This is a genomic window from Paenibacillus sp. FSL R7-0312 (genome assembly GCF_038004445.1).
Lineage (GTDB): Bacteria > Bacillota > Bacilli > Paenibacillales > Paenibacillaceae > Paenibacillus_AQ.
Genome location: NZ_JBBORE010000001.1, coordinates 1,440,584 through 1,498,254 on the forward strand (window position 1 = coordinate 1,440,584; position 57,671 = coordinate 1,498,254).

56 protein-coding genes, 2 pseudogenes and 1 riboswitch (1 of these 59 cut by a window edge) are annotated in these 57,671 nt (G+C 49.1%); of the genes and pseudogenes, 38 read left to right on the top strand and 20 right to left on the bottom strand.

Going from position 1 to position 57,671, the window contains the following annotated elements; all coding sequences use genetic code 11:
• The first annotated feature begins 347 nt into the window (after nt 1–347).
• From MKX70_RS06195 to MKX70_RS06205, 3 genes are all read left to right on the top strand, one after another.
• Nucleotides 348–914 (top strand): TetR/AcrR family transcriptional regulator, encoded by a 567-nt coding sequence (locus MKX70_RS06195; RefSeq protein WP_340781556.1) that lies wholly within the window; start codon nt 348–350, stop codon nt 912–914.
• Nucleotides 915–1,036: 122 nt separating this feature from the next.
• Nucleotides 1,037–2,158, top strand: coding sequence for an ABC transporter permease (locus MKX70_RS06200; protein WP_042241083.1), 1,122 nt, complete (start codon nt 1,037–1,039; stop codon nt 2,156–2,158).
• On the top strand, nt 2,158–2,832 hold the full coding sequence (locus MKX70_RS06205) for an ABC transporter ATP-binding protein (protein WP_042241082.1): 675 nt from the start codon (nt 2,158–2,160) through the stop codon (nt 2,830–2,832). Before MKX70_RS06200 ends, MKX70_RS06205 begins: the two co-directional genes overlap by 1 nt.
• Nucleotides 2,833–2,871: 39 nt before the next feature.
• On the opposite strand, the gene MKX70_RS06210 is transcribed toward MKX70_RS06205, so the two are convergent.
• Both MKX70_RS06210 and MKX70_RS06215 read right to left on the bottom strand, forming a co-directional pair.
• Nucleotides 2,872–4,581 carry an ABC1 kinase family protein gene (locus tag MKX70_RS06210; RefSeq protein ID WP_052416808.1) on the bottom strand — a complete coding sequence of 570 codons (1,710 nt, stop codon included), beginning with the start codon at nt 4,579–4,581 and terminating at the stop codon, nt 2,872–2,874.
• The gene (locus MKX70_RS06215; RefSeq protein ID WP_042241079.1) at nt 4,578–4,922 is read right to left on the bottom strand and encodes an AbrB/MazE/SpoVT family DNA-binding domain-containing protein; all 345 of its coding nucleotides are present in this window, start codon (nt 4,920–4,922) and stop codon (nt 4,578–4,580) included. Before MKX70_RS06215 ends, MKX70_RS06210 begins: the two co-directional genes overlap by 4 nt.
• A 244-nt stretch (nt 4,923–5,166) precedes the next feature.
• Between MKX70_RS06215 and MKX70_RS06220 the strand changes: the two genes are divergently transcribed.
• The 9 genes from MKX70_RS06220 to MKX70_RS06260 all read left to right on the top strand — a co-directional run bounded on the left by MKX70_RS06220 (nt 5,167) and on the right by MKX70_RS06260 (nt 14,364).
• Nucleotides 5,167–6,312 carry a hypothetical protein gene (locus tag MKX70_RS06220; RefSeq protein ID WP_340781559.1) on the top strand — a complete coding sequence of 382 codons (1,146 nt, stop codon included), beginning with the start codon at nt 5,167–5,169 and terminating at the stop codon, nt 6,310–6,312.
• 186 nt (nt 6,313–6,498) lie between these two features.
• Nucleotides 6,499–8,022: a malate dehydrogenase (quinone) gene (gene mqo, locus MKX70_RS06225; protein WP_340781560.1), complete on the top strand. Its 1,524-nt coding sequence runs from the start codon at nt 6,499–6,501 to the stop codon at nt 8,020–8,022.
• A 146-nt stretch (nt 8,023–8,168) separates the two neighbouring features.
• Entirely contained in the window at nt 8,169–9,425 is a 1,257-nt protein-coding gene (locus MKX70_RS06230; RefSeq protein WP_340781561.1) for an acyltransferase family protein, read from the top strand.
• Nucleotides 9,426–9,529: 104 nt separating this feature from the next.
• Nucleotides 9,530–10,384, top strand: a complete 855-nt coding sequence (locus MKX70_RS06235; protein WP_340781562.1) for an ABC transporter ATP-binding protein — start codon at nt 9,530–9,532, stop codon at nt 10,382–10,384.
• On the top strand, nt 10,377–11,033 hold the full coding sequence (locus MKX70_RS06240; protein ID WP_340781563.1) for an ABC-2 transporter permease: 657 nt from the start codon (nt 10,377–10,379) through the stop codon (nt 11,031–11,033). Before MKX70_RS06235 ends, MKX70_RS06240 begins: the two co-directional genes overlap by 8 nt.
• Nucleotides 11,030–11,395, top strand: a complete 366-nt coding sequence (locus MKX70_RS06245; protein ID WP_340781564.1) for a GntR family transcriptional regulator — start codon at nt 11,030–11,032, stop codon at nt 11,393–11,395. Before MKX70_RS06240 ends, MKX70_RS06245 begins: the two co-directional genes overlap by 4 nt.
• Before the next feature lie 157 nt (nt 11,396–11,552).
• Nucleotides 11,553–11,768: a heavy-metal-associated domain-containing protein gene (locus MKX70_RS06250; RefSeq protein ID WP_340781565.1), complete on the top strand. Its 216-nt coding sequence runs from the start codon at nt 11,553–11,555 to the stop codon at nt 11,766–11,768.
• A 12-nt stretch (nt 11,769–11,780) separates the two neighbouring features.
• On the top strand, nt 11,781–13,667 hold the full coding sequence (locus MKX70_RS06255; RefSeq protein ID WP_340839685.1) for a heavy metal translocating P-type ATPase: 1,887 nt from the start codon (nt 11,781–11,783) through the stop codon (nt 13,665–13,667).
• The gene (locus MKX70_RS06260) at nt 13,639–14,364 is read left to right on the top strand and encodes a Crp/Fnr family transcriptional regulator (protein WP_042241058.1); all 726 of its coding nucleotides are present in this window, start codon (nt 13,639–13,641) and stop codon (nt 14,362–14,364) included. Before MKX70_RS06255 ends, MKX70_RS06260 begins: the two co-directional genes overlap by 29 nt.
• Before the next feature lie 175 nt (nt 14,365–14,539).
• Here the strand turns inward: MKX70_RS06260 and MKX70_RS06265 are convergent, their stop codons facing one another.
• A complete protein-coding gene (locus MKX70_RS06265) occupies nt 14,540–15,157 on the bottom strand; it encodes an NAD(P)-dependent oxidoreductase (protein ID WP_042241056.1) in 618 nt (205 codons plus the stop codon).
• A 241-nt stretch (nt 15,158–15,398) separates the two neighbouring features.
• Between MKX70_RS06265 and MKX70_RS06270 the strand changes: the two genes are divergently transcribed.
• From MKX70_RS06270 to MKX70_RS06325, 12 genes are all read left to right on the top strand, one after another.
• Nucleotides 15,399–16,271: a hypothetical protein gene (locus tag MKX70_RS06270; protein ID WP_052416806.1), complete on the top strand. Its 873-nt coding sequence runs from the start codon at nt 15,399–15,401 to the stop codon at nt 16,269–16,271.
• 84 nt (nt 16,272–16,355) lie between these two features.
• Complete coding sequence (locus MKX70_RS06275) at nt 16,356–16,913, top strand: VanZ family protein (RefSeq protein WP_231637750.1); 558 nt, start codon at nt 16,356–16,358, stop codon at nt 16,911–16,913.
• 35 nt (nt 16,914–16,948) lie between these two features.
• Entirely contained in the window at nt 16,949–17,632 is a 684-nt protein-coding gene (locus MKX70_RS06280) for a response regulator transcription factor (RefSeq protein WP_042241053.1), read from the top strand.
• A complete protein-coding gene (locus MKX70_RS06285; protein ID WP_042243824.1) occupies nt 17,622–18,734 on the top strand; it encodes a sensor histidine kinase in 1,113 nt (370 codons plus the stop codon). Before MKX70_RS06280 ends, MKX70_RS06285 begins: the two co-directional genes overlap by 11 nt.
• 52 nt (nt 18,735–18,786) lie before the next feature.
• Nucleotides 18,787–19,764, top strand: a complete 978-nt coding sequence (locus tag MKX70_RS06290; RefSeq protein ID WP_340839686.1) for a sigma-70 family RNA polymerase sigma factor — start codon at nt 18,787–18,789, stop codon at nt 19,762–19,764.
• Between the two features lie 76 nt (nt 19,765–19,840).
• A complete protein-coding gene (locus MKX70_RS06295) occupies nt 19,841–20,263 on the top strand; it encodes a VOC family protein (RefSeq protein ID WP_340839687.1) in 423 nt (140 codons plus the stop codon).
• A gap of 372 nt (nt 20,264–20,635) precedes the next feature.
• Nucleotides 20,636–21,532, top strand: a complete 897-nt coding sequence (locus MKX70_RS06300; RefSeq protein ID WP_340839688.1) for a DegV family protein — start codon at nt 20,636–20,638, stop codon at nt 21,530–21,532.
• Between the two features lie 167 nt (nt 21,533–21,699).
• Nucleotides 21,700–22,098 carry a collagen-like protein gene (locus tag MKX70_RS06305; protein WP_340839689.1) on the top strand — a complete coding sequence of 133 codons (399 nt, stop codon included), beginning with the start codon at nt 21,700–21,702 and terminating at the stop codon, nt 22,096–22,098.
• A 104-nt stretch (nt 22,099–22,202) separates the two neighbouring features.
• Nucleotides 22,203–23,138, top strand: coding sequence for a LytTR family transcriptional regulator DNA-binding domain-containing protein (locus MKX70_RS06310; protein ID WP_340839690.1), 936 nt, complete (start codon nt 22,203–22,205; stop codon nt 23,136–23,138).
• 104 nt (nt 23,139–23,242) lie between these two features.
• On the top strand, nt 23,243–24,088 hold the full coding sequence (locus tag MKX70_RS06315; protein WP_340839691.1) for an ABC transporter ATP-binding protein: 846 nt from the start codon (nt 23,243–23,245) through the stop codon (nt 24,086–24,088).
• On the top strand, nt 24,085–24,795 hold the full coding sequence (locus tag MKX70_RS06320; RefSeq protein WP_340839692.1) for an ABC transporter permease: 711 nt from the start codon (nt 24,085–24,087) through the stop codon (nt 24,793–24,795). The genes MKX70_RS06315 and MKX70_RS06320 overlap by 4 nt, the downstream gene beginning before the upstream one ends.
• A gap of 201 nt (nt 24,796–24,996) precedes the next feature.
• Complete coding sequence (locus MKX70_RS06325; RefSeq protein WP_340839693.1) at nt 24,997–25,377, top strand: hypothetical protein; 381 nt, start codon at nt 24,997–24,999, stop codon at nt 25,375–25,377.
• 94 nt (nt 25,378–25,471) lie between these two features.
• Here MKX70_RS06325 and MKX70_RS06330 read toward each other — a convergent pair whose 3' ends face one another.
• Nucleotides 25,472–26,017, bottom strand: coding sequence for a MerR family transcriptional regulator (locus MKX70_RS06330; protein WP_340839694.1), 546 nt, complete (start codon nt 26,015–26,017; stop codon nt 25,472–25,474).
• 328 nt (nt 26,018–26,345) lie between these two features.
• Here MKX70_RS06330 and MKX70_RS06335 point away from each other — a divergent pair, with 328 nt between their 5' ends.
• The 3 genes from MKX70_RS06335 to MKX70_RS06345 all read left to right on the top strand — a co-directional run bounded on the left by MKX70_RS06335 (nt 26,346) and on the right by MKX70_RS06345 (nt 28,235).
• Nucleotides 26,346–26,582: a hypothetical protein gene (locus MKX70_RS06335; protein ID WP_340839695.1), complete on the top strand. Its 237-nt coding sequence runs from the start codon at nt 26,346–26,348 to the stop codon at nt 26,580–26,582.
• Nucleotides 26,583–26,736: 154 nt separating this feature from the next.
• Nucleotides 26,737–27,294, top strand: coding sequence for an RNA polymerase sigma factor (locus tag MKX70_RS06340; RefSeq protein ID WP_340839696.1), 558 nt, complete (start codon nt 26,737–26,739; stop codon nt 27,292–27,294).
• Nucleotides 27,291–28,235, top strand: coding sequence for a hypothetical protein (locus MKX70_RS06345; RefSeq protein WP_340839697.1), 945 nt, complete (start codon nt 27,291–27,293; stop codon nt 28,233–28,235). Before MKX70_RS06340 ends, MKX70_RS06345 begins: the two co-directional genes overlap by 4 nt.
• A 63-nt stretch (nt 28,236–28,298) precedes the next feature.
• Here MKX70_RS06345 and MKX70_RS06350 read toward each other — a convergent pair.
• Nucleotides 28,299–28,427, bottom strand: a pseudogene (locus tag MKX70_RS06350) (MFS transporter); the annotation flags it as partial.
• Nucleotides 28,428–28,570: 143 nt separating this feature from the next.
• Between MKX70_RS06350 and MKX70_RS06355 the strand changes: the two are divergent.
• Nucleotides 28,571–29,578 carry a phosphotransferase gene (locus MKX70_RS06355; protein WP_340781582.1) on the top strand — a complete coding sequence of 336 codons (1,008 nt, stop codon included), beginning with the start codon at nt 28,571–28,573 and terminating at the stop codon, nt 29,576–29,578.
• 25 nt (nt 29,579–29,603) lie between these two features.
• On the opposite strand, the gene MKX70_RS06360 is transcribed toward MKX70_RS06355, so the two are convergent.
• Together MKX70_RS06360 and MKX70_RS06365 are read right to left on the bottom strand one after the other, a co-directional pair.
• Nucleotides 29,604–29,843 carry a hypothetical protein gene (locus MKX70_RS06360; RefSeq protein ID WP_340839698.1) on the bottom strand — a complete coding sequence of 80 codons (240 nt, stop codon included), beginning with the start codon at nt 29,841–29,843 and terminating at the stop codon, nt 29,604–29,606.
• Nucleotides 29,844–30,157: 314 nt separating this feature from the next.
• Entirely contained in the window at nt 30,158–30,805 is a 648-nt protein-coding gene (locus MKX70_RS06365; RefSeq protein ID WP_340839699.1) for a glycosyltransferase, read from the bottom strand.
• Nucleotides 30,806–31,031: 226 nt separating this feature from the next.
• Between MKX70_RS06365 and MKX70_RS06370 the strand changes: the two genes are divergently transcribed.
• A complete protein-coding gene (locus MKX70_RS06370; protein ID WP_340839700.1) occupies nt 31,032–34,580 on the top strand; it encodes a DUF3289 family protein in 3,549 nt (1,182 codons plus the stop codon).
• A 41-nt stretch (nt 34,581–34,621) separates the two neighbouring features.
• Entirely contained in the window at nt 34,622–35,128 is a 507-nt protein-coding gene (locus MKX70_RS06375) for a hypothetical protein (RefSeq protein ID WP_340839701.1), read from the top strand.
• Nucleotides 35,129–35,183: 55 nt separating this feature from the next.
• Here the strand turns inward: MKX70_RS06375 and MKX70_RS06380 are convergent.
• Nucleotides 35,184–35,612: pseudogene (locus MKX70_RS06380) on the bottom strand (VOC family protein).
• 451 nt (nt 35,613–36,063) lie between these two features.
• On the opposite strand from MKX70_RS06380, the gene pnuC reads away from it, so the two are divergent.
• Genes pnuC through MKX70_RS06400 form a run of 4 tightly spaced genes read left to right on the top strand, consistent with a single transcriptional unit; the run spans nt 36,064 to nt 39,094 of the window.
• Nucleotides 36,064–36,741 carry a nicotinamide riboside transporter PnuC gene (gene pnuC / locus MKX70_RS06385; protein WP_340839702.1) on the top strand — a complete coding sequence of 226 codons (678 nt, stop codon included), beginning with the start codon at nt 36,064–36,066 and terminating at the stop codon, nt 36,739–36,741.
• Nucleotides 36,738–37,751 (top strand): AAA family ATPase, encoded by a 1,014-nt coding sequence (locus MKX70_RS06390; protein ID WP_340839703.1) that lies wholly within the window; start codon nt 36,738–36,740, stop codon nt 37,749–37,751. Before pnuC ends, MKX70_RS06390 begins: the two co-directional genes overlap by 4 nt.
• 27 nt (nt 37,752–37,778) lie before the next feature.
• Nucleotides 37,779–38,705 carry an NUDIX hydrolase gene (locus MKX70_RS06395; RefSeq protein WP_340839704.1) on the top strand — a complete coding sequence of 309 codons (927 nt, stop codon included), beginning with the start codon at nt 37,779–37,781 and terminating at the stop codon, nt 38,703–38,705.
• The gene (locus MKX70_RS06400) at nt 38,702–39,094 is read left to right on the top strand and encodes a VOC family protein (RefSeq protein ID WP_042241009.1); all 393 of its coding nucleotides are present in this window, start codon (nt 38,702–38,704) and stop codon (nt 39,092–39,094) included. Before MKX70_RS06395 ends, MKX70_RS06400 begins: the two co-directional genes overlap by 4 nt.
• Nucleotides 39,095–39,117: 23 nt before the next feature.
• On the opposite strand, the gene MKX70_RS06405 is transcribed toward MKX70_RS06400, so the two are convergent.
• From MKX70_RS06405 to MKX70_RS06430, 6 genes are all read right to left on the bottom strand, one after another.
• Nucleotides 39,118–40,497, bottom strand: a complete 1,380-nt coding sequence (locus MKX70_RS06405; protein WP_340839705.1) for a HAMP domain-containing sensor histidine kinase — start codon at nt 40,495–40,497, stop codon at nt 39,118–39,120.
• Nucleotides 40,485–41,147: a response regulator transcription factor gene (locus tag MKX70_RS06410; protein WP_340839706.1), complete on the bottom strand. Its 663-nt coding sequence runs from the start codon at nt 41,145–41,147 to the stop codon at nt 40,485–40,487. The genes MKX70_RS06405 and MKX70_RS06410 overlap by 13 nt, the downstream gene beginning before the upstream one ends.
• A 29-nt stretch (nt 41,148–41,176) precedes the next feature.
• Entirely contained in the window at nt 41,177–41,935 is a 759-nt protein-coding gene (locus MKX70_RS06415) for a lantibiotic immunity ABC transporter MutG family permease subunit (RefSeq protein WP_042241000.1), read from the bottom strand.
• Between the two features lies 1 nt (nt 41,936).
• Nucleotides 41,937–42,665 carry a lantibiotic immunity ABC transporter MutE/EpiE family permease subunit gene (locus MKX70_RS06420; RefSeq protein ID WP_340839707.1) on the bottom strand — a complete coding sequence of 243 codons (729 nt, stop codon included), beginning with the start codon at nt 42,663–42,665 and terminating at the stop codon, nt 41,937–41,939.
• Nucleotides 42,658–43,374, bottom strand: coding sequence for a lantibiotic protection ABC transporter ATP-binding protein (locus tag MKX70_RS06425; RefSeq protein ID WP_042240996.1), 717 nt, complete (start codon nt 43,372–43,374; stop codon nt 42,658–42,660). Before MKX70_RS06425 ends, MKX70_RS06420 begins: the two co-directional genes overlap by 8 nt.
• A gap of 137 nt (nt 43,375–43,511) precedes the next feature.
• Entirely contained in the window at nt 43,512–44,597 is a 1,086-nt protein-coding gene (locus MKX70_RS06430; protein ID WP_340839708.1) for a GntR family transcriptional regulator, read from the bottom strand.
• A gap of 280 nt (nt 44,598–44,877) precedes the next feature.
• On the opposite strand from MKX70_RS06430, the gene MKX70_RS06435 reads away from it, so the two are divergent.
• The 3 genes from MKX70_RS06435 to araA are packed head-to-tail and all read left to right on the top strand — an operon-like array spanning nt 44,878 to nt 48,654.
• On the top strand, nt 44,878–46,491 hold the full coding sequence (locus MKX70_RS06435; RefSeq protein ID WP_340839709.1) for a xylulokinase: 1,614 nt from the start codon (nt 44,878–44,880) through the stop codon (nt 46,489–46,491).
• 3 nt (nt 46,492–46,494) lie between these two features.
• Nucleotides 46,495–47,190, top strand: coding sequence for an L-ribulose-5-phosphate 4-epimerase (locus MKX70_RS06440; RefSeq protein ID WP_042240989.1), 696 nt, complete (start codon nt 46,495–46,497; stop codon nt 47,188–47,190).
• A 39-nt stretch (nt 47,191–47,229) separates the two neighbouring features.
• Nucleotides 47,230–48,654 (top strand): L-arabinose isomerase, encoded by a 1,425-nt coding sequence (gene araA / locus MKX70_RS06445; protein ID WP_042240987.1) that lies wholly within the window; start codon nt 47,230–47,232, stop codon nt 48,652–48,654.
• 12 nt (nt 48,655–48,666) lie between these two features.
• Here araA and MKX70_RS06450 read toward each other — a convergent pair whose 3' ends face one another.
• From MKX70_RS06450 to MKX70_RS06475, 6 genes are all read right to left on the bottom strand, one after another.
• Nucleotides 48,667–49,800, bottom strand: coding sequence for a hypothetical protein (locus MKX70_RS06450; RefSeq protein WP_340839710.1), 1,134 nt, complete (start codon nt 49,798–49,800; stop codon nt 48,667–48,669).
• A 49-nt stretch (nt 49,801–49,849) separates the two neighbouring features.
• On the bottom strand, nt 49,850–51,475 hold the full coding sequence (locus tag MKX70_RS06455) for a response regulator (RefSeq protein WP_340839711.1): 1,626 nt from the start codon (nt 51,473–51,475) through the stop codon (nt 49,850–49,852).
• 7 nt (nt 51,476–51,482) lie between these two features.
• Nucleotides 51,483–53,219: a sensor histidine kinase gene (locus MKX70_RS06460; protein ID WP_340839712.1), complete on the bottom strand. Its 1,737-nt coding sequence runs from the start codon at nt 53,217–53,219 to the stop codon at nt 51,483–51,485.
• An 82-nt stretch (nt 53,220–53,301) separates the two neighbouring features.
• A complete protein-coding gene (locus MKX70_RS06465; protein ID WP_340839713.1) occupies nt 53,302–54,897 on the bottom strand; it encodes an ABC transporter substrate-binding protein in 1,596 nt (531 codons plus the stop codon).
• Between the two features lie 70 nt (nt 54,898–54,967).
• Complete coding sequence (locus MKX70_RS06470; protein ID WP_340839714.1) at nt 54,968–55,882, bottom strand: carbohydrate ABC transporter permease; 915 nt, start codon at nt 55,880–55,882, stop codon at nt 54,968–54,970.
• 14 nt (nt 55,883–55,896) lie between these two features.
• A complete protein-coding gene (locus MKX70_RS06475) occupies nt 55,897–56,877 on the bottom strand; it encodes an ABC transporter permease (protein WP_340781598.1) in 981 nt (326 codons plus the stop codon).
• A gap of 246 nt (nt 56,878–57,123) precedes the next feature.
• Nucleotides 57,124–57,203: riboswitch (glycine riboswitch) on the top strand.
• Nucleotides 57,204–57,353: 150 nt separating this feature from the next.
• Here MKX70_RS06475 and MKX70_RS06480 point away from each other — a divergent pair.
• Nucleotides 57,354–57,671 carry the beginning of an amino acid permease gene (locus MKX70_RS06480; RefSeq protein WP_340839715.1) on the top strand. It continues 1,059 nt past the right edge of the window, so the window shows 318 of its 1,377 coding nt (coding positions 1–318); it begins with the start codon at nt 57,354–57,356; the stop codon falls past the right edge of the window.

Consider the following 57,671-nt stretch of genomic DNA (forward strand, 5'->3'; position numbering starts at 1 on the left):
TTGGCGAATTTCCGTTCATACGCTCACAGCTTGCCGGATTACCATCGTTCCTCCATGCTCCTTCTGCAATCTTAATTTTATTCCTCAAAGGGGATACCGGCAACTTTTAAATGTCCGTAGGCAACGAGAAGCCCGGCAAGCGCAAGGCAATTGAACAATGCTTAACGCTGACTGATTCCTAAGTTATGGCTTCTTACGATGGATTGTTAGTCGTGAGAAGCCTTTTCGAGAAGTTCCAGAGGCGAAGCGTATGGTGGAGAGCAGTGATCTTGTTTTTTGGGAAATGCTTATAAACATATGCTAAACTGATAACATATAAAATCAGAGATAGGACAGGAAGAGATTCAATGGGAAGAAAACAGTCTTTCACGGAGACAGAGCTGCTGGATATGACAAAAAAATTAGTGCTAGAGCATGGGTATGACGGTTTTCACCTCAAGCTGCTCTCACAGCATCTGTCAGGAGCCCGAAGCACGATTTATCAATATTACTCTAATAAAGAAGAGATTGTGGCTGCTTGTATGAAGCGCGTAATGGCAACGGTATTAGAAAATGCATTAGCCATTGATGAGGCTGATCCTATGGACGCCCTCGAGCAGCTGCTTCTTGTTTATGTAGAAGAGTCTGCACTACATCAGCTTTTAGGAAATGCCAGTAAAATTAATACTGCTAATTCATCTGCAGCTGCTAGAGATCTTGAATTTATTGAGGAAGCACATATGACCCTGAAAATTCAATTATCACGCTTATTTGAACGCGCACAACAGAATAATGACCTGCGGAAGGATATCCCACTTCCTGTACTTATTGGTGTATTCTTTAACTTAATTGATACACCTAATATGCTGAATATCCCTGTACCCGCTTGGGGAAAGCTGTTGTTTCAGATGTGGACCGGAGGAGCCAAGAGCTAACCTCAGTCTTGGATCTAATTTGACACAAGTGTCATTTATATTGTTTAATAAATGTTGTGAGTGTGATGGCGGGTTTAAATTGACACATGTGTCAAAAATATAGTTAAGGAGTTGGAAAAGAAATGTTTCTGGCTATGAAAGAATTGATGCACAGCAAAATGAGATTTTTGATGATCATCATTATTTTTGTATTACTAGCCTGGCTGGTATTTATCTTATCCGGTTTAGGGAATGGTCTATCTAGTTTAGCTGCGTCAACCTTTAAGACGATGAAGGCGGATTATGTCATTTTTGAAGAAGGATCGCAGTCCTCCATGAGCAAGTCACTACTGTCTGATCAATTACTGGCGGAGGTGGAGCTACTGCCCAATGTGAGTGCTGCCGCACCTATGGGAAGTACGATGGCAACAGCGTTGAAGGAACCAAGCACCAAGAGTGAAGATAAGCTGGATATCGCAATTATAGGAATTAACCCGGGAAGCTTCTTGGAGCCGGCTGTCGTGGAAGGGGAAGGCCTATCTTCTATGAACCCTACCGGTGTTGTAGTGAACTCGACCATGAAGGATGAGGGCTATAACATTGGTGACACTTTTCAATTAGATGGCACGATGGAATCATTGACGATTATAGGCTTTGCCGAGAACCAGACCTATAATCACGTTGCATCTGTATTCACTCCAATGGCGGAATGGCGGAAAATTGCCTTCGCGGCTCCGGGTTCGGATAAGGGAGTTGCAGGGCCCGTTAATGCGATTATGTTACAAGGCAAGGATATCGCTCCGGAAGTAATGAATAGCAAGCTGGCGGATACGGACACGGTTACCCGGGCGGCTGCAGTTCAAGGAATGCCAGGGTACAAGGAAGAGAACGGTACGATCTTAATGATGCTGGCATTCCTGCTCGCAATCGCTGCATTCGTGCTCGGGGTATTCTTTTATGTAATGACGATGCAGAAGACTAACCAGTTCGGCATTATGAAAGCTATAGGTGCCAGTAACAGATTCTTGAGCAAAACCATTGTATCGCAAGTGTTTGTGCTATCGCTGACTAGTATTGTAGTTGGAGTCTTACTGACTTATGGAACAGCAGCCATGATGCCGAAGGGTATGCCATTTAAGCTGGAACCGGGTCTTGTCGTCTCGTATTCTGTTATCTTGCTAATTATCGCTATGTTAAGTTCGCTGGTGTCGGTTCGAAAGATTACCAAGATTGATCCGCTCAAGGCGCTCGGGAGGGTTGAATAATGACTAAGGGATTACAGATGAGTGAAGTTACCAAGTATTATGCCGAAGGAAGCAACCGGATCGCGGCACTGGGTCATGTGTCCATTTCCGTGGAGCCGGGGGAATTTGTTGCTGTTGTTGGACCGTCGGGCTCTGGTAAAAGCACCTTTTTGTCTATCGCTGGAGCACTGCTCCAAGCTTCAGAAGGAGAGGTTAAGCTGAATGGACATTCTATTTCTAAGCTTACGGCGCAAGAACTGGCGAATATAAGACTGCAAGAAATCGGATTCATTATGCAATCATCCAATTTGGTTCCTTATCTGAATGTTCTTGACCAATTGCTGATCATCAAAAAGATGTCGGGAAAGGTTAAAAGAGAGGACAAGGAGTTCGCCACTAAGCTGCTGGAAGAGCTGGGTCTGGGCTCGAAATTAAATAGCTTCCCGGAAGAGCTATCAGGCGGGGAGAAGCAGCGGACAGCGATTGCCCGTGCTCTAATCAATAATCCCAGCATCATCCTGGCGGATGAGCCGACAGCAAGTCTGGATACCACACGTGCACATGAAGTGGTCAGCCTGATTGCACAAGAAGTGAATTCAGGCCAGAAAGCAGCGATTATGGTTACTCATGATGAGCGTATGCTTGAATATTGCGACAAGGTCTACCGGATGGAAGATGGGAAGTTGTCATTATGAAGCAAAGCAAACGCACAAGCCATTGGCTTGTGCGTTGTGCTAGTGCTTAGACTTCGGCTTTTCCAATCTGCTACGTTCACGCATGGCGTTCATCTGCTTGGCATGTCTTACATCACGGCGTCGTCCTCTCGTTCTGAGTTGGCTAAGCATAATGAAGAGCCCCAAAATCCCCAACCCATAAGAAACAAGATGACTCACTTCATTCCACAGGTTTGCCGCAGTCAGAAGGGATACCGCCCCAATGATGGTTGCAATAATCCGCTGTGTATTTTTATTTTGCGTATCGATCAGTTTTTGCTCAAAGGAGCTTGATAGCTTTACCCGTAAATTTCCGCTATCCATTTTATCTACGGCAGATATGAACTTCTTGGTCGTAGGAAGGATTCCTTTGAGAATGCTCTTGCCTTCACCCACAATGTTGGAAAAGACATTTCCCCGCAGATCCCTGCGCACAACCTCTTCGACATAAGGCTTAACGGTCCCAATCAAATCAAGCTCGGGGTCCAGTCCGGTACAAAGTCCATATACCGTGCCTATGGCTTTTCCCAAAAATGTTGTATTTGCCGGTAACTGAAAGGGCTGAGAATAGAGGAAGTCACGTAGCTCTTCAGCATTGTCACCTGACGTCACAAAACTAAGGTCAAACGTATCCCCGTTGATTTGTTCAAATAATAACGTGAGATTCCTTGCGAATACCTCTAAATCTACATTCCGTCTTAAAAATCTCAAACGGGTAAGGGCATTGATTGCGCCGTGAGCATCTTTTAAATACACCGCCATTAGCAGGGCTACCATTTGCGTCTTCATATCCTCGGCAATCCGTCCGACCATTCCAAAATCGATTAAAGCGATGGTGCCGTCAGGCTGCACGAGAACATTGCCCGGGTGCGGGTCTGCGTGAAAGAAGCCTTCTAATAGAATCTGTTCCACGAAAATTTCTATCAGCGATGTCGCTAATTGGGTCCGGTCCACACCCCAGGCATCCAGCTGGGCAAAATCATTGATTTTTACACCCTCCAAAAACTCCATGGTTAGAACTTTCGAAGTGGTATAAGACCAATGAATGCCTGGAACAACGACATCCTCCCGATGGATAAACTGCAGCTGGAATTCTTCTGCATTTCGCCCTTCTTGCTCATAATCGAGCTCGTCCATAACGGTATCGTGAAACTCATCATACACCGCATCCAGGTCCATGAAGTCTGCAATCTTCGTCCAGCGTTTCAATAACGAAATAGCAACCTGTATGGATTTCCAATCAATGGCGATAATGTCCTCGACCCCGGGACGCATAACCTTCACTGCGACCTCTTCACCTGTTCGTAAGGTCGCCCGGTGTACCTGTCCTAAGGAAGCCGCTGCGATAGGAGTTGTACTAAACTCAGCAAAAATCTCGCTTATGGATACTCCGAGTTCGCTCTCTACCTTGTGCTTAATCTCGGAATAATCTACGAATTCTACGGAATCCTGCAGCTTGGACAATTCATCGATGATTTCCTTCGGCAAAATGTCCACCTGAGCACTCACATGCTGCCCAAGCTTGATAATTAATCCACCCATATCCATGGCGGTCTTTGTAAAATAAGCTGCCTGTTTTCGATATAAGGCTTTTGTTTTCGCTTCTAAGCGCCGTCCCGGTATAAAATACTTTTGTTTGCCCAGCCACCAGAAATCCCAGGCGAACTTAAAAATCATCTGCATGGTTCTTCTGAACCGGAGATCCTTCATCAATTTAAAGAATTCGCTCATTCTTTTTCAGCTGCCACAGGTTCTTTTTCATCGACCTCAGGTTCATCATCTTCATCTTCAGGAATAGTAGTGTTTTTATCGAAGATCGCCTGGGCCATGCTTTCAAACTTTTTCGAAGCGCTCATGAAGAAATCGGCGAATTTATTGAACATTTCGGCTTTGACCAGAATGACGGCTCCCTTGCGTTTGTTCCCGAAAACGATGAATTTCTCACCTGGCTTAAGTTCAAGCTCTTCCCTTGCTTCTCTAGGAATCACAATTTGTCCCCGCTCACCCATTGAGGTTGTTCCCAGCACTTTGCCGTGACCGAATCCGTGACTATTTTCTTTTTTTTGCTGCATCTTAATCTCTCCTTTGATAAGCAATCTACACCAGTATGATATTTCATACTAATCATATCATTATGGAGTTCTGTTTGCTAAAGTCTACAATCCGTTATTTGTCTGAAAATGATTTTTTCGGCAAGTTGTGGACACTGGCTGTGCGTTTTACTGCAGCACTAGTGTCTCTCTTATTTTATGATTAATGGTAATGATTTGAAATTGGTATTTATGAATTCTTAAACATGAAAGGTTGATCTTACTTATGAACGGTAACAAAATCACCTGCTTAGCCAAAACGACTATAATGCAGGTACGCTCTTTACTGCTTGTCCTGATCGTTGCAATGGTGGCCAGTAGCCTTACAGCCTGCAGCAATTCTTCCGTAGGTGAGACAGCGAGCATGTCTGCGCAGCCGACCCAGGAAACGCCTGTGGTGACGCAAGCCTCCGGCAGCATCTATCTGTACGGTGAAGCACATGGCAATGACAAGATTATGGACAAGGAATATGAATTGTGGTCTGAACATTATCATAATGAGGGTATGAGACACTTGTTCGTCGAGCTGTCCTATTTTACCGCCGAATATTTGAACCTATGGATGCAGTCGGACAATGACGAACTTCTGGAGGAGGTCTATAAGGATTGGGAGGGAACAGCAGTTCACAGTCCATATACCAAGGCATTTTATCAAAAAATAAAAAGCGATTGTCCTGAGACGGTTTTCCACGGCACAGATATCGGGCATCAGTATGATTCGACCGGCAGCCGGTTCTTATCTTATCTTGAGGCAAACGATCTGACAGGATCGGAGAACTATACTTTAACAAAAGAAGCGATTCAGCAAGGGCAGTTATTTTACAGCAAGGATGACGGGGTATATCGGGAAAACATGCTGACTGAAAACTTTATCCGCGAATTTGAACAGCTCGGCAGTGAGAGCGTCATGGGCATTTACGGCTCAGCACATACCAGGCTTGATGGAATGGACTATAGTACCCAATCCGTCCCTTGTATGGCCAATCAGCTACAGAAGCACTATGGCGGCAACCTTCATTCAGAGGACCTAAGCTGGATTGCTAAAGATATTGAACCTTCGAGAGTAGATGATATTACCTTACAGGGCAAGAAGTATGCGGCATCGTATTTTGGAAAGGAGGACTTGAGCGGGTTCAAGGATTACGCCTATCGGGAGTTTTGGCGGTTGGAGGATGCGTATGAAGATGTCAAAGACCTGCCACTGGAGGAAAATGTCCTTCCTTACGATCAATACCCGATGCTGATTGAGACAGGTCAGGTCTTTGTGATCAGCTACACCAGAACAGACGGTTCAGTGGAGAGAGAATATCATCTGTCTAACGGAAGTATCTGGGAGGGCATGCATTCCACACAGCAATTCATTGCAGACTGAGCGGTTAGGAAGCTTTTCCATAAACATTGTTTTCATAAAATATTAGATAAATCTTAAAATTTATATTCAATAGTGATACACTAAGATCAGAATTGATCCCAAGCAGGTGTGTGGCCAAGTTATGCGTGCCAGAGCAGGAGTGCCTGCATCCTTCCTGCAAATCGTAGGGTAGAAGGACGGTAGAATATGAGCAACCAACAGACCAAAACAGATGTGATTTTAATTGGTGCCGGAATCATGAGTGCAACACTGGGTGCACTGCTTAAGGAATTAGTGCCTGATTGGAGAATCACTGTGTTTGAGCGGCGTGCAGGTGCCGGGGAGGAGAGCTCGAATGAATGGAACAATGCGGGAACGGGGCATTCTTCATTGTGCGAGCTTAACTACACCACGGAGCAGCCGGATGGATCTATCGACATCAGCAAGGCTATCAAGGTGAATGAGGAGTTTCAGTTCTCGAAGCAATTCTGGTCTTATCTGGTGAACAGCAGACGCATACAAGATCCGCAGGAATTTATCGTACCCGTACCACATATGAGCTTTGTAGAAGGACAGACAGACGTAACCTTTTTACAAAAAAGATTTGAAGCGCTTTCAAGTCATCCGCTGTTTCAAGGCATGGAATTCTCCGCTGATCCGGTGCAGCTGATGAAATGGATTCCGCTTATGATGAAGAACCGGACACTAGGCCAGCCGGTGGCGGCTACCCGGATGGAGTCGGGAACGGATGTTAACTTCGGCGCGCTGACACGCATCCTGTTCGGCCACTTGCAGAGCAACAACGTCGATATCCGGTTCAACCATCAGGTTGAGGACCTTAAGCGCACGAAGGATGGCTCCTGGGAGCTTAAGGTGCGGAATGCCGGCAACGGCGCTGCTGAGCGGCATACGGCGAAATTCGTCTTCATCGGGGGCGGGGGAGGAAGCCTGCATCTGCTGCAGAAATCCGGTGTCCCGGAGGGCAGAGGGATTGGCGGATTCCCGGTAAGCGGATTGTTTATGGTGTGCCGGAAGCCGGAGATTGTGGCACAGCATCATGCCAAGGTATACGGCAAAGCAGCGGTTGGCGCGCCTCCAATGTCTGTTCCGCATCTGGATACAAGGGTGATCGACAAGCAAGAATCGTTGTTCTTCGGACCGTTTGCCGGCTTCTCGCCCAAGTTTCTGAAGTACGGCTCGATGTTTGATCTGGTCACCTCCGTTAAGCCGGGCAATCTCGTCACGATGCTGGCGGCAGGCGCCAAGAATATGCAATTAACCAAATATTTGATCGGGCAAGTCATGCTGTCGAAAGAGCAGCGGATGGAAGCCTTGCGGGAATTTGTCCCGAACGCCAAAAGCGGGGATTGGGATCTGGTGGTGGCAGGCCAGCGTGTGCAGATTATTAAAGATACGGCTGCCGGCAAAGGTACGCTTCAATTCGGTACGGAGGTGATCAGCAGTGCCGATGGCTCGATAGCCGCATTGCTGGGCGCTTCTCCTGGAGCCTCTACCGCCGTTTCTGTCATGCTGGAGGTCATCAGCAAATGCTTCCCGCAGCATATTGAGGATTGGGAGCCGAAGATCAAACGAATGATCCCTTCCTACGGCCTGTCTCTGCAGGGCAACACAGAGCTCTTGAACAAAATCAATACTTTAGCAGCAGAGTCGCTAGGTCTGACTCATGGACCAGGGGAGCCTGTGCAGCAGATTAAGGTAAAGCATTCGTAGGAGCAGGTGAGAACTTTCCCGGTGCGGAAGGTTCTTTTTTTGTGCGCGGAATTATTCCCTCGAAGCGTTGAAGGGTTTTTCTATTATTTATGGAAATATGTTAGTGCCTGGAATCAAGTTATTGAGGGAAAGAGGGAATGTAGCTGATGTCCAAGATTCAGTTAGGCCGTACCCGGTTAGCAGGAGCGGATGGCATTCGTGCGATCGCCTGCCTGTCCGTCATCCTGCATCATCTGTCACAAAAGCTGGCGATGCCCGCACAAAAGCCCTGGCTTCAAGAAGTGCAGTCGGTTCTCTTGCTTGGGAACAGCGGGGTTAGTTTGTTTTTTCTGTTAAGCGGATTTTTGCTGTCGTTCCCCTTTTGGAGCGCTTACCTGGAAAATAAGCCGTATCCGTCTATCCGAACGTATGCTGTACGCCGCGCTGCAAGAATTATACCCGGCTTCTATGTATCATTCCTGGTTTGTCTGTTGCTCGTATGGAGGCTGGAGATTCCTACAGAGTTCCTATGGCGGCGAATCCTAACGGGGTTCACGTTTACATCAGGCTTCCACTATACAACCTTTTTCCCGTCTGACTTGAATGGGCCGTTCTGGTCGATCAGCTTCGAGGTGTTTAGCTACTTGCTTATGCCTGTGTTTATGGCTGCATTGTTTGTGCTCGGCAAGCGGCGTTCGTTCGGCAAAGCGATCTTGTTCTGGGTGGCCGCGTTTGGGTTGGTGCTTGCCGTGAACTCCCTCGTCCATCAGTGGTTTACGCCAAGCGGGCAGGGCCGGGGCTGGGATTATGGCCAGATTGGCGGTGCGAAATACTGGATGCCGAATTACAATCCGGTTGGGTTCTTCGGCCACTTCACTATTGGTATCCTGGCCGCTGGTATTACGACCGCGTTCATGCAGCTTGGTGCTAAGGCGGAGAGGCTACGCCAGCTTGGGGTGTTCGATGCAGCCGGAGCAGCCGCTCTGGGTCTTGCCGGTTTACTAATCTGGCGTATGCGCCACCAGGGTGAATTTGACTTCAGCCTCCAGCACCAGCCCTATTACTTTCCGGTTTATGCCATTTTGTTCGGAATCGTGCTGCTGTCAGCACCGTTCAGCGTGATCATAGGTCGTGTACTGGATAACCGCTTTTTCCGGTTTACCGCGCAGATTTCGTTCGGGCTGTATATTTGGCATTACTTGTTCATCACGCTAATCGAGAAGTATGGCATAGCCGATTATCACTATTCCGGGATTAGGGACGTGTGGCGCTGGCTTGGTATCAGTGTAACTGTTATCACAATCTCTTATGCGGCGGCGGTGATCTCCTATTATGTCATAGAGCGCCCGTTCATCAACTGGTCGAAAGGCAAGCCGTTCTTCCGGCGCAAGCAGAAGGATACACCATCGGTTACAGCTGCATAAGCTGGCTCTCAGGCAGATCTGTGCTGTGTACCGGTTGACTTTTATCGAAGCCTCGTGATACATTGTGTATACACGGAATACACAATTTATTGAGGAGGTACGGTATGCTGGCACTAGATATTCGCAATTTAAATAAAAGATATCCTCAATTTCAGATCAAGGATGTATCTTTTCAATTGGAGAAGGGCTACATTATGGGGTTCATCGGGGCCAATGGCGCCGGTAAAACGACCACGATCAAATCGGTCTTGAACATGGTTCATGTCGATAGCGGCGAGATATACATTCTTGGCAAGAATATCGCTGATCACGAGATCGAATTGAAGCAGGAAATCGGATGCGCATTCGGTGATATCGATTTCTATACACGCAGCAAGATCAAGACGCTGACCGATATTACCAAGAAGTTCTATAAGAATTGGAATGATGAAACGTACTACAATTATCTCAAGCGGTTCAAGCTGGATGAGAACAAAAAAATAGCGGAGCTGTCCCGGGGAATGAAGGTAAAGTACAGCTTGGCCCTTGCTTTATCGCATGGCGCAAAGCTGCTCATCCTGGATGAGCCGACCAGCGGACTCGATCCGGTCTCCAGAGACGATCTGCTCGATATCTTTCAGGAGCTCATCATCGGCGGCGAGATCAGCATTCTTTTCTCTACCCATATTACCTCGGACTTAGAACGGTGTGCGGATTATATAACCTTCATTGAACAAGGGCAAATTGTTGCCAGCTCCGAGAAAAACGAATTAAAGGAGTCTTACCGTTTGCTCAGCGGCAGCGAAGCCCAATTAAGCGAAGTGAAGGAGCAGTTGATTTCCTACAAAATTAACTCGTTCGGCTTTACCGGATTGATTCATACCAAAGACATTGATCCATCCTCCAGCCTGAGGGCAACCACGCCGAGTCTTGATGAAATCATGATCTACTTTGCGAAAAAGGAGAATGTATATGTATAATTTGGTGATGAAGGATTTGAAGTTAGGCGTAAACCCCTGGTTCTTCGCATTACCCTTTATTTTAGGCGGCTTAATGCTTATCCCCGGTTGGGTCTACTTTATCGTCCCGCTGTATTTCTGCTTCTTAACGGTACCGAACGTGTTTGGCGGGTTCAAGAGTCAGAATGATCTGATGTTCAGCACGATGATGCCCGTGACCAAAACAGACATCGTGAAATCCCGGATAACCGTTGTTGTTATTCTTGAGCTTATGCATCTTGTCATCGCGATGATTTTCAGCATATTTACGTTCCGCTTGTATCCTCATCTGACTTACATTTTCTATCCGCCGCATATGGGTTTTTGGGGCTTATGTTTCATCATGCTGGCGATCTTCAACATCCTATTTATATCCATGTATTACAAGACGGCGTATAAGTATGGAGCGGCAACGACCGCATCTACTACAGGCGCTATCCTTTTTGCCGGAGTAGCCCAATGGGCCGGAATCCAAAGTTCTTGGGTTAACGACATTTTCTATGGATCAGGGATGGATAATACGGCACTGCAGCTTTCCATTCTGATCGCTGGTGTCGTCATTTTCATAGCATTCACCCTGATTGCCTATAAGATTGCCGTAAAGAGATTCCTGAAAGTGGAGATATTATGAATGTAACGATTTCAAATACATCAGAGAAACCGATTTATCAGCAGTTATACGAACAGATTAGCGCACAAATTCTAAAAGGCGAGCTGGAAAGCGGCTATTGTCTGCCGCCCATCCGGCAGGCAGCCCTGGAGCTGCATGTTAGTGTCATCACCGTTAAGAAGGCTTGGGAGGAGCTTGAGCGGAGCGGTCTGATCAACACGGTAACAGGTAAAGGATGCTTTGTAGCCGAATTCTCGCGGGGTGAGATGCTGCGGATACGCAACGAGATGGTCCTGAAGCAAATGGAGAACGACACCTCCTACTACAAGTCCTTTGGCCTCACCCTGGATGAGGTGATGGGGCTGCTGAAGAAGATTTATTGACATATCACAAGAAATAACGCTGCCAAGGTTAAGCTCTTGGCGGCGTTGTTTCTTGTGATATGATTTCAAATCTGATCCAGATCAATTTAACAAAACAAGATTCCAGCTATACTGTGATTAGCAAGAAGACAACTCACTTTTTAAGGAGGGCTTTGCAATGACAACAACAACTTTTCAATTAGAGCAGCTTACTTGTCCCGGCTGCATTAAGAAAATCGAAACAGCCTTAACCCATAAAGACGGCGTATCCGGGGTAAAGGTTCTATTCACTTCAAGCAAGGTGAAGGTGAGCCACAATGAGACTATTATCAATTCTGCGGGTGTGAGTAAAGTTATCACTAATCTTGGATTTCCCATTCTAAGCTTTAAATAAGGGGCCGTGCATATGTCCAGACAAAATAAGGAGAGAATTATAGGCATTACCGGGCTGCTTATCACTATATCTTTTGTAATGAAATTAGGGAATGTGCTGGAGTTGTCCTCTGATATTCTTATGATTACAGCTGCGCTCCTTGCGGGCTATCCCATTATGAAGAATGCCTTTCAAGCTTTACGTTATCGTATATTGGGGATTGAGGCACTCGTTACGATCGCCGTCATAGGCGCCATCATGATCCGGGAATACTGGGAGGCGGCAGCCGTTACCTTCCTATTCATCTTCGGTTCCTATCTTGAAGCGAGAATTATGGAGAAGACCCGTTCTTCATTGAAAGCCTTGATGGATTTGGCACCTGCGATGGCTTCAGTAATGCGCGACGGGATAGAGGTTCAGGTATCTCCTGATGAGGTGATCCAAGGAGAGATTGTCCTGGTCCGTCCCGGTGAGAAGATTCCGGCAGATGGTACAGTTCTCAAGGGAAAAGCTACGATCAATCAAGCAGCAATTACAGGAGAATCTGTTCCGGTCAGTAGAGAAAAAGGGGCAATAGTGTTCAGCGGAACGGTCATTGAGCATGGGTATTTAGAGATTATTGCTGAGAAGGTCGGTGATGACACAACCTTTGCCCGGATTCTAAGTATGGTTGAGGAAGCACAGGAATCGAAAGCGCCCACGCAGAAATTTATTGAGAGATTCGCCAGGTACTACACTCCTGCTATTTTTATATTGGCAATTATCGTGTATATCAGTACTGGAAATGTTGAATTAACACTGACTTTGTTAGTTATTGCTTGTCCGGGTGCCATGGTCATTTCTGCTCCGGTCTCCATCGTAGCCGGAATTGGTAAAGGTGCGAGGAACGGCATCCTGTTTAAAGGTGGCGAGACGTTAGAAAAGGCGGGATTCGTTCAAGTGGTTGCCTTTGATAAAACGGGCACACTCACTGCCGGTAAACCACAGGTTACGCGAATCAACGCCATACACCTGAATGAGAATGAGCTCCTGCAGAGGATAGCCCGTGCAGAATATGCCTCTGAGCATCATTTGGCTAGAGCTATTGTTGCAGAAGCTGCGTCGAGATCCGCTTCCAGGATTATTCCTGCAGAACAGTTCAAGGCGTTGCCTGGCAAAGGGATAGCTGCTACAGTTGAAGGGTCGAATCTATATATTGGAAATCGCAGGTTAATGGCAGACTACAGCATTCAATATGATCAGGAAATAGCCGACTACGTAGCTCAAGAGGAGAATAGAGCACAGACGGTCGTCTTTGCTGCTGATGATGAACGGGTATTAGGACTGATCTCTATTGCAGATGTCTTACGGACGGATGCCTATACACTTATTGATCACCTGAAACGGTCGGGTGTTGACAAGGTGGTTATGTTAACCGGTGATAATGAACGCTCGGCTGCTGCTGTCTCGGATGAACTTGGAATAGATCTGTATTATGCGGAGCTGTTACCTGAGGATAAGGTTAGAATAGTACAGGATCTGCAAAAGGAATATATCGTGGCAATGGTTGGTGATGGTGTGAATGATGCTCCTGCTCTAGCCGTTGCCGATGTAGGGATTGCTATGGGCGGTTCAGGAACCGATGCCGCAATGGAGACTGCCGATATGGTACTTATGTCAGATCGCCTAATGAACCTTCCATACGCGCTGGGCCTTAGCCGTGCTTCAATGAATAATATCCGGCAAAATATTTACTTCGCTGTAGCCACCGTCGTGACTCTGTTAATCGGTGTGTTAACCAGTAATGTATTCATGGCTTCCGGTATGCTTGTGCATGAATTGAGTGTGTTGTTAGTCATTCTTAATGCGATGCGTTTAACTCGATACACTACCAAGAATAGGGGGAGCCGTATTGAACTGCAATCATCGTCCAGTGAGTAAGCCGTATGTTCCGGGTCAGGCCCCGGCATTATGTATCAACAATGTGCCCATTCTGGAGATTTTATCGCCTGAAGAGAAGGCTGAGGTGATGAACGCCTCTATCAGCAAACAGTATACAAAGGGTGAAGTTATTTTCTCTCCCGGGCATTCCTCAGCGAATTTATGGATAGTCCACCGGGGCAGTGTGAAAATATCCCGCTTCTCTGCGGCAGGTAAGGAGCAGATTGTGCGCATTCTTAGCCCGGGGGATTTCACAGGGGAATTGTCTTTGTTCAGTCATACCATATTAACTAATACCGCTGAAGCATTGGAACCCACAGAGATTTGTCTGATTCAGGGTAAAGTTATCAGTGATTTAATGTTGAGAACGCCCCGAATCGCGATTAAATTCCTTGAGAAGTATACAGAACGTATTGAAATGGCAGAAGATAAACTGGAGCAGCTTACCCTCTATGATGTTGAGCAACGACTCGCAAAGGTCTTACTGGAAATGCTGCACGATCAGCAGAATGACCGCCTGGAGAATAACGTGTTAATACTGCCCGTAAGTAAAAAAGACCTAGCAGTGATGATCGGGACAACGCAGGAGAGCCTAAGCCGCAAGCTTGCCTTGTTCCAGGAACAGGGATGGATTAAGCTTGTAGGTCAACGAAAGATTATCATAGTGGATCAGGCTAGTCTTAACCTGATCCTATAACTTGGATCACTGTTTCAGACATGAGGCACCCATTTATGGGTGCCTCTATATTTTACCGTTATATAGTGCAAGGTGAACGGTATCCCGAATAAGGGAAAGGTTCCTGGCTGCGGAATGTTATCGTCCGTTTGTGTCATTGACCTTATGATGCCGGGTATGGACGGAAATCTTACGCTTAATCAGATATACCAATGGATGTACGGTCGTATGTAGAATCCCCTAATACCTTCACGATAAAATCCGCTACGTCTGCACGGGAAATCGTTCTTGCCTTTTCCGGTACGCCTGTTGAAGCTTCCTTATAGTTTCCTGTCAAAGCTTTATTCGTTAATCCCATAGGCCTGGCGATTGTATAGTTAAGTTTATTTGCCACAATATAATCCACAGCGCCTTGATGATCCAGAAGAGGATTCTTTAGCATGGTCATGACCAGTTTCCCGCTAATCCCCGGAACTTCTTTGTGAATCCCTGCAGAAGCTGTATAGACGATGCGGGTAATTGAATGCTCCCTCATCCCATCTACTATATTTTTGGTCATCTGCTGCAGCTCCGTAGATTTTTTCATGCCTAGACTAGAGCCTAAGCAGGATACAACTGCCTCATGTCCTGCAATGGCTTGGGCAACCGCCTCTTTATTGAAGCAATCTCCCTGGATAATATGTAGATGCTCATGGTGTATTTGTAACTTTGAAGGTGTACGTACAAATGCAGTAACCTCAAAGTTTTTTTCTAACGCTTGCTTCACGACGCATTGACCTACCCCGCCAGTTGCTCCAAAAATAATAATTTTCATAATACTACTCCATTCATTTTATATTTGGTCAACAACAAATCATGGGGAAATTACGATCTCAGAAGTGAACCCATATATTTGATTATCATATCACTGAATATATACCAAAGCGATTTTGGATACCGGTGTTCCCGAGAAAATTTAGTAAATCTTTAAATGTTCTTTAAAGGATCTTAGAAACTGCTGATTATACTAGGTACATTCACCAGGAACACAACAAAACATATTGGAGGGACTTACAATGAACAACAATCAGAAGAGTAGTCAGAGGGCGAAGAATACAAGGAAGAAGTGGGTAGCCGGTACAGCGATAGCAGCAACTGTATCATTAATGGCGATGGGGACCTCAGCGCTGGCTTCATCCGATAAGGATGCTTTCAAAGAATTTTTCAATGGAAATGCCGGGATTCCGGGACAATCTACGACTTTAATTAACGAGTCTAGAGTAATGGCTGGGATTAAAACAACGGTAGAAGAAAGCATTATTGGTGGAAATAGTGCGGTTATTATCGTTTCTTTTGAGAAGGAAGACGGTACAGTTTTCTCACAGGATGCAGCTATGGCTGCACTTGAACTCAAGTGGGCAAAGGATGCAAGTTACATGGTAGAGCAACGTGTGACAGAGGATGGTAAAAAGATCATCGCCATGTTTGATGTCGATACACCAAGCAGTCTGAAAGGAAAGAAAGTTACGATTAAGGCGGATGCAGTAGTGAATACCGCTACAGAAGCAGTTATTGCTGAAGGACCATTCCATAATACTTTTACAGCACAAGAGAGCGGTACCTCTTTCAATATCGGAATTGATCACACCCTGTCACAGCAACAAGAAGAGATGTCTCTTGAATCGGTTCATATCTCAACGATTGGCATTGGTATTGAAGGGGTACGTACAGATGGGCATAGTGATGAATTACCACAGTACAGCCCTAGAGTTAGCATAACAACATCAGACGGCAAGGAAACCGAGCTTTCTTTAGGCTCCACAAGCTCTTCAAAGCGGGGATTCGAATGGCATTATAACCTGGACAAAGAGGGCAAAAGGGTCTTCCTGGATGCAGCGATGATCATTAGTATATCAGTCGATGGCCAGATCACTCCGGTTACTAACTAAGCATGCGGGCTGGATACAATGGGGCTGTCATCAGTCCCATTGTTCTTGTCCAACTTTGATAATAACTTAGAGGAGGAATTAGATGTGGAACAATCTATTATGTATACAATCCATTCAACATATTTTCTGGTGCCCCTATTCGTATTATTCCTGCTGTACCTGACAGTAAGTGCACTATGGAAAAAAAGGCCGCTTCATGCAGGCCAATATTTAATATTAATAACATTTAGTATTTACTTACTTTGTGTCATCGACCTGGTATTCTTCCCCATCGATGTGAATATCGGCATATATGCCAATCACACTTCTTGGTACAAAACGATTAATTTCATTCCGCTATTAACAATAGATATCAAAACCTTTGTATTAAATGTGATAATGTTCATGCCCTTTGGTGTATATCTGCCACTGCTCCATAAAAAGATTGAGTCTTTAAAAAGCGTAGCGTACTACGGCTTCTTATTCAGTTTATCTATTGAGATACTTCAGATGGTGATCAGAATTACTTTGGGTAATGGCAGGAGCACAGATATCAATGATCTTATTGCCAACACTGTTGGAGCACTTGTGGGGTATATAGTTATAATCAGACTATTACAGAGAAGCCATGGGAATAACTTATTGAATAGGATAAGATTATAACAGGAGACAACGGACATGTTTTGAGGGGAGAATATATGACTACCGAGATACTTATTGTAGACGATGATCATGAGATTGCAGGGTTAATCGGGGTATATCTGCGCAATGAAGGCTATCATATTCATACAGCGCAGGATGGAATTGAGGCCCTTCAATTCATGGAGCGCCACTCTATTGACCTCGTGATCTTAGATATTATGATGCCCAAAATGAATGGACTTGAAGTATGCCGGGAAATTCGCAAAGAGCAGGAAACTCCAGTCTTGATGTTAAGTGCAAAGGCAGAGGATATGGATAAAATTATGGGTTTGATGACGGGTGCGGATGACTATATGATCAAGCCCTTTAATCCATTGGAATTAACAGCGAGAGTAAAGGCGCTGCTGCGCAGAGCTAATTATCACCCGGCGGCGAAAGATCCGGATTGTATCTATATTCACTCCTTAACCATTGATAAACAAAGTCACACGGTTCATGCGCAGGGGCAGGAAATAAGGCTGACCTCTATTGAATTTGATATTTTATATTTGCTGGCCAAGAATCGCGGAAGAGTATTCGGATCAGAAGAAATTTTTGAAAAGGTATGGAATGAAACGGGGGCCGGATCGAACAAAACCGTTATGGTTCATATTAGTAACCTGAGAGATAAAATTGCTGCGGCAACAGGAGAAACGGTGATTCAAACGGTCTGGGGAGTTGGCTATAAAATTGAAAAATAATACGTTTTTTATAATGAAAACAATCCCGGTTTGGAGAGCCATTCTCTATGTTCTGCTGTCGCTAATAGCATCAACGCTGACAGCGGCTATTCTATATTCTTCACTTTATAGTTATCAGAAACAGTCAGGTGCGGTAGCTTTTATATTCAATGCCGTTTCTTCTCTCAGGGGTGTACTTGTACCTTTGATGTTTGGGTTGTTTGTCTGTTTCTATCTGTTCCTGTTCTATAAGATGGAAAAGAGACGCTATATTTCAACTGAGTTTAACCGTATGATACGTGAGGTTGAGCTTATTGCGAACGGTAATTTTGATCATAAAATAGAAGAGCGGGCAGAGAACGGGTTAGATAAACTTGCTACCCATATTAATAATGTTGTAATTCAAGCCCGGAAGGCCATTGAGGAAGAGCGGAGATCAGAACAGATCAAAAATGATTTGGTGACAAATGTTGCCCATGACCTTAGATCCCCTCTAACCTCTATCATCGGATACTTGAATCTTATCAATGAGGATGAATACAGGGACGAAGTGGAGCTTCGTGCTTATATACAGATTGTGTATGCCAAGGTTGAACGCCTGCATCATGTATTAAATGATCTGTTTGAATATACCTATGTCCAAAATAAAGAAACTCTTGTAAATGATCAATCCATTAATATTGAAGAAATGATTAATCAATTAGTTGTACAACATAGGATTCAAATGCAGGAAGCGGACATGCACATGAGGACATTTATAACGGCTGATCACCCTGTCATCATAGGCGATGGCAATAAAATAGCCAGGGTGTTTGAAAATCTCATTCAAAACGCCATACGGTATGGAAAAGAAGGAAGATACATTGACCTTATAGTAAGAGATTCGAGCCAATCCGTTCAAGTTGAAGTGAATAATTACGGCAAAGCAATACCCAGTGTGGATCTCCCCTATATTTTTGAGAGATTCTATAGAGTAGAAAAGTCACGTTCCGAATACACGGGCGGATCAGGCCTAGGACTTGCAATTGCCAAAAGTATCGTTACATTACATGGCGGGGAGATTGAAGCCAAAAGCTCGCTGGGGAAGACGTCTTTTGTCGTTACTTTATTGAAAAAAATATAAAACTCTGAATTACTGTCATGGAGAAGGCATCTTCAAGAGGAGGAAACGTAATATGAGCCAAAAGCATGGAATAGATATGCTTGAGGAGCTGCGTTCTGAACTAACCGGATATTGTTACCGGATGATGGGGTCCATCTTTGAAGCGGAAGATGCAGTGCAGGATACCCTGCTCCGGGCCTGGCAGAGCTGGGACAAGATCCGGCAGGATTCTTCCCGTAAGTCTTGGGTGTACCGGATTGCCACTAATATTTGTTTGGACAGGCTGAGGAATGCCAAGCGGCGGGCACTCCCGATGGATCTCTCTGAACCCGCAGCTATTATTATGGAGCCCAGTGACAGCTTGCCCCGGGATTCCTGGATATGGCCGGCCCCCGATAACGCTACCGACCCGGCCAACATCGTGGTCAGCAGGGAAACCGTCCGGTTATCCTTTATTGCGATCCTGCAGATACTGCCGCCCCGGCAACGCGCTGTACTGATCCTGCTTGATGTCTTCCGGTGGTCGGCTAACGAGGCAGCACATGCGATGGGAATGACCACGGCAGCCGTCAACAGTGCTGTGCAACGGGCCCGGTCGGGTATCGCCCGGTCCAATCTCCGGTCCGAGGAGTTACAAGGGGGAGATGCCCAGGCAGATCAACAAGTGCTTGCTAGTTATATGGAAGCCTTCGAACAGTATGATATTGATGCATTGTTGGCCTTATTCCGCGAGAACGGCAGCTTGTCGATGCCGCCATTTACGATGTGGGTTCGTGGCAGCTCTAATCTGTCGTCTTTCTACACTATTACACGCAGCCATTGTTTGGGCTCCAGATTGCTACCGGTTCGGGCTAACGGGGATAGCCCCGCTTTTGCCCAGTATGTACCCTCCGGACCGGATGGACGGCTGGTTCCGTGGAGCATTCATATTCCAGAGCTGGAACTGGGGAAGATCGCTCATATCCATCATTTCATTGATCCTGAGTTATTTGTGCGATTTGGATTGCCGGCAGAATTGGACGCGAGGCAGAATTGTTCCATAGACCGATGAGTTTGCGGCGGCCGGATCGTCTATACTAATGAATCACAAATGCGGATTCAATCCAAACTCAAGGAGGAACAATCTTATGACGGTAAAACTTACCCCTTACATTACTTTGGAGGGCCGGGTAAAGGAAGCCATTCCGTTCTATGAACAAGCCATCGGCGCACAAATCCTCTCTATGATGACTTACGGTGACATGCCGGACTTGCCGGGCACATTCACGGACGATCTGAGGAGTCTTGTAGCACATGCCAAGCTAAAGGTTGGAGGTACGGAGCTTATGTTATCCGATGCTCCAGGCGGTTCGCCTGCTGAAAACGGGAAACGGGTTACTATCTGCATTACAACGAATGATGTAGAAGAATCCAAGCGGATCTATGAAGCCTTGCGGCAGGAGGGTCAGGTCAATATGCCGTTTAAGGAAGAACCCTTCAGTCCCGGGTTTGGCGATGTAACGGACAAATTCGGTGTGACCTTTCAAATATATACGGAGCTTGAAGATTAAATTACGGGTGAAGAGTTGCGCCAGATGATGGTGCAGCTCTTTTTTTAAATATAAGAATTTATATGTTTCACGCTATAACTTATCCTTCTATTTCTTGCTGGAACGGTACCGTCCTTTATAAGGACGGCGAAGCCGTTTCTGCTTGATATCCTTTTTTGGCGTCTTCACATACCATACACAGTCTGTTCTTTAATAGGTATATCTATCATGTATAATGTGAATTTATGTCGAATTTAGTTGAAAAAAAGTGCGGGGATTCTCTCGTAATCACTATACGAGTGGTTAGCTTCCTGTATAATTTACGAATATGCAGATAGTTGAAGCTGCTGATTCCTGATCGTAACCAATCCCTCACGAAAGAGAGTAGTGACTTTGAAATCCATCGCTTGGGTAACCGACAGCACCAGCACAATTGACTCTGAATTTGCCATGAATAACCATGTTTATATTGTTCCTCTACGTCTAATTGTCAATAATGAATGTTATAAAGAAAATATCGAAATCAGCGCCGATCAGTTCTATGACAAAATGCGCCAGAATGACAAGGTTGGCAGCTCCCAGCCTCCGATCGGTGAGTTCTTGGAATTATACGAGCGCCTGAAGGAAGAGTATGACGAAATTATAGCGATACATTGTTCCTCTGAGCTTAGCGGTACTTTCCATACTTCGATGCAGGCGGCGGAGATCGCTGGAGTTGCTGTAATTGGCATTGATTCCAAGGTAGGCGCTTATCCGATCCGTGAGATGATAATGCGCGGCGTTCACTGGCAGCAGGCAGGTTACTCTGCGCTGGAGATCAGGAGCAGAATTGAAAATATTATTGAAGAGATGTCTTTTTACCTAATCCCTGCGAGTCTGAGCCAGTTGCACCGCAGCGGGCGGCTCTCCGGCTCTCAGCTCGTGCTTGGTCAGCTGATGCGAATTCATCTGCTGCTGAAGTTCGATGAAGGCAAAATTATTGTCGTGGACAAAATTCGCACCTTCAAGAAGACGAAGCAGAAATTGCTGGAGACACTCCGTCAGGACATCCTGCGGATCCAAAATATCTGCATAATGCATGCCAACAATATGGAGGAGGCGCTGAGCCTGGAGTCGGCCATCCAAGAAATGTCGCCTTCTGTGCATACCGAAATCATGACTTTTGTTCCGGTGGTAGGCGTTCATATGGGCGAGGGAACACTCGCACTTTCATGGATCAAACATACAGCCATGAACAGTATTACTGTTCAGGATAAAGTGCTGGAGCCTGAGCTCGGTGCCCTGAGTTAAGCAGGGAGACTGAAGGACGGATAATGAGCTGCACCCGATGAGGGTGCGGCTTTTTTGATGAAGTCTGAATTTACGTCAGGCGCATGTACAATGGGCATCCGCCCAAGCGCCCTCTCCGCGAATGCATATGATGATTATGCCTACTCACTTGAAAGGAGCGATCACATATGGGATTTTTTCCAACACCGGGAACCGGCGGCGGATTTCCGGGGATTCCGGGAGGACCTGGAGGACCTGGAGGGCCTGGGTTTCCAGGTGGAGGTCCCGGCGGATTTCCGGGGACTCCGGGACCTCCGGGAGGCGGACCGGGAGGCGTTCAAGCGCCGACGGCCCCTCCGCCGCAATTCGTGCCGCAAATGCCGGCTACCACATTCGCCATCGACGCCGGGGGAATCAGACGATGCCTGTTCCGCAACACATACATTTGGCTGAACAATGGCGAGCAATTCTGGTTCTTCCCGATATTCGTCGGGCGCAGTTCAATTGCAGGGTTCCGGTGGACCGGTTTCTTCTGGACGTACTTCGGCATTGATCTGAACCGGGTCAGCTCGTTCACCTGCTTCTAATAAGGCAGACAGCGGAAGAGAACAGCACAAGGGCTGTTCTCTTTGTTGTGGTACTTATATAATTGGCTTATATACCTATAGTAGCGACTGACCAGGAGGACGGTATGCAATTTCAACCCATGTATGAAGACGGGGAAATATTCCTGCCGAAGATCGAATTCAAGATGACCCCGGGCCAGCCGGTTGGCATGATAACGGACCTGAAGCGGAAGCAGCTTATAATGAATCAATTAGCGGATCATGCCCAATATTATTTATTTCGGGCCGGGCAACACGAGTATATGCGTTTAACGGTGAATGAGCTCATCACTTTTCTAATCAGAGTAACGGAGAGGAATGAGCGTGTCGCTTCGTTAATAGATTATTTTGCTTTAAAAGAAGAACGGAAGATAAAAATCAATGATCTCAGCTCGTCCAAAAGGATGTACGTGACCTTGCTGCGTATCTTTTTTGCGCATCAGCCTACACTTGTACTGGAGGAGCCCTACTTTTACCTGGAAGAACAGGACCGCCGTCAATTCAAACGGATTCTGGATGACTTGTCGGGAGAAAAGCAGCTTTTAATTCTAACCTCAAATTTAGAGGATGCCCTGATTTCCTGTGATGTCATTTACCGGTTGAATGAGTCCGGATTCCATCTCCTCGATATCCGGGACTCCGAAGAGGACAAGCAGGACGTACATAAACAGGAGGAGCCCAATATTACCTTGCAGAAGATCTCTACCAAACGCAATGACAAGGTGATTTTATTTAATCCGCCTGAAATCGATTTTATAGAAAGTGTAGAGGGTTCGATTCTTGTTCATGTGGGCGGGGAGAATTACGACTGTGCGCTGACGCTGACCGAGCTGGAGCAGAGGTTATTGAATTTCGGGTTCTTCAGATGCCACCGCTCCTACATCGTTAATCTGCAAAAGGTAAGAGAGATTATTACCTGGACGAAGAATAGCTACAGCCTGCGTCTAAACACAGGCCAGGATGCCGTGGTTCCGTTATCCCGTTCCAAATTGCAGGAATTAAAGGCACTGCTGAACATTTAAATGGTACCGTTCAGCCGGTTACAGCTACATTTCGGCGGGTTTTGATGGCAGGAAGCATGCATTCTGTATATGTTTATGTCATCAACGCTAAGGATGTGGGGTTCATGGATGTTATCCAGGTAGAACGTATCCGTAAGAGCTTTGGACAGAAGGATGCGTTAACAGATGTATCTTTTTCTATTCCTAAGGGAGAAATTTTTGGGTTCCTCGGCCCGAGCGGCTCAGGCAAAACTACATTGATCAAGGTTCTAACGGCACAGTTAAATCCGACAAGCGGACAGGCAAGTGTATTTAACGAGCCGGCGGATAGGATGCGGCAGTCTGCCCAGAAGATGCGCTTCGGCATTCTGACGGATAACAGCGGCCTCTATGAGCGGTTGTCGGTTGAGGAGAATCTGGAGCTGTACCGTAAGTTGTATGATCTTCCCAAAGCTGCGGTAGATAAGGTGCTGCAGTTTGTGAACTTAAGCGGGGATCGCAAAAAGAAAGTCAATCTCTTATCGAAGGGGATGCGTCAGCGTGTTATGCTGGCCTGCGCGATTATCCATGAGCCGGAATTATTATTCTTAGATGAGCCTACCTCGGCTTTGGACCCGGTGAACTCCGCACATATTTATAAAGGCTTGCGCTACCTGAATGAGAAGGGGACAACGATTTTTCTGACTACGCATGATATGGCTGAAGCAGAATTGATGTGCAACCGTGTAGCGATTCTGTATCAGGGACGAATTCAGGCCATTGGCTCACCGAAGGAGCTTAAACGGCAGCACCGGGAGAATGTAGTTAGTGTTGACCTAACCAACGGGGAAGTCCATGAGCTCCCGATCGGCGGGGAGACAGCTGATCAAATCGCGGATTGGATGAAGCGGGGGCTCATTGACCGGATCGAGACGAAAGAGCCCAGTCTGGGTGATATTTTCATTAAAATGACAGGAAGTGAGCTGCTATGAGTATCTCATTCAAACGGGCGCGGGCGATATTTGTGAAGGATTACAAGGAGTTCTCGCGCAATTACGCGATCTCGATTATTCTGGTATTTCCCATACTCTTCGCCTTTCTTTTTCGGAGTGCAGGCGCAGCCTTACCTGGAGCGATCGGTTTTCTACTGAATACATCGTTAGTGATCCTGACGAGTATGGCACAAGCCTGCTTGATCGCTGAGGAGAAAGAGCGTAACACTTTAAGGTCATTAATGCTGACTCCGGCCACGACCCTGGATGTTCTGATCGGTAAAAGCAGCCTGGTCTTCGTCATGTCCGCTATTGTTCTGGCTATTTCTACGTATATATTGGGCTATGAGCCGGCCAATATAGGAACGTTTACGGCCGCAATCATTCTGTCGATTATTCTATACACAGCAGCCGGGACAATCTGCGGTTTATTCTCCAAGACGGTGCTTGAAGCCTCATTATCTATACTCCCGGTGGCGTTCATATTCACCGGTGCACCCTGGGGGGCAGTACTGGCCAAGGATTACCCGGTCTTCAAGGTGCTGGATTACATGCCCAGCAGTCAGCTGGTACATTTGCTGGGTCTGAGCAATGCAGGGTATACGACAGGCGATGTATTGAAGCCTCTCCTCATTATTTTGGCATGGACGGTTGTATTAACGGTTGTGTCTGTTGTTCTGTATGTGCGGCGGTTGAAGGACGAGTAAGGGGCCTGAAGGGACTTTAGCCAGTCTCCGGTGGGTCTTTGGTAGGTCCGAAACAAGCGGCCGGCTGAGACTATACGACGATTATTGTCCAGTTGCGGATCTGATGTTGTCATAACGGGGCACGCGGGGTAATAAAGATGATTAGAACTTACGAATTTGGCTGAATTTGGAGCAGGAGCCAAGGAAACGGAGGGAAAGATCATGGCGGCACAGACAGTATCAGGCATCAGCTCCGTACAGCCTATTGCGGCCTACGGCGGTACACAGAGTGATGTCAGTTCCCTGGAGAAACAGCGCAACCGGCTGATGATGGAACTGGATAAAGTGAATGCGGCGCAGGGAAGTGAGATGCAGACTCCGTACCGGCGGGAGCAGCTGCAGCGGCAAATCCGGCTGCTGGAGTCCCAGCTCGTACTGAAGAGCGGAAGCAGCACCCCTGCCAATTTCGTACTGGCATCTCCGCTTCAGGATCACCTCCCCCTCTGGAGAAATGAAGGAACGGGAGGCTTCAAGGGTATCGGTCTCACCGATCCCCGGACGGCGACGGTGGATGCGGATGGCCATTTCAACGCATTAATTTAAGCTAGAGAGTGAAGGTGCGGCGAGCGTCTGGTGATGAACCGGGCTTGTCGCACCTTTTTTGTGTGAAGAGGCGGCAGAGTAGCGTTTGATAAGGCTATAGGAATGGAAAAAAAGAGCGCAATAGGCCGCGCTTCCTTGGCGGAGACGTCAGCCTGCCCGCGGCAACCGGATGAAGCTCTTCATATGCGGAGAGGGATTTACTGCCGGGCTTCTGCATCGTTTCCAGCGTTGCGGATAATTGCTTAATCATTACGCGCATATCCTCAAGCTCTGCACGCTGCTGGAGCAGCTGTACCGAAACGACCTCACTCGCTTTTTGATCCAGTGCGTGTTCAATATACTCGATCCGGGACCATATTTTATTCATAGGGTCACTGGCTGTATGCAGGCTTAGATTCTCTTGCGGCGGGCCCCCTGGCAGCTTGTCATTCGTGAGATCCAGATTAATGCATTCGAGTGCTTCCCCCTGATTAATACGGCCTTTAATATGATTGAGCTGGCTGATCTCCCGCTCCGAGAAGGTATAATGTCCAAGACGGTCCTTTGGAAAGAAATCAGGGAACATGGCCGCCCAGCGTTTGATCGTAGTCTGGCTAACGGACAGCAGCTCCGCAGCTTCCTTGGTTTTCAGAATTTCCATTTCAATCCCTCCAGTTTAGTAGTCCTTCTATGAGTAATTCGTTGTTCTTTGGCGGCCCCCTGCACAGGTGACAAAGGAAGTGCTGATTCGCTAAGCAAAGTGTTATTACGACTTTTCCTGCTCTCCAGAGAGCGGTGTATTTCATACAGCACAGTATAATTGTATCCCTGGAGAGTGGGCCTGCCACGCTCCTTTCTTCATGGACCAGGATTATAGTAAGGAATAACTCCGTATGTGAGGGCGCTTTATGAAAGCGGTTACTTTTCGGGGGTTGTCCTGCCCGTTTCACCATGCATAAGGAGCCAATATGGATCTAGAGGAGGGATTTATGCTTACGAGAAAAGTAATGAGTCTTCTACTAGCGCTTGCAGTCACATTATCAGGTTTCATCCCGCAGACAGCCGGTGCGGCTGAAAGCCCTACCAATTACGGGGTGTCTTCAGCGGATACCGCTATAACGGATACCCTGACTGTAGACATTACTGTAAGTCTGGCACCAGAAGCCAGTGAGGAGGAGGACACGCTTATACTGAACGCCGAAGGATTACCTTTTAATTTGCTCTAAAGAGGCTGCAACCTATAGATCATATCTTAATCCTGGCTGATAAGAGGGATACTTCTTATGCGCTAGGATTTTTTCTGTGAAAATTATAATATAAGTGCAACCCGTTCCAACAATTCCCTACTGTATAGATAAGAGATTAAAAGGAGAATGACAGATGGAAGATCAGGGAATAGTCCACCTATACTTACAGCGTTCACAGCAGGCCATTGTCGAGACCAAGGATAAATACGGGGCTTACTGCAGAGTGATTGCCAGAAACATCATTTCCAATCTCTCAGATATTGATGAATGTGAGAATGATACATACCTGGCAGCGTGGAATGCAATTCCGCCAACGATGCCCAGGAAGCTATCTGTATTTCTAGGAAGAATTACACGTAATATAGCGCTCGATAGATATAGCTATATTACAGCCAAGAAACGCAACCGTCAGTTTGATGCCATTCTAACCGAACTGGAAGGGTGCATAGCTTCCCCGGATACGGTAGAAGGAGAATATGAAGCGGGTGAAACCGCAAGCTTGATCAACGAATTTCTATATGGCATAGAGGAGCAAGCCAGAAATATATTTATTAGGCGGTACTGGTATTCAGATTCTATAGAGGAACTTGCTATGAGATTTCAGATGAGCAGCAGTAAGGTGAAGTCCATTCTTTTCAGAACAAGAAATAAGCTTAGAGTTCATTTAGCCAAGGGGGGAGTTCACCTGTGAAAAGAGAAGAGTTATACCGCGAGATCGGACTCATGGATGAAGATTTAATCGAAGCAGCCGGATCGAGCGGAGCGGAGAAAAGGAAAAAAGGCTTTTCTAAAAAGTGGGTGGCTCTGGTTGCTTGTCTTGTGCTCTATAGCTCAACCGCTTCTGCGCTATTAGCAACCGAATATTATAAGAATCAAAACGCAGAGCCGTATATCCGTTATCTGAGAGCTGAAGACATGGAGTTACTGTCCGTTCCCAAGTATGATGGAATGAAATTTCTACAGGCCCTCACAAGTGATAATGAAGAACATGTATATATTGCTATTAACCGGCTGGTGGAAGGCTTCAATGATCCAAGCTTAAGAGCCAAGGCACTGAATAAACTTCAGCCGTTTGCAGGAAATGAGAATCCCAAAATCGCCGATGCGGCTGCTTTTGCCATAGATATTCTGTCCCAAAGTTACCGGAGCCCGTATATTGTTAAACTGGCAGACGGCAGTATGTTATTTACGTTATTTAATCATTATTCGGATTATGGAAGCCAGAATGTCCTATGGAGGATCAAAGACAATAAGCTGGAGGAATATTCAAGCTTCTCTGCACCTTCTATGTATATCACAGATATGATTCCTTCACCCGATAAGAAGTTAGTTGCGGTCGTCACCTGCTCTAATAAAAGTGAATTTGTGCAGATTATTAATGTGGAGGAAGGAAGAACCAGTCCAGAATTAATAGAATCCGCAAGAGTCAAATATGGGGCGGAGCAAGGAATAGACACATGGATCCGCCCGGATTATGAAAATTATAGTGATGCCAGTAACATCGTCTGGAAGGACAATGATACCTTGGAGTTCGAGGGTTCCCTGGCCTATGAGGATACGGAGATTATAGAGAATGTCAGTGTAACGTACCAGTTTAGCAGCAAGGTGATGGAAGTGACCAAACTTAACTAGTCTGCGCAATGCACAGAATATAAGAGAGCCGTGAGCCGCCTGTAAGGGCGGCCTTATATTTATCTATTTAAGGCGGCGGGTTAATGCCCAGAACAGCAGAGCCAGGGCACTGACGATTGCACCTAACAAGCATACTCCGTTCCAGCCTGAGTGAGCATAGATGCTGGTAGATGCGATTGACCCGGTGGCGCTCCGGCATTAACGCAAAGAGTCTGGCGCAGACACTGGTCATATCATTAATCGAGGGCCTTTGTTGATAATTCTGTCAGAGAAATATTGACATTGTTGAGATAGAATCATGAATAGGGGAATCTGATTAGAAAGGTTGGCTTAGAATGCTGCTGACGACTGAGGACCAATTAATTGACGAGATCGCAGGCTGGCTGAAGAAGCATTTTGAGGCTGAGCTGCTGTCTGCCGGGCGTGTGAATCGCGGACTATTGAACGAGAAGTGGATTATCGGGACGAATAAGGGGCGGCTATTCGCCAAAAGCTATCACCCCGGGCGGTTCAAGATGGAGGATCCGGAGTTTCGCGGCAAGATTGAGAATGCGCTGCAGCTGCAGCTCCTGTGGTACCAGTCGGGAGGACCGTGTCCTGAGCCTTTAACGCTGGAAGGGCGCTGCATGCACATCCTGCCCTGCGGAAGATACATGACCGTCATGACATGCTGTCCGGGTGCTATGGTGCCAGCCGGCAGGATCGGTGAGCAGGGAATGCATGCACTCGGACGGGCTGCTGCGGATATGCATACCGTCTGGGGTGCCGCGGCGGCATCGGGGGTCGGAGCAGCAGTGCAGGCGGGTGAACCGGCCTGGCAGTTGTCGCGCGAGGAGATGGAGCTCGCCTGGGAGGTAAGCTGGGAGGCAGCCCGCAGCTCGTCCGGGCGTGTCCGGGACGCGCTGCTATTACAGAAGGCGGTTGCTGATTCACTTGGAGATAAGGACTTTACGCCTCTGACAGCGGGCTGGGCCCACCTTGATCTGTGGGCGGACAACCTGCTGTTCGAAGGGGACGCGCTGGCAGCCATCGTTGACTTCGACCGGGCACGCTACTCGTTTCCGGCGCTGGACCTCGGACGGGCGGTCCTCTCCGGCACACTCGGCGGGAGCGGATTCCGCGGGGATGCGGTTGCTGCTTTCGCTGAAGGCTACCGTAGTGTACACCCGCTGCCGCCGGGCACTCTTTTGCGGGCAGTCAAGTATGTCTGGTGCATCGAGTCGCTTTGGTGGATCAAGCCGCCGCTCGATTCGTCGAGCAGGGTCCCTGCCCGCTTTGCCGAAGAAATGATTCATACTGCGGAGCATTGGGATCAGCTTGATGCACTTCTTGGGGATATTTAGCTGGATGTAGGTTAATCCGGTAGGATTAACCTACACCGTCACTTTCCAACAAGGAATAGAAATTATCGCGGTCCTCGTCATCAAATTGGCCAAGCGTTCGTACCCGGACAAGCTCGTGACCCCCATACAAATCTAATTCCTCACCAAAATTATTGTAGAGTGCAATCATATGGCCCTCCTGATTCAGCTCCATGTATCCGTAACTTTCATGCTCGGGCTTTTGACCGTAAAGGACCACAAATCTGATTATATCCACGCTGTTCATGCACAGCACTTCCCTTCTATGGCATATCATTAGGCTAGGCTTGTAGCAAATTTTACGTGAAGCCGGACGAATAGGAAAAAGCAGTCATGGTCCTCATACCCGCAAATTCATTCATACTTGGTAAGTTTAGGGGGGCATACCCTCAATGCCGCTCCCACAGAAATTATTTCTTGACAGGATGGGATTAGGGGATTAATATATCGTGCCAGTTCACTCTGTTACTCTGCTATGGCTAAACACATAAAAAAGCTTTCCACAATCCCCTTCCGGGCGATTATGAAAAGCCATTGTGCAAACATTGTTTATTACGCTCCCTAGAATTTCTCCGGGAACTGCTTGATAATGCCTGATGACAGAACATCCGCTAAATGAATCATATGGACCTCATTCTTGTCGGTTGCGGCAATATCTGCTTGCCAGTCTCCCTGGAGGCAGCTCAGCACAATGTCTGTAATTAACTGAAGGTGTGTATACAGCATCTCTTGCACCGCTTTAAACGGCCAGTTTGGATTCAATGCGCTTAAAAAAGTTGCAATATCATCGGCATTCTTATGCCAATCGGCCTGCAGCTTCTTCACATCGGCGGGATTGCCTGCTTTGGCGGCTGCTACAATCTTGCCTGCAATCCCAATATGCTCTTTCAACAGCTCCGCCAGCTTATTGCCGGCAGCCTCCCCGTAATACGGTTTGAATACATCACCTATGTCCTGCTGGTTTCTCAGCAGCCGGTTCAGTACGTCCTTCTGGTCCGGGTTATTCGAGATGGCGCTGACAATATAGCTTCGCGTCCATATGGTATGGTCAATCCATACCTTCTGCATATCGCTTTTCAGCTGAACCATCCTGGGGCTGAAGCAAGCCGCTTCTTTCTTGTCGCCAGCCTGTGCCTGTACGGGGCCTGCTGCTTGCGTCAAGGTGAGTATGAGCACCAATGTTAACGCCAACAGCCATTTGTTTTTCAAATTCATCTGCTCCTTTAGGTGTGTGAATGAAATGGCTTGTATTATTATGGCTGAAGCGGGAGGTTATATTCAGAATAGGCTATTATGGTTTTGTTGTTCTTCTACTTTTCTTCCAATTGTTGTTGCCTAATCCTCTATTTGCAAATATTATAGATTCATAATACTCCATGACATTACATCATTTTTCGAACTATTATTTGTAATAATACGAGGAGGAACGGTAGCGATGTTCAGGAAAAGGATTATGAAACGAAGCTTTGCTCTATTAGTAATTCTAGTATTGGTATTATCTTCTATTCCGCTCAAGCCTGCTCTGGCTCAAGAGGACTCAACGGGCGGCCTGCAGGAAACGGTCTTCACGGGAGAGGGTTACGAGGTAATCTACACTATTTCTTCCAAGTGGGAGGGGGCCTTCAACGCGGATGTCACCATCAGGAATACGGGCGACCGGACGATTGAGAATTGGACACTGGGCTTCAGCCAGCCCTATGAGATCACTAATATCTGGAACGGGATTGTGCAGGCCTATGAGAATGGTGCTTATGCAATTCAGAATGCAGGGAGCAACCAGGACATTCCTGCGGGCAGCAGTGTGAATTTTGGCTTTACAGCGAAGTGTGACGGGGAACTGGTCCTACCGGCAGCATTTGATATACAAGGCAGCGAACAGATCGTGCCGGCAGGAGACTATAAAACAAGCTTCAAGGTGACAAGTGACTGGGCAAGCGCTTTTAACGGTGAAATTGCCATTAAGAATCTATCGCAGACCACCATTGAGGACTGGAAGCTGAGTTTTGATTATGAGGGGAATCTGGAACGGTTCTGGACGGCCGAAATCACCGGGCATACCGGTAATCATTACGTCATACATAATGCAGGCTACAACGCCAATATTCAGCCGGGGGAGACGCTGACACTCGGGTTCTCCGGGAATCCGGGAAATGTAGTCAATGAACCTGCGGGCTATGAGCTGACGCAGATTGCGGCCCGGCAAGAAGTACCTGAACCGGAGGAAGTCTCCGTGCAGCTGGATACGTACGGTTTAGAACTTCAGAATAGCGCAGACGGTGACTATTACTTCCTGAGAACGAAGCTGGACAAGCTGTCGGGAACACTGGGAGGGACATCGCGCATCAAGACCTTTACCTATCAGACTTCTGATAAAAATAAAACGGTCCTGCAGCAAGGAGCTATTCCTGTAAATGAGGTCTGGTCCGTGGAAGGCATAGGGCTGGGTGTCGGCTATAATCTGCTGAAGCTAAGTGCGCAATTAAGCGATGGTTCTGAGGTTGCCAAAGAGTATATCATTGTGAATTTCGACGAGAATAATCTGGATAACTTAGGGATTGACCGGGAGCAGGACAGCGACGGCGACGGAATTAGCGATTATTACGAAGAACATTATGGCCTTTCCGTTACCAGTAAAGATACTGATGGAGACGGATTAAGCGACCGGGATGAGATTATCGTATTGAAGCTGAATCCGCTGGAACAGGATAGTGATCAGGACGGGATTCTGGATGGTGACGAAGACAGCGATAACGACGGATTAACCAACCTGGAAGAGTTGTCCTATCAGACGAGCCTGATCAGCGCGGATACGGACGGCGATGGTCTTTCGGATGGCGAAGAGGTACAGAAGTACCAGACGGACCCCCTGAAGACGGACACCGATGGCGACGGGCTGTCGGATGCCTGGAAGGTGAAGATCGGAAGCAATCCGCTCGTAATGGAGGCGAAGTTCTCAAGGACGGTTGTGGTTGAAGCTGCGGATGCCAAGGTAGTTCCCTGCGTTACCGTTGAAGGGGTCAGCGCGGAACAGGTGGGCAGTTTATCTGTAGATCCTGTTCAGGACGGCATTCTTAATGATGCAACGATCCCCGGCTATATCGATCAAGGCTACAATTTCTCAATAAACGGAGCCTTTGAGAAGGCGACGATTTCCTTCGAACTGGATGATAGCTTGTTGAATACAGCGAACTTCGTCCCGCGGATCTACTATTTCAATGAAGCCGCTCAGTTATTTGAAGAGCTACCTAATCAGAAGGTTACGGGTAATGTGGTTTCGGTTGAGACTGCACACTTCTCAAAATATATTTTATTAAACAAAACCGTATACGATACTGTATGGCAGTATAAGTTCCTGTATGATGAGGGAGAAGAGCAATATTCGGGGATGGACATTGTCTTCGTCATCGACTCCTCGGGCAGCATGTCGGGCAATGATGGAAGCAATGTGAGAACCAGCGTAACCAGACAGTTCATCAACCTACTGACAGGAAGTGACCGGGGCGCTATTGTTGATTTTGACGACACCGCCAAGGTATTATCCGCGTTCACCTCTGATAAGACAGCTTTGAATACAGCCGCAGGGAAGATTGACAGTAACGGCGGAACGAGCTTGACTAGCGGAATTGCAAGTGCGCTTAATTTGTTCACCGCCAGCGGCAGAACAGATGTCCTGAAGTATATTATTATGCTTACAGATGGAGACGGCACTTACAATACATCGCTGACCAAGCAGGCCGCTGATAATCAAATCGTTATTTATACGGTAGGGCTCGGCAGCAGTGTATCGACGAGTATATTGACAAATATGGCGCAGGGCACCGGCGGCAGCTACTATCATGCGAGCAACGCCGACCATTTATACGGGATCTTCGATACGATCGCCGAGACCTCGGACTTATACAAAGATACAGACATGGACGGCATTAGTGACTATCACGAGAAAGAAATGCAGGCAGGCCGATTGCGTCTAGGTACAGGTGGTGCGGTGGTCAGAGTGAACTACCTGGATGCGGACAGCGATGACGACGGGCTCAAGGATGGTGAAGAGGTCCGCATTCTGAAAGTCGGCGATAAGGTCTATGCCTATATGTATTCTAATCCTAATCTGACAGACACGGACGGCGATGGTCTGAACGATGCGGTGGATCCCAGAAGGCTGACTCCAGATGTTAATGAGGCATTGATCCTTCAGTCAGATCACAGAGAGGGAGTACTCAAGGATGCTCCGCGAGGAGATTATACCGTATCGGATGACCTGACGTTCAATGACTACACCTATAGTGAATTATTCAAGCTGGGCCCGGTGTTCTCTGTGGCCAAGATTACGCCGGAAGCCATGATCTGGGGCGAAATGGCATTCCTGTTCTCCGTCGGCCAAACCGGTGCGAGTGACGATATGAGCTCCGTTCTGAGCGATTTGATCTCGACGTTCAGATACGATAACCGCAGTAATGAAGGCACATCGGTTTCCGACGGTGACACCTTCAATACGGACCAATATATCAAGTATCATAACAGCAAGCTGGACAATGCAGTCATAAGTGACTCCAGCACCGAGAATTATGTGCAATTAATCCGTGATTTCGTTGTCCAGGAGCTGCACAATAGTAATGGCGACCTGTCTAAGCTGGAGTATGACCCAAGTGCGAACAAGAAAGTTGTTTATGATTACGTGGGCGGATTCTCACACAGCCCGTATCCGGTGTTTACGGAGAAGACCAATCTGGCGTTATCCCTGGCGATTCATGCCTTCCATGGCAATAATATTACCATTAAGGACTTCAAGATTGCCGGAGACCAGTTCAGCGGGAAGCTGGTGTTCCATTTCTATGATCATTTCGGCCTGGACGCAGATGATGAGATTAATTGGCCGGGCTTTGTCGATTGGTTCACGCTGCAGCACTACGACCGTTTCAACGGAAAATATGTGCCGTTTATTACAACGATTGATTACGAGCTGTATTTCAGCGGTTCTGTTAACTAATTCAAAGCGTCTCATTCTGAAAGGGTCAGGCAGGTGGAGTTATGGGCCGCACTAGAATCGTCTTTATAGGCATTGCAGCCGCAGTGATAATTGTGGCGTTAGGGGTGATTATTAACTATAACCATTCCAGCGCGAAATATGATATTTACAGGGATCATCGCGAGCTGTTTGAGGCTGTAAAAGAGGAGACCGAGCTTCTTATGACCAGCCTGGATAACCGGAGTGATATAGGAAATACCTTTATCTACTCGAATAACGGCAATGCTGTGGGCCATCAGTTCCTGGATGGTGCGAATGCGGGCCTGCAGGGCAATATACAGCAGATTATAGAGGTATCAGAAGACAAGCTGAACTTTCTTAGGTACAGCAGACAGGACGGGAAGAGCCTCCTAAGGTTCGTATTTGACTGGGAAGGCGAGAAAGGCAACACCTATCATATTGTGTATTGTGACAGTCAGGATCTGGTCGAGAAGGCTTATAGTGAGGAGCCTGCTAACTACAAGCTGGACACACTGGCGGACGGCTGGTACGGGATAGAGATCGAGTGATCTGAGCGATGGCTGCATACCGGAGCAAGCCCCGTCCCTTCAGGGACGGGGCTTTTTATAGGGTAGGGTTAAATCCGGACCTGTCAAAATCAACCTCTTCAATAAATTCGATAATGTCCCCGTTAGGGCTGTGAATGAGTGCGTTCTTCACCCAGCAGTGGCGGTTCGCCAAGTGACAGGGTATCCGGTTCTACGAAAGTCCTTGCTCCGTGAGCAAGGGCTTTTTGATATGTTTCCTCCACATTATCTACATAAAAGGCAAAATGTAATAATGCTCCGTGGGCTATTTCTTCTTCAGATGAAGCTTTCTTTCCCTGAGCAGGAATCACGGCATCGTTATCAGCATCGAAGCTTCCTGGATGTGAAATGAGGGCAGACTCCAGTGATGGCCCCGCTTAAACCCCAGAACTTCGGTATAAAATGCAATAGTCGCTGTATAATCTCTAGCTTGAATCGCTACATGTGCCAGACCTTTTACGCCCATCTAATTACCGCCCCCCTTATCTGATATAGGTTTATTATAGGTATAACAAAGCTTGAAATACATGTGAATAACATGGGATTTCTCCTGAGACGGTCCGCGTAAAGTATAACGAATTTGTTGCAAAAGGGGCTACAGGGATAACTGCACCGAAGGTGATGTCCTGGGGCACACTACGGGATTCTTTGCAGATTCCGGAAGGCAATATTCATTCCCTCTTTGCGGTTAACCCCGTTACTGCAGAGAATACCTGAGAGACCCGGCTTGGAGAACCATAGCAAAGCAGACCGCTATCCAAACAGGAGGGCGGTCTATTTCTTTTTTCTGACGAGAGGAGAATTGGGCTTGCATCCTGCTGCAGCTTCTGTTATCTTGATATTAACAAAATGTAATTATCATAATGTTAATAAGTTATTCCCATCAAGAATAGATGCAGAAAGCGGAGGGATGCAGCGTGAAGAAGATTGCGGGGAACTGGAATGGGTTCGAAATCGTCTGGCTGGTTATATTTACTTTGATTGCAATTGGTTTTACAATTGTTTCCAAGGATTCGTTCCTGGGGTTCACGGTCTTTATTACCGGGGTGCTGTGCGTGGTGCTTACGGCGAAGGGGAAGCTGATGAGTTATGCTTTTGGGATATATAACACCTTCGGCTACGCCTATCTGGCTTATATTAACGGATTATTCGGAGAGGTTATGCTGAATCTGCTTTTCTTCGTGCCGATGAATGTTGTAGGCTTCTATATGTGGAAGAAGAATATGCAGAGCGGCAAGCTGTCCATGCGCCAGATGGAGGTCAAAGGCAGGCTCCTCACGATGGCGGTCTGTATTTCCGGGGCGCTGCTGCTGGGGTATAGCCTGTCGTTCATCCCGGCGCAGAACTCGCCTTATATTGATGCTATCACGACCGTGTTATCCGTAGTGGCTACGATTCTGATGGTGCGGAGATTCAAGGAGCAGTGGCTGGTCTATATTGTGCTGAATCTGTTCACAGTGCTGCTCTGGGTGATCCGGACGGTGGAGGGCAGTGGTGAAGGTCTGCTGATGATCGTCATGTGGAGTGCCTATCTGGTTAACGCGGTATACGGCTACTATAACTGGAATAAAGGGGCTAAGGAGGCGCTGGCATGAAGACGCTCGGATTAACACTCGGAAAATTTGCTCCGCTGCATAAAGGGCACCAATTCATGATCGAGACGGCGTTGCAGGAGGTCGATGAATTGATCGTGGTGATCTATGAAACGTCCGTCCCTCCGGTTCCGCTGCATATCCGCGCGAACTGGATACGCAGGCTGTATCCGTCATCGGTGCGGGTAATTGAAGCGTGGGATGGTCCGGACGGGTACTCCGATGACCGGGAGCATGAGATCCGGGAAGAACAGTATATTCTCGGGCTGCTGAAGGGCGAGCAGGTGACCCACTTTTACTCCAGCGAGTTCTATGGCAAGCATATGAGCATCGCCCTGGGCGCCATAGACCGGAGGGTGGACGAAGCACGTCAGCAGGTGCCGGTATCGGCCACCATGGTTCGCTCTGATCCCTATAAATACCGGGACTATGTAAGCGACATTGTATATCGGGATTTAATTACGAAAATTGTGTTTGTAGGAGCGATGTCTACCGGCAAATCGACGATTACTGAGGCGCTGGCGAAACAGTATAGGACGACTTTTGCCAGTGAGTACGGGCGGGATTATTGGACGGAGCATCAGGTGGACCGCCGGATCGGCATAGAGGCTTTTGACGAAATTGCCGTGGGCCATCTTAAGCGGGAGGAACGGGCGCTACTGGACGCAGACCGGTATCTGTTTGTCGATACGAATGCGATTACCACCTATATGTACGCCCTGGATTACCACGGACGGGCCCCCGGGCTTCTCACCCGGCTGGCGCTGGAGAATGCGCAGCGGTACGATCTGTTTTTCCTGTGCGGTGACGATATTCCTTATGACGATACTTGGGACCGCAGCGGGGACCAGAAACGGCATATTTTCCACAAGCAGATCATAGCGGATTTGAAGGAGCGGCGGATTCCTTACATCACCCTGAGGGGAACCCTGGAGGAACGCATGCGTAAGGTGGACGGGGTGCTTGCCAGGTTCAAGCCTTATGGGAACTACTTCGGAGAGCTGCAGAACTAGAACAATGAATCCGGGAGGCGAAGACGCTTGGAATTGTTAGATCATAATGGACTTACAGAACGTGAATTTCTGGAGCAATACCGGGCAGGAGATTATGAGCGGCCTTCGGTGGCGGCGGATATGGTGGTTTTTACGGTCACGGACAAGGAGGCAGACGACTCTCTTAAGCTCCAGGACAAAGAGCTGCGCATCCTGCTCATCCGCCGGGGAGGGCATCCTTGCCTGGGACGTTGGGCGCTGCCGGGCGGCTTCATCCAGCCGGATGAGACCGGGGAGCAGGCGGCTGCGCGTGAACTGTATGAGGAGACCGGCGTTGCTGATGTATATCTGGAGCAGCTCTATACCGTTACCGATCCCGGTCGCGACCCCCGTACCTGGGTGATGAGCAGCAGCTATATGGCCCTGATTGACAGCAGCCGGATCCAGCTGCAGGCGGGGGATGATGCCGAAGACGCGGCCTGGTTCACGGTAAGCTACCGGCTTGTAAGGGAGCACAAAGAGCTGCTGGAAGAAGGATACATCGGAACCTTTACTTACGAGCTTAAGCTGGGTGCCGGAGAGGGAGAACTGACGGTGGTTATAGACCGTACGGTGACAGCCAAGCCGGCCTCCAGGTCAGTCACTTACTCGATCCAGTCCAATGACGGGCTTGCTTTTGATCACGGGAAAATCATTGCCCGCGCCATCGAACGGCTGCGCCAAGAAACGGAGCAGACCGGCATCGCGCTGCACTTAATGCCTAAGCTGTTTACCTTACAGGAACTACAGAAAGTGTACGAGGCGATTCTGGACAGAGAACTGCCGGAGGCTGGCTTCCGGGACAAGGTGGCGGGTCTCGTGGCTGAGACTGGCCACTCCACGGATATTGCCGGACAATCGCCTTCCCGGTTGTATCAGAGAGACTGGATCAAGATACAGGACAATGAAGATAGAAGGGTGGAGTTACAGGGGTGAGAGTGAAATTAGAAGGAATTACGGTTTTGGCCCTGGATGTTGCTGGAATGACTGGCTTCTATCGTGATGTTCTGGGATTTAAGGCTATTGTTGAAGAGGACCACTATGCTGAATTTGAGAATGACGGTGTTCGTCTAGCGATATTCTCAGCACCCTTAATGGCGGATAACACGAACGGTCATCACTCCTACGCAGAGGAGCGTAAAGGACAGGCCTTTGAGCTTAACTTCGAATGTGACTCTCCTGAGGATGTCTACACTAGATACGATGAATTTGTTGCAAAAGGGGCTACAGGAATCACAGCGCCGAAGGTGGTGCCCTGGGGACACACCACGGGTTTTTTTGCAGATCCGGAAGGCAACATACATTCCCTCTTTGCGGTAAATTAAGCAACCCCAATTCTCAAGGAGAATCAGGGTTGCTTGATTTGTGAAATGCTCAGGGTCACCTTCCCTCCGCCGGAGGGGGATACATTATCCAGACTAAGGCTGCCCCCGTGCTGCTCGGCCACAGACCGGGCAATGTAGAGCCCCATCCCGTGATGGTTGCCGGAGCTTCGGCTCCGGTCACCCCTGTAGAACTGATGGGTTGCTTCTTTCAGATCAGCCTGCGAGAAGCCGCGGCCGGTATCAGTAATCATGAAATGAACAGTATCAGCACCGCCCTGCACGAGCAGACCGATGCTTCCCTGCGGAGGTGTATGCTCTGCCGCATTCGCAAGCACGTTAACAATCCCCCGCAGCAGCAGCTCTTTATTAATGAAGAGGAACTCGGGCAGGTTTTTCTTCTGGACAGAGATAAGCAGGTTCTTCCCGGAGGAGAGGGCCTTCAGCTGCAGCTCCAATTCTTCAATAATTCCCCCTGTTGGCACAAGGGATTCCCGGCGCTCCGCTCCAGCCTGCAGGCTGGACAGATCAATAACCTCCTGTACGAAGGCTTCGATGTCCCCGGCGCTGCGGAGAATATAACTGTTATACTCCCGCTGGGCATCATCCTGTGAGGTCTCCTGCAGCAGCTCTGCGTTTCCCCGGATGATGGTGAGCGGTGTCTTAATGTCGTGGGCCAGCGCGGAAATCTGTTCTCTGCGGGAACGTTCCAGCTCCCACTGCCGCTTAAGCGAGGTATTCAGGGCTTCCTTCATCCGGTCCAGGGAGGCCAGTACCTCATCGATCTCGCGGATTCCGGAGGGCTTAATGGTGAACTCCAGATTCTCACGCTGGATGTGCCCGGTCGCTTCCTGCAGCCCGGCCATTTTCTTCGACAGTCTGCTGCCGAACAGAGCGGCGAGCAGGGCGGCCTGGAGCAAAACACCGAAGATGAAGAGCAGGATGGCCAGCAGCTGAGGATTCGGCAGATAGCTGCGCATCAGGGAAGAGGCGTACTGCGGCGTTAAGCTATAACGGAATATCCAGATTTCCTGCCCGTGCCGGGCGGTTGTATAGAAATGAGAGCCCTGACTATCCCCATGCTGCACGATTTCCCAGGCATGTACTGCTTCCTGGCGTTTCAGATTACCGGCCAGCAGTTCCCCATCCCCGGTGAACACGGTATAATCGACCCTGTCCGGAACCATCTGCGGCGTTACTGCTTCGCTTGAGGTAAGCCGTTCCTTGAACGCTGCAATCTCCTTCTCGGCATAGTTTGCCGGCAGCACGGCATCCCAGGCAAAAGCCAGCGCGAACAGGCCGAGTAGCACGCCCAGCAGCAGGATCGTTCCCAGGCTTAAGAACAGAAGGTACTGCAGGAAAAAGGTGCGAAGGCGTACGGTTTTGGTTAATTTTACAGCTTCCACTTATATCCGATCCCCCAGATGGTTTCAATGACATCCATTCCATATTTGCTCAGCTTGGCACGGATATTCTTAATATGCTCCGTAATAGCGTTGCTGTCGCTTTCCCCGTCATACCCGAAGACCGCTTCATAGATATGTTCCTTGGAGAAGACCTGTCCGCGGCTGCGGGCCAGGAATTCGCAGATTTCATATTCGCTTTTGGTCAGAGACACCTTGTCCGCCTGGACAAACAGCTCTTTGCCGGAGAGATTGAAATGTACGTTCTCCATATACAGCACCTTCCGCTTCTCCCTGCCCTCCCGCCTGAGGTGGGCATCAATCCGTGCACGCAGCGCCCCTATACCAAAGGGCTTCACAATATAATCGTCTGCTCCCAGGCCCAGGCCGTACATCAGATCGCTTTCCTGTGTTTTGGCCGTTACAAAAAGAATGGGGCAATCCACTGCCCCGCGGATCTCCCGGCAAAGGGAAAAGCCGTCCACCCCCGGCATCATGACATCCAGCAAAATAAGATCGTATGCGCCAAGGTCGGACTGGCGCACCTGGGTGGAATCAGAGATCACCGTCACCAGGTGCTGATCCGTACGGAGTGCATTGCGAATCAGCGACAGGATAGCGGGCTCATCGTCTACTACGAGTATTTTGGCCATATTCATTCCCTCAATTATAAGTTGTAGGTCTAATTCTCCGTTGATCGTCCTTCCCAGCGCCTGAACCATAAGAGGCATACCAGGGAAGCGGTGATTGTTCCTGATATGCAGACGGCAATTCCGGTATTCAGGCCGGATACGGCAGGGGATAACGAAATACCGGAAGCGTGGATTGTCCATAAAGAGATGAAGCGGACACCCCAGGCGAAGGGGATATAGGGCCAGATCGAATCGCCCAGTCCGGTGAGCATTAAGGCGGACACCAGACTTCCCGCAAGCCCTGTTCCAATAGAAGCCCCCCGGCCAAATTGCAGGCTGGCTGTCAGGTGAAGCAGGTATAGAAATATATTGCTCCCGAACAGAATAACCGCCCCGGTGAGGTAAAAGGGTAATCCCAGTCTGTCCTGCTGCAGAATTCTGCTAAAGCCCAGGCCAAAAAGGCTGTAAGCGAACAGGACGGCTCCGAGGCCAAAACACAACAGGAGCAGCAGCTTACTTATATAGGTTGTGATTCTGGCTGCAGGTACAGCAAGCATTGCTTGATACTGTCCTGCATTCGCTTCCTGTTCCGCCGCCATGGAGCAGACGAGCCCGATCAAGGCAGGAAGGGCACAGCCCAGAGACTGCATGAACGCCAATGCCTTATCTGAGGCGCTCCATGGGGAGTAAGAATAGTAGGCCAGGAACACGGCAGCTCCGGTTAAGGGGGCCAGCAGATGAATCAGCAGAAACGGTGTGTGCCGGGTTTTGAGCAGATCCGCCCGCAGCAATCCCAGTAGTGTGGCCATGTTACTTCGCCTCCTGCTTATGGAACCATAGTGCAGTAAGCAGGAACAGTAATCCGAACCAGACCAGGGAGACCAGTACATCCGCCAGAATCATGTCTGTGCTTCTCAGCGGACTGTCCGCCGGTACCGGGAGGCCGTTCGGCAGGATGGACAGCACCGGGCACATGAGTCTGAAAGTAATCGTATACGGGATGTAATCCCACAGTCCTCCGGCATCGAAGGTAACCACACCCACGACAGTGCCCAACATATTAAGCAGAACAGCGGCGAATAATCCGAGCCGTGCGGCCAGGAACAGACATAGTGGAATCTGCCACAGAAACGTAATGAAGATCAGCGCGCTTCCGGCCAGGCTATTCAGCAATGGAAGGGTCTGGCCAAACAGCATTCCCCCTGCTGTAATGCCAATCAGGAACAGGAGGACAGCCGCGGACAGCCACTGCGCACAGGCGATGATTTTCCCGGCCCAGAGGATCTTCGGATCCACGGGAAGTGCCAGCAGTCCGCGGTATTTCATCTTGGCATCCTTATGCAGAGCCAGTGAACAAGTGAGTGTCAACGCCCCCGGCAAGAGCATGGTGTACCACCAGTTATAAGCCCCGGTCTGAAAATAGCGTCCGCCCATTAGAATGGCACACAGCAGCATCGTGAATACAGGGGCGATCCAGACCAGACTGGGGATGAAGGTGCGCCGCCATTTTAAACGTTCAGCCCTAATATGACTAAGCATGCGGCGCAACCTCCCTCCGGCCTGCTGCTGCCACCTGCATGAACAAGGCTTCCAGCTCTTGGCCGTGGGGAATGGCACCCTGATATCCCAGCACTCCGCCGGCGATAATCCCGATCTGATCGGCTACCTGTTCGACCTCGGAGAGCATATGACTTGAGAGGATGACAGTGATTCCCTGCCCGGGGAAGGAACGGATCAGCTCCCGCAGCTCCTGAATCCCGATAGGGTCTAGCCCGTTGGTCGGTTCGTCCAGAATGAGCAGCTCCGGCTGATTCAGAAGTGCAATCGCGATGCCGAGCCGCTGCTTCATCCCCATGGAGAATTGTCCGGCACGTTTCTTCCCCGTCCGGGCCAAATCCACGGTGGTGAGCACCTCTTCGATCCGGGACTGCGGTAATCCTAGGGCGAGTGTGCGCACCTTGAGATTCTCCCGGGCGGTCAGGTTCTCATATAGCGGCGGCGCCTCAATCAGTACGCCAATTCTGCGTAAGTCCTTCCGGGTCCAATCATGCCCTTGAATGCGGATACTGCCGGAATCGGGGCGCAGCATGCCTGCGAACATTTTGAGTGTTGTGGATTTGCCGGCGCCATTCGGACCAAGCAGTCCATAGATCGAGTTGCGCGGTACAGCAAGTGATACATTGCTCACAACGGTTTGGTGCTTGAAGCTTTTGCATAGATTCTCGGTTTCCAGAATCATGTCCCGCATAGTATATCATCCTTTCTATCTCCACAGTCTAAGAGGAGATTCTAAGGATTCTATAAGGATAAGGGAGGATTCCCCGGCACCAACGGGACCCCTCGGCCCCAGCAGCTTGGTACCCAGCCAGGAGCCGACAAAGCCGTCTAATCCAGCGCCCTTACCGTCTCCCCCTCAATCAGCACAGGCTGATAATAGGTGCTGTTCCGCAAATCCTTCTTCCCCTGCAGCTTTTTAATAACCCACTCAGCGGCATCACGGCCCATCTGCTCCTGCGGATGGGTTAAGGTCGTGAGCTTGATGCCCGCATTTTTGGCGATATAAGAATTATCCTGGCCAATAATTGATAGATCCTCCGGAATCGAAATCTCCAGCTGTCTGCACACATTTACGACTTCCAGGCCAACCTCATCGTTATAGCAGACAATAGCTGTTAATACCTCTCTGTTATCGGTCAGGAACTGCTTCAGGTTCTCTGACAGGGCTTGCTTGGACTCGGTATCGAAGGACAGCACCTGCTCGGGGTGAAAGCGTAATTTGGCTTCTCCTAGCGCTTTGATATAACCCTTCATGCGGTATTTGCCTTGCAGGTCATCCATTTTGGCAATAATACCGATCTGGGTATGACCCTTGGAGATCAGCTCTTTGGTCGCCAGGTAACTGGACTGCACATCATCAAGGCAGAAGAAAGGCACCTCCAGTTCTTCATAATAAGCATTAATCATGATAAACGGGACATCCTGTTCTTTGAACGACAGATAGTAGGCAATATTGGGGTTGTACAGATTGCTTTTGGTAGGCTCAATAATCAGACCTTCAACGCCGAAGGACAGCATCATCTCCAGCGCCTTCTTCTCCTGGGCGACATCATTATTGGTACTGGCGAGCAGCAGCGAATAATTATCCTCATTCAGTCTGCTCTCAATCCCGCGGATGATGGAAGGGAAGATGTAATCTGAGAGGTAGGTCGTGATGACACCGATGGTTTTATTATTGGGGTTGCCCCCTGATTTGGACCGGAACTGGTTGCTTACATAGGTGCCTGATCCCTTCTCGCTTCTTAGAAAGCCCTCGTTGGATAGCTCCAGGATTGCCTTCCGGACGGTTTGCCGGCTAACACCATAGGTGTCCTGCAAGGCTAATTCTGTAGGAATCTGCTCGCCCACACTATAGGTTCCTGACAGTATATTGCTTTTTATATCATCAAAAATAATCTGGTATTTGGTTCTCACCCGGCTCACTTCTTTCATGGTTGTTCATATACGAATCGGTATATTCGCAATAGTTGTACGTACACATTATAGTATGAATATATCGTTATTATAATCCGATGTCTACTATGTATAAGCTTTTCAAGGGAATACGAATCTCTTACAATAAAATTTGTATGTATATCTTGCATGAAATGTTGACAAATGTACGAACAAAAAATATACTAAGTCTGTTAATAAAGGAAGCGCCTTCTTTCCATTTCTATTATAACAGTTTGGTTCAGAGAGGAGTAACGTGGGCATGGATCAGAACATCGGGCAAGCGATACTTAAGGGAGAAACTTCACTGGGTATCGAATTTGGATCCACACGTATCAAGGCAGTACTGATTGATCAGCGTTTTGAGACAATCGCATCCGGAAGCTTTGAGTGGGAGAATCTGCTTGAGGGCGGGTACTGGACGTATCATTTGACAGACATTATTAAGGGCCTGCAGGAGGCTTACCATGAACTGAAGCAGGAGGTCCAGCAGAAATACGGTGTTACGCTTACGACCGTCGGTTCTATCGGGTTCTCGGCAATGATGCACGGATATATGGCTTTTGACAGCGCAGGCGGGCTGCTGGTTCCGTTCCGGACCTGGCGTAATGCAACAACCGGTGCTGCGGCCAAAGAATTAACGGATGTCTTCCAGTTCAACATCCCTGAACGCTGGACCATAGCGCACCTGTATCAGGCGATACTGAACGGGGAAGAGCATGTGCCTCAGGCGGAGTTCGTAACAACGCTGGGCGGGTATATTCACTGGCTGCTGACCGGCAGCAAGGCGATCGGGATCGGCGATGCTTCGGGGGTGTTCCCGATAGATGAGGCCACGCAGGATTACAATGCAGCGATGGTTGCACAGTTCGATGAACTCATTGCAGACAAGGGCTATCCTTGGAAGCTGAAAGATATTCTCCCTAAAGTGTATACTGCGGGTGAGCAGGCAGGGCTATTAACTGAAGCGGGTGCGTTAATTCTGGATGCGTCCGGGGATCTGCAGCCGGGTATTCCGCTGTGTCCTCCGGAAGGTGACGCCGGAACAGGAATGGTCGCTACGAACAGTGTCCGCAAACGGACCGGCAACATCTCCGTAGGCACTTCCGTGTTTGCAATGATCGTGCTGGAGAAGGATCTTACAGCCGTATATCCGGAGATTGATATGGTAACGACACCAGACGGCAGTCCGGTCGGCATGGTTCATGCCAACAACTGTTCCAGTGATCTCAACGCCTGGATCGGCTTGTTCCGTGAATTCTCGGAAGCGATGGGCTTTAAGTCTGACCCCGGCCAGCTGTTCAGTGTCCTGTTCAATAAAGCACTGGAGGCGGATGCCGATGGCGGTGGTCTGCTGAGCTACGGGTATTTCTCCGGGGAGAATATTACCGGGATTGAGAAAGGCCGGCCGTTGTTTGTACGCTCACCTGAGAGCCGGTTCAATCTGGCCAACTTCATGCGGACGCATTTATTCTCCGCTTTTGGTGCGCTGAAGATCGGAATGGATATTCTGACCAAGCAGGAGCAAGTGTCGATCGACAGCATTCTGGCTCACGGCGGGTTATTCAAAACCCCTGTTGTCGGCCAGAAAATCGTAGCCGCTGCAATGAACGTCCCTGTCTCTGTCATGGCAACAGCCGGAGAAGGCGGCGCATGGGGGATGGCGATTCTGGCCTCCTACATGCAGAACAAAGAGCAGCAGGAGCGTCTTGATGACTTCCTTGACCACAAGGTATTTAAGGATGTGGAAGGACAAGTCATCCATCCGGATGCAGCTGATGTTGCTGGCTTCGAATTGTTCATGGAACGTTACACCGAAGGTCTGGCGATAGAGCAGGCTGCTGTAGATCATCTGGTAGAGAACGGGAGGGGTTAATACATGTTAGAGCAACTGAAAGAAGAGGTATTCGAGGCCAATCTGGACCTGCCTAAGCATGGACTCGTCAAATACACCTGGGGCAATGTGAGCGCAGTTGACCGTGAGAAAGGCGTATTCGTCATCAAACCAAGCGGAGTCAGCTATGACAAAATGAAGCCTAGCGATATGGTCGTAGTGGATTTCGACGGTAACGTGGTTGAAGGGGAGATGAGACCTTCCTCGGATACACCGACACATGCCGTACTCTACAAGCATTATGCAGAAATCGGCGGCATCGTGCACACGCATTCGACCTGGGCGACCATCTGGGCGCAGGCCGGGCTGGATGTTGCTGTAATGGGAACGACACATGCCGACACCTTCTATGGCGCGGTACCCTGCGCCCGCTTCCTGACGCAGGAGGAGGTTGACCGCGGCTATGAAGCGGAGACCGGACGCGTGATCATTGAGACTTTTGAACAGCGGGGCCTTGATATTATGGCAGTTCCCGGCGTCTTGCTGAAAGGCCATGGCCCGTTCACCTGGGGGAAGAATGCCCATGATGCAGTGATGAACAGCGTGGTGCTGGAGGAAGTGTCCAAGATGAACCATTTTGCCCGCGAGCTGAACCATTTCGCTGAAGAACTGCCGCAGCGGATTCTGGATAAACACTATCTGCGCAAGCATGGCAAAGGCGCTTATTACGGTCAGAAATAATCTGATTTATATATTATCTAAGAGAAGAGGATGAATCATATGTCAACAGTAAGTGCTAAGCAATTCTGGTTTGTTGTAGGATCACAGCATCTGTACGGAGAAGAAGCCCTCGGTGAAGTTAAAGCTCATGCACAGGAAATGACGGATGCCCTCAATAACAGCGGTGTGCTTCCTTATCCGTTGGTACTGCAGGATCTGGCGGTCACCGCAGACAAAATCACTTCGATCATGAAAGAAGTCAACTACCGTGACGAGGTTGCCGGTGTGATCACCTGGATGCATACCTTCTCCCCGGCCAAAATGTGGATCCGCGGCACGAAGCTGCTGCAGAAGCCGCTTCTGCACCTGGCTACGCAGTACAATGAGAGCATTCCTTGGGCAACACTTGATATGGACTTCATGAACCTGAACCAGGCTGCCCATGGCGACCGTGAATACGGGTTCATTAATGCCCGCCTGAAGAAACAGAACAAAGTGGTAGTAGGGTACTGGGAACGCGCCGAAGTCCAGAAGCAAATTGCGGAATGGATGGACGTTGCCGTTGCGTATAACGAAAGCTTCAATATCAAAGTGGCCCGCTTCGGCGACAACATGCGTAACGTGGGCGTTACCGAAGGCGACAAGGTAGAAGCCCAGATTCAGTTCGGCTGGACCGTGGATTACTTCGGGATCGGCGACCTGGTTGCTTATGTAAACGAAGTGAAGGAAGAAGAAATTGATGCGCTGTTCGCTGAATATGCAGAGCAGTATGAATTTGATTACGGTTCGTACAGCAAAGAAGCATGGGAAGCCAGCGTGAAGGTACAGGCCAGCTATGAAATTGCCCTCAAACGCTTCCTGGATGCCGGCAACTACAATGCGTTCACTTCGAACTTCGAAGACCTGCACGGCATGAAGCAGCTTCCGGGTCTTGCCGTTCAGCGTCTGATGGCACAAGGCTACGGCTTCGCCGGCGAAGGGGACTGGAAGACAGCAGCTCTGGACCGCCTGATGAAGGTGATGAGCCACAACCTGAACACCGGATTCATGGAAGATTACACCTACGAAATGGCTGCCGGCCAGGAAGCGATTCTGCAGTCCCACATGCTTGAGGTTGACCCAAGCCTGGCCAGCAACAAGCCGAAGGTGCTTGTGTCTCCGCTGGGTATCGGCGACCGCGAAGATCCGGCCCGTCTCGTATTCGACGGCAAGGCCGGCGAAGGCGTTGTGGTATCGATGGCTGACTTCGGCACGCATTACAAGCTGCTGATCAATGAAGTTACTGCCTTCGAACCGACGGTTCCGGCCCCGAATCTTCCAGTGGCCCGCGTGCTCTGGCAGGTAAAGCCTAACTTCCAGGATGGGGTTAAGGCTTGGATCGAGAATGGCGGTGGTCACCATACCGTGGTATCGCTGAACCTGACGACAGATCAGATCGTTACCTATGCCAAGCTGGTGGGCCTGGAATACGTGATTATTAAGTAATTGAGTTACTTGTTAAAGTAAACAGCGAGTAGATGTTAAAAAGAGCGAAGGGGCATATAGCCCTCTCGCTCTTTTTGTTTGGCAGGTGCAGATATGGTGAATACGGAGGTAAGTTAAAGGAAATCTGCTTGCTCCGCCGGGAAGCGTGTGCCGAATGTATGCGAAAATCCGAACACAATGCGCCAGCGCGGCGGGGTGTGAGCCAATGTACGCGAAAAACCGAACACAATGCACCAGCGCGGCGGTGTGTGGGCCAATGTACGCGAAAAACCGAACACAATGCGCCAGCGCGGCGGTGTGTGGGCTAATGTACGCGAAAAACCGAACACGATGCGCCAGCGCGGCGGGGTGTGGGCCAATGTACGCGAAAAACCGAACACAATGCGCCAGCGCGGCGGTGTGTGGGCCAATGTACGCGAAAAACCGAACACAATGCGCCAGCGCGGCGGTGTATGGGCCAATGTACGCGAAAAACCGAACACAATGCGCCAGCGCGGCGGAGTGTGAGCCAATGTACGCGAAAAACCGAACACAATGCGCCAGCGCGGCGGGGTGTAGGCCAAATGTATGCGAAAATCCGAACACAATGCGCCAGCGCGGCGGGGTGTGAGCCAATGTACGCGAAAAACCGAACACAATGCGCCAGCGCGGCGATGTGTGAGCCAATGTACGCGAAAAACCGAACACAATGCGCCAGCGCGGCGGTGTGTGAGCCAATGTACGCGAAAAACCGAACACAATGCGCCAGCGCGGCGGTGTGTGGGCTAATGTACGCGAAAAACCGAACACAATGCGCCAGCGCGGCGGGGTGTGGGCCAATGTACGCGAAAAACCGAACACAATGCGCCAGCGCGGCGGGGTGTGGGCCAATGTACGCGAAAAACCGAACACAATGCGCCAGCGCGGCGGGGTGTGAGCCAATGTACGCGAAAAACCGAACACAATGCGCCAGCGCGGCGGGGTGTGAGCCAATGTACGCGAAAAACCGAACACAATGCGCCAGCGCGGCGGGGTGTGAGCCAATGTACGCGAAAAACCGAACACAATGCGCCAGCGCGGCGGGGTGTGAGCCAATGTACGCGAAAAACCGAACACAATGCGCCAGCGCGGCGGTGTGTGAGCCAATGTACGCGAAAAACCGAACACGATGTCCCCGCCCGGCGGTTCGTATGCCCTATAGCGCCGCTCGCGCCGCTCACTTCTTATTCCGTGCGCGGTAGTGCTGCGGCGTTACGCCGACCATCCGCTTAAACAGGTTGGAGAAGCTGCCCAGGCTGGTGTATCCTACCTGCTCTGCAATGTCTGTAATCTTGAGTTCGGTCTCCTCAAGCAATTGCTTGGCCTTCTGCAGGCGTTCCTGAATAATCACATCTGACATGGACAGGCCGGTCTCTTTCTTGAACAGCCGGGATAAATAGGCCGGGTTCAGATACACATGTGCCGCGAGTTCATCCCGGGTAATCTCTTCACTTAGACGGGAGCGGATATATTGTCTGATCTTGGTGACCGTGGCCGAGGAGACATTATGGCTTGTCTGCAATAATCGTAAAGCGGCGCCCAGACAATCCATCGCCCAGTTCTGCAAAGAGGCGGAGTGCTTCGGATAGTTCTCCTTATCCATCAGCGTCTTCAGCTCCGCAGAGGCGTGTGCAGATAAGCCTTTTTTGGCCAGAACAGTATGGAGAATGAAGAGAATGCCGTGGATGAGCTGACGGTGCAGCTCGCTTGTCCAGCGGTCAGGCCCGATATTTACGAACCATAGCGTGACGCGGCGCTCCAGCTCCTCCAGCTCGCCAAGCTCCAGGATGGTCGCCCACTCCCCGAATAAATGTATGGGAGCTGCCAGCGGCAAGGCATCCAGCGGTTTATCCTTAGCATACGCGGAATCATCAGGCCCGAACACTTGACGCGAACGGTTTAGATTGCCCTGCTCCCGTTCGGTGACGTAAGTGTAAGCACTCAAGATCTCAGGCAGTAATACGCCTGGACTGATGTAGACCGACAAGGAGCAATGCAGCAGCCGCTCGCAGGTATCCAGGAAGGTCTGGCAGTTCTGTTTAAGCGTGTGCCGGACAGCATTCAAGTCGCCTCTCACGTAGATAACCGCCAGGTTGTGGCCTATCTGATCCTGCAGCACAGTGCCTTCCAGCCCGCTTAGCAGCAGCTCTTCTGCCAAATTGCGCAGCGCATACTCCATGATGGTCTCATCCCGTGCACTGAGGTTCTCCTTCCATTGCTCCAGACCTAACAACGCGATGAAGTAACGGTCGTCCGGCTGCAGATCTAAATCGTAGGTGTTTGCGGAGATCTGCAACGATTCCAGGGCGGGGGCTGCCCGCTGGCTAAGAATATCCTGCCAGAACCGCTCCACCAGCAACGGCAGCTGATGCTCCCATTTCCTCCGGTAATCCCCGATAAGCGCTTCGAACTGCTGCTGTTCCTTCTGTTTATTGATTTCTGCCAGGGCTGTGCTTGCCACCTTCATTAATTCCCCGTAATCTACGGGCTTCAGCAAATAATGAAATGCCCCATGGTGGATGGCCCGCTGCGCATATTCGAAATCGGCATGACAAGTAAGCATAATCGTCAGCGTACCGGGAGAGTACTGTTTGACCCAGGCCAGCAATTCCAAGCCGCTTCTCCCGGGCATTTCGATATCGCAGATCAACAAATCTACGGTTTGCTGCTCCAGGCAGGCAATCGCCTGATCCACATTCTCCGCAAGACAGACATCCTCTACTTGCAAAGCGCTCCAGTTCACACCCTGCTGCAGTCCAAGCAAGGCGAAATATTGATCATCGACGATTAGAACTCTGTACATACGAATATCACAGCCCCCTTTGAACAGGTAGTCTTATCTCCACAACCGCCCCTCCGTCAGGAGCATTGTGGAAGGTGAGTCTTGCCCGGTTGTTATAGAACATCAGCATGCGTCTGTACACATTCCATATGCCCAGATGGCGGTCTGTAGGTTTTTTCTCATACAAGCCAAGATTGAGCATGTCAAGCTGGTGTGCGGAGAAGCCCGGCCCGGAATCCCTGATCTGAATGGCAATGCAGGAATCGCTGTTCTCCCGGGCTTCTTCACAAACCGTGATCCCAACCTTAAAGGGCTTGGTATTGTTGATGAAACCATGCTTGATGGCATTCTCTACAAAGGGCTGAATCAGCAGTGGGGGAATGAGTGTGTACTCAAGCTCCTTGGGGAGCTGAACCTGATAGGACAGCTTGTTCGGATACATGACCATTTGAATCTCAATATAGTTTTGAATGTGATTTAACTCGCTCAGGAGTGGAATCCAGGTGTCATTGGTATTCATAATGAATCTGAAATGGGAGACCAGATGTCCAATCATTTTTTTGATCAGCGAATATTGCTTAAGCTCTACCAGATGAAAGACGATATTCAAGGAGTTCATGAAAAAATGGGGGTTGATCTGTGCCTGAAGGTGCTTGAGTTCCGCCTGCTGCACCTTCATCTGCTCCTCATACACATCAATCTTGAGATTGCCGATCTGCTCGGCCATCTGGTTGAATTGCTGGGTAATAATCTGAAACTCCCTGCTATTGCCTTCCTTGAGCCGGTATTCCAGTTGTCCCTTCCCCAGGATGCGCATTCCGCTGGTCAATTGCTGGATGGGCTTGAACACAAGCCGGCTGAGTAGAGCCAGAAGGATGGCCATGATGATAATAATAGCGATAGGAATGACTTTGATGATCCGCTGGAAGATCGGCAGCTCGTCCAGAATGGACTTCTCATCCAGCAGAATGAAGACATTCAGATTGGAATATTGTGAAGGCTTGTCAATCAGCAGATAATGATTGCCGTTGCTGAGACGAATTGACGCATCCACGGGATGGGCAGGATTATCGAGATGTCTGCGGATGAGTGCGAGATCCTCATCACCGAATTGGCCCCATAACAATTTGCCGTCATTGCTGACCATGCCGATCTGTTCGCTGCCTCCTGTAGACTCTAGCTGGGTCAAAGGCTGTGCCAGGGAGTCAATGCTGACCAGAACCCCCATCAGGAGCCGTCCGCTCTTGTCCGGCAGTACCTTGAATAACACGGGCTCTCCGCCAATGGTCACGGTCTCCCACTTCAGGGAAGCCTGAAGATTAGGAGTCTTAAGGCGCGAGGACAGTCCGGAAGTAATCATCTCTTTCTCCTGATAATACTCTCTCTGGCTGCTGAGGAATAACTCCTCCCGTTCCTGATGGTAGACGAACACACTGCGGATGATGGTGTAGTAGCTGACATCGCTATACCACTGGTCCATAAGCTTGCGGATGGACAGATAATAATTGACACTGTCGGGGCCGCTGTCGGAATACAGCTCCAGCAGCATGTTCTCATTGGCCGTACGCAGCAGATAATGGCTGGTCTGCTCCAGCAGCTCATCGAGTGTACCTAAGTGAAGGGTCAGTGTATCCGAAGCGGACTTCGCAACCTTCTCCCGGACAATGTTGGTGGAATAGATATTGGTATAAGAGAGGAAGAGGAACAGCGGCGTGACCAGCAGTAAGACAAGTGCACTCACTTTGAATCGCAATGATAATTTCACAGTCTCACCCCTCAGGTACATTTGCGCCCCGGCAGCAGGAAAGGGGAGGGACAGAAACCGTCCTTCCCCCGAGCCTATTTATTTAGGATTGTTTTGCTTTCCAGGCATCGTATTGCTTCTGAACCTCGGCACGGATCTCTTCGATTCCGTTGGCCTTCAGCTTCTTATTATATTCCTCAAGCACCTTGTCTACACCCAGACTGCCCGTTTCCAGCAGCGGGCGGAATTCCTTGATAATATTGCTGACCACGGAGACCTGTGTTTTGACAGCGTCGGTATTGAAGTTGAAGCCGAAGGACTTCACTTTATGGGCGCTCTCGTTATAGGCCTTGAACTTCTCCCATTTATCGGCATTTTCGCCTTTCCACAGATAGGTTATGGTCTGGTTACCGAACATCCATTCAATGCCCGGCGCCCAGCCTGTATCGGCACGGGTAGCAATGCCGTCAGGGAGCTTGATGAAGTTATCCTTGCCTTCTACCTTAACATACTGCCGGCCTTCTACGCCGAAGTCAATCAGGTTGACCAGAGCCGGGTCGGTATGCAGCAGGTTCAGCAGCATCATCGTCCGCTCCGGATCAATGGAGGTACGTCCAATGGCCATCATAGAGTTACTGACGCTGGCTGTACTGATCTCGGGTTCATTACCCTTCAGCTTCACCAGCTCAATGCCGGTGGCGATGGAATCTTCCTTGTCGGAGTCCGGTTTGTCTGAACCGAATTTCATCCAGGTTTTCCCTGCCTTGAAAGCGTCTTCAGTACTGGTTTTGGTCGTTGCGGCATCCTTGTTGATATACCCCTTGCTGAACCAGTCGCCGTAGAGCTTCATCCGGTAGATGGCCGTGTCGGACTCCATGGAGCTGATAACCATCTTATCGGTCTTGGTATCGAGAACGATACCAGCAGGAGCGCCTGCAACCAGCTCATAACGGAAGTTTTCCTTCATGCTCTCTTTGGTTTTGTCGAAGTAGCCAAGCGTATCGGAGCCGCTGCCGGAGAGCCAGATCGGTGCAATGGCCGGTTCCTTCTCCTTGATGGTCTGCAGCCATGGCTCCAGATCCTCCAGCGTCTGGATAGAGTTCACATCGAATCCGTATTTATCGACCAGATCCTTCCGGAACATAATGGTATGGCTCTCGCCAATTTCCTTATTGGTGGGGATCGCATATATTTTGCCGTCTACCGTTCCGCCTTCAAGGAAACGGGGATCGAGGGTCTCCTTGATGCCTTGTCCATATTGGGCTAACAGATCATCAAGCGGCAGGAATGCGCCTTTGGCTACGTTGTTGGCGAAATCCGCCCAGTTAGGGGCAAAGGTCAGATCCACCTGTTCCCCGGATTGGTAAGCCAGCGCCATCTTCTCGGCCCAGGAGGACCAAGGAAGCCCCTGGAAGTCAATCTCGGCGTTGATCTTCTCCTTGAGATATTTATTGATCTCCTCCACAACCGCCTTGGTATCATTCTGCGGGAAGTTCCCAACCGTGTAAACGGTTAACTTCCGGTACGTTGAAATATCGGGGTTGCTGCCCTCCGTGCCTCCGGCCGCTGTGGCCTCTGCTGTCGATTCTGCCTTGGACGGGGTGGAAGCGTTAGAATTACCTCCGCTGCACCCGGTAATGCCCAGTATCACGGCGGTCAGAGCAGCAAACACCGCGCCAGAGCTTCTGGTTGTTCTCATTTGTATGAACCTCCTCAATGATAATTAGATCATATATTCTAACCGGCATTTACGCCAGAGTCAGACCGGGTTAGCCTTTGATTGCCCCTATAGTAAGGCCTTTGGTGAAGTACTTCTGGAAGAAGGGATAGATGAACAGGATCGGGCCAATCGACACCACCACCATGGCCATCCGCAGGCTTTCGGTAGGAACCGACTCTTGTACGAGCAGGGCTACACCGCTTCCCGCCAATTGGTTCTTGAAGAACTCGGCCTGACGAATCATTTGAATCATGACGTATTGCAGGGAGTACTTGTCCGTGTCATTAATGAAGAGCATGGAGTTGAACCAGTCATTCCAATACGTCAGTGTAGTGAACAGACCAACGGTGGCAAGAACAGGCAGCGAGATCGGAAGCACCAGCTGGAAGAAAATCCGCCATTCCGAAGCCCCGTCCAATTTGCCGGATTCTATCATCTCTTCGGGAACCGTCTGCTGGAAGAAGGTGCGGGCAATGAAAATATAGAATGCGTTGGAGAGGCCGGGCAGGATCAGTGCAATCAGCGAGTCCTTCAGATCCAAATAATTAACGTACAGCAGGTAGAAAGGGACAAGCCCTCCCGAGAACAGCATAGTGATCAGCAGGTAGAAACTAAAAGCCTTTTTAAAGGGAAAGTCCTTCCGGTAGAGGGGGTACGCGTACAGAGCAATCAATAGTACTGCCAGAAGGGTTCCGGTAAGCGTAACGGTCAAGCTGATTCCATAAGCTTTGACCAGCGTCTGCGAATGGTTGAACAGATATTGGTAAGCGGTCAGGTCAATCTTCTCGGGCCAGAATTTATACCCCTGCAGCGTTAACGTTTTCTCGTTGGTTAAGGAAATGGCGACAATGAGCAGAATAGGCAGGATGCAGGCCAGACTGAAGGCAGTGAAGAAGATGTTCAGCACAATCTGGGCGCTCTTGGAGCCTTTGGGATAGGCGCGGGTTCGGGTTGCAGTAGTCATTAAGATCCTCCGTTCTAGAAAAGTGCCGTATCGCGGTTCAGCTTGCGGGCCAGACTGTTCGCCCCGATAACAAGGAAGAAGCCGATGACGGATTGATAAAAGTTCGCCGCAGAGGACATACCCAGATCATTGAGCTGAATTAACCCCCTGTATACATAGGTGTCGATGACATCCGTAGTGGAGCGCAGCGCACCGGAGTCCAGCGTAACGTGGTAGAACAGCCCGAAGTCGGAGCGGAAAATACCGCCCATGTTGAGAATGGTGAGAATGACCATGATAGGCGTAAGGAGCGGCAGCGTAATTCGGGTGATCTGCTGCCACTTGCTGGCGCCGTCCACCACCGCAGCTTCATACAGCTCCTCGCTGATGCCGGTGATCGCGGCCAGATAGATGACACTGCCGATGCCGATCGAGTGCCACATCTTGGTGAGCCACAGAATATAGGGCCATGCATTGGGATGCATATAAGCATTGACTGAGGAATGGCCGAACAAGGGCAGAATATGCTTGACCAGGAAGCCGTACTCCGGGTGCAGGAAGGCGTAGACTATGAAGCTGACGACAACCATGGACAAGAAATTCGGCATAATCATAACAGTCTGGAAGAAACGGGAGGCCAGCTTGCTGCGAACCTCGTTGATCGCAATGGCCAGGGATACAGAGAGGATGAGCCCTGAGATAATGAAGACAACGTTGTAGCCGATGGTGTTAATGGTCACGCGCAGGGCATCGGATGTGGCGAAGAGGAACCGGAAGTTGTCGAGTCCCGCCCATGGACTGCCCATAATGCCGTCAACATAGTTGATATTCTTGAAAGCAATGAATAATCCGAACATCGGGATGTAACAGTTGATGAAAAAAATAATTGCGGTTGGCAGCAGCATGAGCAGCAGCACCCGGTATTTCACAATGTTCCGCAGCAAACGGCCAAAGCTGCCCTGCTGCTGTGAAAGGGGCTGCTTGGTCAAAGCTTTTACGGTTGAAGGATTTGCCATTGGTTCTAACCTCGCTCTACATAATCTGGATGAATTTATTATAGTAGAGGAGCAGATACGAATTCTCTCTTGCAGATGACCCCGTTTATTCAAAAGTTACCTCATGTTGAACTCTTGAACATTGCGACTTTTTTCACAGAATATCTCTCACATGCCGAGTAATATGTTAGAATATCAGAATGCATTAACGCTTCACCAATTTAATACATCACACGGGCTATGATTGCTATGGATCACACTATAGCAGGAGCAGCTTCTGGAGAGACTGCGGGAGACCGCAGCGCCGAAGGGTTCACAATCTCAGGCAAAAGGACAGAAGAGTACGGAATTTGTATTTGTTATGCTGATTCTTTACGGTCAGCAGCGCAGGTAGCTTATTTTGATATTCTTATGAACCGGGAGATTGGATGACATCCAATCTCTTTTTTATGTTATTTGGCAGCATAGCGTTGTACACATTAAGGGGGAAAAAGGCAATGGCACAGACAGAATTAAAGAGAGATTTGGCGAACCGGCATGTACAGCTGATCGCTATCGGCGGCACGATTGGCACAGGGTTATTCCTGGGATCGGGCAGAGCGATTCAGCAGGCCGGCCCGTCCATTATGATCACGTATTTACTCGTGGGGATTGCCGTGTTTTTTGTGATGCGGGCGCTGGGAGAGCTGCTGCTCTCGAAGGCGGGGTATCAATCTTTTACAGACATTGCTGAGGATTACTTGGGGCCGCGCGCGGCATTCATTACGGGCTGGACCTACTGGTTCTGCTGGATTATGACGGCGATGGCGGATGTG

Coding starts and splice junctions, on each gene's coding strand:
- MKX70_RS06220 (WP_340781559.1), top strand. CDS start 5,167: ATGAACGGTAACAAAATCACCTGCTTAGCCAAAACGACTATAATGCAG.
- MKX70_RS06280 (WP_042241053.1), top strand. CDS start 16,949: ATGACTACCGAGATACTTATTGTAGACGATGATCATGAGATTGCAGGG.
- MKX70_RS06235 (WP_340781562.1), top strand. CDS start 9,530: ATGCTGGCACTAGATATTCGCAATTTAAATAAAAGATATCCTCAATTT.
- MKX70_RS06360 (WP_340839698.1), bottom strand. CDS start 29,843: ATGAACAGCGTGGATATAATCAGATTTGTGGTCCTTTACGGTCAAAAG.
- MKX70_RS06270 (WP_052416806.1), top strand. CDS start 15,399: ATGAACAACAATCAGAAGAGTAGTCAGAGGGCGAAGAATACAAGGAAG.
- MKX70_RS06195 (WP_340781556.1), top strand. CDS start 348: ATGGGAAGAAAACAGTCTTTCACGGAGACAGAGCTGCTGGATATGACA.
- MKX70_RS06325 (WP_340839693.1), top strand. CDS start 24,997: ATGGCGGCACAGACAGTATCAGGCATCAGCTCCGTACAGCCTATTGCG.
- MKX70_RS06370 (WP_340839700.1), top strand. CDS start 31,032: ATGTTCAGGAAAAGGATTATGAAACGAAGCTTTGCTCTATTAGTAATT.
- MKX70_RS06355 (WP_340781582.1), top strand. CDS start 28,571: ATGCTGCTGACGACTGAGGACCAATTAATTGACGAGATCGCAGGCTGG.
- MKX70_RS06315 (WP_340839691.1), top strand. CDS start 23,243: ATGGATGTTATCCAGGTAGAACGTATCCGTAAGAGCTTTGGACAGAAG.
- MKX70_RS06415 (WP_042241000.1), bottom strand. CDS start 41,935: ATGGCCACACTACTGGGATTGCTGCGGGCGGATCTGCTCAAAACCCGG.
- MKX70_RS06200 (WP_042241083.1), top strand. CDS start 1,037: ATGTTTCTGGCTATGAAAGAATTGATGCACAGCAAAATGAGATTTTTG.
- MKX70_RS06255 (WP_340839685.1), top strand. CDS start 11,781: ATGTCCAGACAAAATAAGGAGAGAATTATAGGCATTACCGGGCTGCTT.
- MKX70_RS06470 (WP_340839714.1), bottom strand. CDS start 55,882: ATGACTACTGCAACCCGAACCCGCGCCTATCCCAAAGGCTCCAAGAGC.
- MKX70_RS06205 (WP_042241082.1), top strand. CDS start 2,158: ATGACTAAGGGATTACAGATGAGTGAAGTTACCAAGTATTATGCCGAA.
- MKX70_RS06420 (WP_340839707.1), bottom strand. CDS start 42,665: ATGCTTAGTCATATTAGGGCTGAACGTTTAAAATGGCGGCGCACCTTC.
- MKX70_RS06455 (WP_340839711.1), bottom strand. CDS start 51,475: ATGTACAGAGTTCTAATCGTCGATGATCAATATTTCGCCTTGCTTGGA.
- MKX70_RS06375 (WP_340839701.1), top strand. CDS start 34,622: ATGGGCCGCACTAGAATCGTCTTTATAGGCATTGCAGCCGCAGTGATA.
- MKX70_RS06230 (WP_340781561.1), top strand. CDS start 8,169: ATGTCCAAGATTCAGTTAGGCCGTACCCGGTTAGCAGGAGCGGATGGC.
- MKX70_RS06465 (WP_340839713.1), bottom strand. CDS start 54,897: ATGAGAACAACCAGAAGCTCTGGCGCGGTGTTTGCTGCTCTGACCGCC.
- MKX70_RS06215 (WP_042241079.1), bottom strand. CDS start 4,922: ATGCAGCAAAAAAAAGAAAATAGTCACGGATTCGGTCACGGCAAAGTG.
- MKX70_RS06295 (WP_340839687.1), top strand. CDS start 19,841: ATGACGGTAAAACTTACCCCTTACATTACTTTGGAGGGCCGGGTAAAG.
- MKX70_RS06265 (WP_042241056.1), bottom strand. CDS start 15,157: ATGAAAATTATTATTTTTGGAGCAACTGGCGGGGTAGGTCAATGCGTC.
- MKX70_RS06440 (WP_042240989.1), top strand. CDS start 46,495: ATGTTAGAGCAACTGAAAGAAGAGGTATTCGAGGCCAATCTGGACCTG.
- araA (WP_042240987.1), top strand. CDS start 47,230: ATGTCAACAGTAAGTGCTAAGCAATTCTGGTTTGTTGTAGGATCACAG.
- MKX70_RS06290 (WP_340839686.1), top strand. CDS start 18,787: ATGAGCCAAAAGCATGGAATAGATATGCTTGAGGAGCTGCGTTCTGAA.
- MKX70_RS06320 (WP_340839692.1), top strand. CDS start 24,085: ATGAGTATCTCATTCAAACGGGCGCGGGCGATATTTGTGAAGGATTAC.
- MKX70_RS06305 (WP_340839689.1), top strand. CDS start 21,700: ATGGGATTTTTTCCAACACCGGGAACCGGCGGCGGATTTCCGGGGATT.
- mqo (WP_340781560.1), top strand. CDS start 6,499: ATGAGCAACCAACAGACCAAAACAGATGTGATTTTAATTGGTGCCGGA.
- MKX70_RS06210 (WP_052416808.1), bottom strand. CDS start 4,581: ATGAGCGAATTCTTTAAATTGATGAAGGATCTCCGGTTCAGAAGAACC.
- MKX70_RS06330 (WP_340839694.1), bottom strand. CDS start 26,017: ATGGAAATTCTGAAAACCAAGGAAGCTGCGGAGCTGCTGTCCGTTAGC.
- MKX70_RS06310 (WP_340839690.1), top strand. CDS start 22,203: ATGCAATTTCAACCCATGTATGAAGACGGGGAAATATTCCTGCCGAAG.
- MKX70_RS06245 (WP_340781564.1), top strand. CDS start 11,030: ATGAATGTAACGATTTCAAATACATCAGAGAAACCGATTTATCAGCAG.
- MKX70_RS06475 (WP_340781598.1), bottom strand. CDS start 56,877: ATGGCAAATCCTTCAACCGTAAAAGCTTTGACCAAGCAGCCCCTTTCA.
- MKX70_RS06340 (WP_340839696.1), top strand. CDS start 26,737: ATGGAAGATCAGGGAATAGTCCACCTATACTTACAGCGTTCACAGCAG.
- MKX70_RS06250 (WP_340781565.1), top strand. CDS start 11,553: ATGACAACAACAACTTTTCAATTAGAGCAGCTTACTTGTCCCGGCTGC.
- MKX70_RS06240 (WP_340781563.1), top strand. CDS start 10,377: ATGTATAATTTGGTGATGAAGGATTTGAAGTTAGGCGTAAACCCCTGG.
- MKX70_RS06435 (WP_340839709.1), top strand. CDS start 44,878: ATGGATCAGAACATCGGGCAAGCGATACTTAAGGGAGAAACTTCACTG.
- MKX70_RS06390 (WP_340839703.1), top strand. CDS start 36,738: ATGAAGACGCTCGGATTAACACTCGGAAAATTTGCTCCGCTGCATAAA.
- MKX70_RS06410 (WP_340839706.1), bottom strand. CDS start 41,147: ATGGCCAAAATACTCGTAGTAGACGATGAGCCCGCTATCCTGTCGCTG.
- MKX70_RS06335 (WP_340839695.1), top strand. CDS start 26,346: ATGCTTACGAGAAAAGTAATGAGTCTTCTACTAGCGCTTGCAGTCACA.
- MKX70_RS06425 (WP_042240996.1), bottom strand. CDS start 43,374: ATGCGGGACATGATTCTGGAAACCGAGAATCTATGCAAAAGCTTCAAG.